This window comes from Streptomyces sp. NPDC102437, assembly GCF_044765565.1.
Taxonomy (GTDB): Bacteria; Actinomycetota; Actinomycetes; order Streptomycetales; family Streptomycetaceae; genus Streptomyces.
The window spans coordinates 222,364-280,034 of record NZ_JBIWKI010000005.1 but is presented as its reverse complement, the minus strand read 5'-3'; the positions used below and the strand labels follow the sequence as shown (position 1 = coordinate 280,034).

The window sequence follows — 57,671 nt, the reverse complement described above, 5'->3', positions numbered from 1 at the left end:
CGGCCATCTCGGCACCCCGCAGCTGGCCGGCCTGGCCGTCGCCGCCGCCCTGCTGACCACCGCTGTCAGCATCTTCGTCTTTCTCGCCTACGCCACCACCGCGGCAGTGGCACGACGGGTCGGAGCGGGCGATCTGGCCTCCGCGATCCGGCAAGGCATGGACGGCATCTGGCTGGCGGTCCTGCTGGGCGTCGCCGTCATCGCCATCACTCTCCCCACGGCCCCCTGGCTGGTGGAGGTATTCGGCGCCTCCGACACCGCCGCCCCCTATGCGACCACCTATCTGCGGATCTCCAGCCTCGGCATCCCGGCCATGCTCGTAGTGCTGGCCGCGACCGGTGTTCTCCGCGGCCTGCAGGACACCAGAACACCGCTGTACGTCGCCATAGGAGGCTTCGCGGCCAATGGAGCCCTCAACGCGGGACTGGTCTACGGCGCCGGACTCGGGATCGCCGGATCGGCCTGGGGCACTGTGATCGCACAGGTCTCGATGGCCGTCGCCTATCTGGTCGTGGTGGTACGGGGAGCCCGACGGCACGGCGCCTCGCTGCGCCCCGACGCGGCAGGCATCAGGGCCAGCGCCCAGGCCGGCGTACCACTGCTGGTCCGTACGCTGTCGCTCCGTGCCGTACTGCTGATCGCCACCGCCGTCGCCGCCCGTCTCGGCGACACCGAGATCGCCGGGCACCAGATCATCCTTTCCCTCTGGAGCCTGATGGCCTTCGCTCTCGACGCCATCGCCATTGCCGGTCAGGCGATCATCGGCCGCTACCTGGGGGCCGAAGACGCAAAAGGCGCACGCGAGGCATGCCGGCGCATGGTGCAGTGGGGCATCGTCTCCGGGGTGGTGTTCGGGGCATTGATCATCCTTGCCCGGCCACTGTTCGTGCCCCTGTTCACCAGCGACCGGGCCGTGCAGGACACCCTGCTCCCGGCGCTACTTGTGGTGGCGCTGTCCCAGCCGATCGCGGGTGTGGTCTTCGTCCTGGACGGAGTACTGATGGGCGCCGGTGACGGGCGATACCTGGCGTGGGCCATGCTCGTCACGCTCGCGGTCTTCGCTCCGGTCGCGCTGCTGGTACCGGTGATCGGCGGCGGCCTGACGGCGCTGTGGTGGGCGATGGCACTGATGATGACCGTCCGGTTGGTGACGCTCTGGCTGCGCACCCGCTCCGGCAAGTGGGTCATCATCGGGGCGACCCGCTGAGCCACCGGCCCTGGTCCCGTTTCACGTGAAACCGTGAACTGCGAGACTGCGAGACCGCGAGACTGCGAGACCGGGGAACCACGAGGCCCAAAGGCCGAAAGCACGACGAAGGGCCGCATCCCGAGGGGTGCGGCCCTTCAGCTGCTCAGGTGAGCTGTGCCCTTAGGCAGCAACGACCTCGACACCGAGGTTCGCAGCGACCTCGGGGTGCAGACGCACGGACACCTGGTGTCCGCCGAGCGTCTTGATCGGCGAGCCGAGCTCGACGCGACGCTTGTCGACGTCGGGGCCACCGGCGGCCTTGATCGCCGAAGCGATGTCGGCCGGGGTCACGGAGCCGAAGAGACGGCCGGCGTCGCCGGAGCGAACGGCCAGACGGACCTTCACGGCCTCGAGCTTGGCCTTGATCTCGTTGGCCTGCTCGATCGTGGCGATCTCGTGGATCTTGCGGGCGCGGCGGATCTGCGCCACGTCCTTCTCGCCACCCTTGGTCCAGCGGATGGCAAAGCCACGCGGAACCAGGTAGTTACGGGCGTACCCGTCCTTGACGTCGACGACGTCGCCCGCAGCACCGAGGCCGGAGACCTCGTGGGTGAGGATGATCTTCATGATTCGGTCACCCTTCCCTTATCGCGCGGTGGACGTGTAGGGCAGCAGCGCCATCTCACGGCTGTTCTTGACTGCCGTGGCGACGTCACGCTGGTGCTGCGTGCAGTTGCCGGTGACGCGGCGGGCACGGATCTTGCCGCGGTCGGAAATGAACTTCCGCAGCATGTTCGTGTCCTTGTAGTCCACGTACTGGGTCTTGTCCTTGCAGAAAGCGCAGACCTTCTTCTTAGGCTTGCGCACAGGCGGCTTCGCCATGGTGTTTCTCCTGTGTGATCAAGAAGTGGGGGTACGAGCTGCCCTAGAAGGGAGGCTCGTCCGAGTAGCCGCCGCCGGAGCCGCCGGAGCTTCCGCCCCAGCCGCCTCCGCCGCCCTGCTGGCCCCCGCCCTGCTGGCCGCCGGAGGGCGCGCTCGTGGCCCACGGGTCGTCGGCGGGAGCGCCGCCACCACCCTGCTGGCCACCACCGGGACCGCCGCCCCAGTTGCCGCCGCCCTGCTGGCCGCCGCCGTATCCACCCTGGCCGCCCTGACCACCGCGACCGGTGGTCTTGGTGACCTTGGCCGTGGCGTTCTTCAGGCTGGGGCCGACTTCCTCGACATCCAGCTCGTAGACCGTGCGCTTGACGCCCTCGCGGTCTTCGTACGACCGCTGCTTCAGCCGGCCCTGCACGACAACGCGCATGCCTCGCTGGAGCGACTCGGCGACGTTCTCCGCCGCCTGCCGCCAGACCGAGCAGGTGAGGAACAGGCCTTCGCCGTCCTTCCACTCATTGGTCTGCCGGTCGAAGATGCGGGGAGTGGACGCGACACGGAACTTCGCGACCGCCGCACCGGACGGGGTGAAGCGCAGCTCGGGGTCGTCGACGAGATTGCCGACGACCGTGATGACGGTCTCGCCTGCCATGGATGAACCTCTCGGCGGGGATTGCTTCTGGCTGCTTGCTGCTACTCGAACCCGATGACCACTGAGCTAGACGCTCAGTGGGACTCGGGACGGAGGACCTTGGTCCGGAGGACCGACTCGTTCAGGTTCATCTGGCGGTCGAGCTCCTTGACGACCGCAGGCTCGGCCTGCAGGTCGATGACCGAGTAGATGCCCTCGGGCTTCTTCTTGATCTCGTAAGCGAGACGACGACGGCCCCAGGTGTCGACCTTCTCGACCTTTCCGTTGCCCTCACGGACGACGGAGAGGAAGTTCTCGATCAGCGGGGAGACAGCGCGCTCCTCGAGATCGGGGTCGAGGATGACCATCACCTCGTAGTGACGCATGTGGAACCCACCTCCTTTGGACTCAGCGGCCACGGTCGTTCCGTGGCAGGAGGGTCGTGATGCGTGAGCATCGATGTCTCCGAGTAAAACAGCCGCCACTGACAACGCCCTCCATGGAGAGGGGCTGCCGTGCTGGCCTGGGCAGACACCGGTGCAGACCGTACAGAGTACCCGCAGACCGGCCTCCGGTTGAAATCCGGTGGCCAGGAGACGCAATCTGGACACATCGGGTGTGAGCGGCGCCACCGCGCGCCCCATTCGGCCAGGAGGTACTCCATGGCACAGGCAATACGACCCCGTCCCCCCGTCTCCCTGCTCGCCACGGACGGCAAGCCCCATCCGCTCCAGGAGACCCTGGTGGCGGTGACGCTGGTCCTCGGCGTGCTCGCCTTCGTGACGGCGATGTTCCACAACCTGCATCTGATCAGTTCGTGGGCCGGACTCATCGGGATCCTCACTGGCGCGTACGGCCAGTACATCTCGGTGACCACGCGCGAGCGGTTCCCGCTGATCATCGGCATGGGCGCGGCCGCCATCGGCTTCTTCCTGGGCATGGCACACGGCGGCCTCTTCGGCGGCGTGGTGGGCTGACCCGGCACAGTCGCAACCAGAACGCGGAACGGCGCGGGAACCACACAGGGTCCTCGCGCCGTTCCCCGTACAAGGAAACCCCGCAACCCGGGTCGCGACGGCGGCGGAACGGCTGGTCCCCATAGGGCCAGACGGCGTACTCGTCGGCCACAGTAGGCTTCGGCGCGAGAGCCGGACCCCTGACCGATGGGGACACACCTGCCGAGGAGCGCCCCGCATGAGCCTGACCCTGAGGACCATCAGCCGAGAGCAGCATCTGGCATACATCCAGAGCCTGCCTGCGGCGAGTCACATGCAGGTCCCGGCATGGGCGGACGTGAAGGCCGAGTGGCGCTCCGAGAGCCTCGGTTGGTTCGACAAGACCGGACAGCTCGTCGGCGCCGGACTGGTGCTCTACCGTCAGCTGCCCAAGATCAAGCGCTACCTCGCCTATCTGCCCGAGGGCCCGGTCATCAACTGGTACGCCCCGAACCTGGACGACTGGCTGCGTCCGATGCTGGCGCACCTCAAGCAGCAGGGTGCCTTCTCCGTGAAGATGGGCCCGCCGGTCATCATCCGCCGCTGGGACGCGGCCGCCATCAAGTCGGGCATCCAGGACCCGGAAGTGAAGCGCCTGCGCGACGTCGAGGCCACCCACATCGAGCCGCGCGCCTTCGAAGTGGCGGACCGGCTGCGCAAGATGGGCTGGCAGCAGGGCGAGGACGGCGGCGCCGGATTCGGTGACGTACAGCCCCGCTACGTCTTCCAGGTGCCGCTGGCCAACCGCTCGCTCGAAGACGTCCACAAGGGCTTCAACCAGCTGTGGCGACGGAACATCAAGAAGGCCGAGAAGGCAGGCGTCGAGGTCGTCCAGGGCAGCTACGCCGAGCTCGACGAGTGGCAGCGGCTGTACGAGATCACGGCGGAGCGCGACCACTTCCGGCCGCGTCCGCTGGGCTACTTCCAGCGCATGTGGACGGCCCTCAACAACGAGGACCCCAACCGGATGCGGCTGTACTTCGCCCGGCACGAGGGCGAGAACGTCGCGGCCGCGACCATGCTGATCGTCGGCGGGCACGTCTGGTACTCCTACGGCGCGTCCGCCAACCACAAGCGCGAGGTCCGGCCCTCGAACGCGATGCAGTGGCGGATGCTGCGCGACGCGTACGCCATGGGTGCCACCGTCTACGACCTGCGCGGCATCTCCGACTCGCTGGACGAGACCGACCACCTCTTCGGCCTGATCCAGTTCAAGGTGGGCACCGGCGGCCAGGCGGCCGAGTACCTCGGCGAGTGGGACTTCCCGCTCAACAAGCTGCTGCACAAGGCGCTCGACATCTACATGTCGCGCCGCTGACCCACGCCGTCGGCCCGCGTCGCGCCGTACACGTCGCCCCGCTGATACGCGTCGCCCCGCTGACGAATCCGGCTTCATTGGTTTGAATGGGGCTTCGGCTTCACACACACCTCCCACACAGCAGTCACCAGAAGGGTTCCGGACCGGCCATGGCGCTCTCCCTCTACGTCGACACCGCGCGCTGGCGGGCGCACCAGAAATCCGTCCTCGACCAGTTCCCCGGCCTCGTACCGGTCTGCAAGGGCAACGGATACGGCTTCGGCCACGAACGGCTGGCCGACGAGGCCATCCGCTTCGGCTCCGACATGCTCGCCGTCGGAACCACCTACGAGGCAGCCCGCATCAAGGACTGGTTCAGCGGCGACCTGCTGGTCCTCACCCCGTTCCGCCGGGGCGAGGAGCCGGTGCCGCTGCCCGACCGCGTGATCCGGTCCGTGTCCTCCGTGGACGGCGTGCACGCCCTGGTGGGCGCACGGGTCGTCATCGAGTGCATGAGCTCGATGAAGCGCCACGGCGTCAAGGAGGAGGAGCTGGGGCAGCTGCACGCCGCCATCGAGGACGTACGGCTCGAAGGCTTCGCCCTGCACCTGCCGCTGGACCGCACGGACGGCTCGGACGCGGTCGAGGAGGTCATCGGCTGGATGGACCGGCTGCGCGCGGCCCGGCTGCCGCTGCACACCATGTTCGTCAGCCATCTGCGTGCCGAGGAGCTGGGCCGGCTCCAGCAGCAGTTCCCGCAGACCCGATTCCGCGCCCGCATCGGTACCCGGCTGTGGCTCGGCGACCACGAGGCGACGGAGTACCGGGGTGCCGTCCTGGACGTCACGCGCGTCGTCAAGGGCGACCGCTTCGGCTACCGCCAGCAGAAGGCCGCCTCGGACGGCTGGCTGGTGGTCGTCGCCGGCGGTACGTCGCACGGTGTGGGCCTGGAGGCCCCGAAGGCCCTGCACGGTGTGATGCCGCGCGCCAAGGGCGTCGCCCGCGCGGGCCTGGCCACGGTCAACCGCAACCTGTCGCCGTTCGTCTGGGCGGGCAAGCAGCGCTGGTTCGCCGAGCCGCCGCACATGCAGGTCTCGATCCTGTTCGTCCCGTCGGACGCCCAGGAGCCGAAGGTCGGCGACGAACTGGTGGCCCATCTGCGCCACACGACCACCCAGTTCGACCGCCTCGTCGACCGTTAGGAGGCAGCCGGGTCCCTCCGGACGGTAGAGACCGGGCTCGGAGAGCCTGTCGGGCGACAGGCTCTCAGTCGGCGACCGGTCCGCGCGCCGCGCCCCATTCCACCCGTGGCCCTTCCACCGCCGGGTGGGCATGGGGCTCCGGATGCGCCGCCCGCCCCAGCACGAACGCGTCCGGGGCCCCGTCGAGCACCCCGCCGGACGGGTCGTCCGACCCGTCGCGCCGTACGACGTCCCGCTCGGGCATGAGGATGTCCCGTACGACCAAGGCACAGAGGTACAACGTGCCCAGCAGATGCAGGGCGATCGCCAGCTGGTACCCCTCCGTGGGCAGCCCCTGGTGCTTGTCCCCGCTCGTCGTGTACGCGAGGTACATCCAGATCCCCAGGAAGTACATGACCTCGCACGCCTGCCAGATCAGGAAGTCGCGCCAGCGCGGCCGGGCCAGTGCGGCCAGGGGGATCAGCCACAGCACGTACTGTGGCGAGTAGACCTTGTTGACGAGGATGAACGTCGCGACGACGAGAAAGGCCAGCTGCGCGAAGCGCGGCCGCCGCGGCGCCATCAGGGTCAGTGCACCGATCGCCGCGCACAGCAGGACCGTCGTCAGGGTCGAGGCGGTGTTGACGGTCGAGACCTCGATGCTCTCGCCGGTCCGCTGGGTGATGATCAGCCAGAAGGAACCGAAGTCGATGCCCCGTTCCTCGCTGAACGTGTAGAACTTCTTCCAGCCCTCGGGCGCGAGGGCCATCACCGGCAGGTTCACCACCAGCCAGGACACCGCCGCCCCGAGCGTCGCCATGCCGAACTCCCGCCACTTGCCCGCCCGCCAGCACAGGACGAACACCGGCCCCAGCAGGAACACGGGATAGAGCTTGGCGGCCGTGGCGAGCCCGATGAGGATGCCGAACGCCAGCACCCGTCCCCGGGACCACATGAGCATCGCCGCGGCCGTCAGCGCGACGGCCAGCAGGTCCCAGTTGATCGTCGCGGTGAGCGCGAAGGCCGGCGCGAGGGCGACCAGCAGTCCGTCCCAGGGGCGGCGCCGGTGCGTACGGGCGACGCAGACGGCGATGATCACGGCGCAGATCATCAGCATGCCCGCGTTGACCATCCAGTACATCTGCTCGCGGTGCTGAATGGATCCGCCCGGCGTCAGCCAGGCGGCGACCTGCATGAACACGCCCGTCAGGACGGGGTACTCCAGGAATTGCATGTCGCCGGGCAGCCGGTCGAAGTACGGCACCAGCCCGTCGGAGAAGCCCCGGGCGGCGAAGAGGTGCGGAATGTCCGAGTAACAGGCGTGCGTGTACTGCGAACCCGCGCCCCGGAACCACGCCCAGTTGTAGCAGGGCAGCTTCTGCACCATGCCGAGCGCGAACATCCCGAGAGCCACCAGCGCGATGGCGCCCACGGGCGTGAGCGCCGTGCTGCCGAGCCGTGTCCAGAGCCCCGACCGCCCGCCGATCAGTTCGCTTCCGGCCGCGGCCACCTCGTCCTGGTGGGTGGGCCGTACGACCGACCGTTCCTCGGGCTGGTGCACACTCGTGTCTTCTGCGCTTGGCATGCCGCTCATCCTGCCGTACCGGACTGTGGAGACGACGAGGGCCGCCGCACCGTGTGGTGCGACGGCCCTCATGGCCTGGCCGGCCCGGCGGCCCCTATCCGGCGGGCCCGCCGACGAATCCGCCGTTGCCGTTACCACCGCCGTTCCCGTTCCCCCCGGTCGGCGGTTCGGGGGACGTCGTCGGACTGGTGCTGGCACCACCGGTGTCTCCGCCGTTCGCACCGTTGCTGGTCCCACCGTTGTTGTGCTGGCAGTCCCAGTCCCACGTACCGCAGGTCTGGCTGGGGTCGGGCGCCGACGGGGACACGCTCATCGAGGGCGACTCTGTCACCGACTTGGTCGGCGAGGGCGTCACCGGCGCCGTGGGCGTCGGCGTGGGGCTCTGCGCACCGCCGCCGTAGACCTTGTCACCGATCGGACCCGGCTCCGGGAAGGTCAGGACCGGCTTCCCCTTCAGCGCAACCACCATGTAGTCGTGCCAGATCTGGGCCGGGAAAGAAGCACCGTGAATCGTCCGCTCGCCACCCGTGCCGTACATCTTCTCGAACTTGCGGTTCTTGTTCGTCGCGTCGTCGTCGAGCCGGTACATGCTGATGGCCGTGGACAGCTGCGGTGTGTAGCCGACGAACCAGGCCGACTTGTTGTCGTCCGTCGTACCCGTCTTGCCCGCCACGTCCCGGCCGGGGATCTGAGCGGGCGTACCGGTGCCTTTCTCGACGACGTTCTTCAGGACGTCGGTGACGTTGTCGGCGATCGCGGCGTCGAAGGCGCGCTTGGGGGCGCCCTTGTGCCGGTAGATGGTCTTGCCGTCGAACTTCGCCTCGGAAACCGAGAAGGGCTCGCGCTGCTGGCCACTGTCGGCGAAGGTCGCGTATGCGCCGGCCATCCGGATCGCACTGGGCGAGGACGTACCGATGGAGAACGACGGCACGTGCGAATCCGCCATCTGTTCGTCGTCCTTGAGCCCTGCGGCCATGGCGACTTGCTTCACCTTGTCGGTGCCGACGTCCATGCCGAGCTGTACGTACGGGGAGTTGGCGGACCACTGCATGGCCTCGCGAAGGGTGATGTTGCCCCTCGACTCATGGCCGTCGTTGGCCTGCAGCCACTCCTTGCCGTTCTCGTCGGTCCAGATCTCGCCGTTGTACTTCTTGATCTTCAGCTTGTCGTCGGCGTTGTAGATGCTGAGCGGCGAGACCTTGGTGCGCTCCGACACGTCCTGGTCCTCGGAGAGCGCGGGGTTCCGCTTGCCGTACTCCATCGCCGCCGCCAGCACGAACGGCTTGAAGGTCGAACCGACCTGCGCGCCGGTGGGGTTGGCGTTGTTGGTGAAGTGCTTGGTCGCGTCCTGACCGCCGTAGATCGCCACGATGGCCCCGGTCTTGGGATCCACCGAGCCGCCCCCGAACTGAACGTGGGTGTCCGTCTTCGGGCGCTGTTTCGGCTTGATCTTGCTCTTGTAGACCTTCTGGACGGCGTCCTCGAGGTCGTTGACCTTGTCCCTGTTGAAGGTGGTGTGGATCTGGTAGCCGCCGCGGGACAGCATCTCCGCCGTGACGTCATGCTTGTTGTTGCTGAGGAAGTACTGCCTGGCGAGTTCGACCAGGTAACCGGTCTGGCCTTCCAGCTGGGCGTTCTTCTTCGGCGGCTCCGGCATCGGGAACTCGGTGTACTTGGCGCGCTCCGCCTTCGAGAGACGCCCGTCCTTCACCTCTTCGTCGAGGATCCACTTCCAGCGCTTCTTGGCCCGGTCGGTGTTCAGCTCCGGCGTCGCCTGCACGGGGTCGACGTCGGTGGCACCCGCCGGGTCGTAGTAAGACGCGCCCTTGAGCAGCGTGGCCAGGAACGCGCACTCGCTCGGATCCAGGTCGACGGCGTCCTTGTTGTAGTACGTACGGGCCGCCGCCTGGATCCCCGAAGCTCCTCGTCCGTAGTACGAGACGTTGAGGTAGCCCGCCATGATCTGGTTCTTCTTCATGTCGTTGCTGACCTTGAGCGTGATGAAAAGTTCCTGGAACTTCCGGCTCAGGGTCTGCTCCTGTGACAGACGCGAGTTCTTCACGTACTGCTGGGTGATCGTCGAACCACCCTGTGTCTCACCGCCCGTGGCCATGTTGAACAGGGCCCGCGCGATGCCCATGGGGTCGATGCCCCGGTCATGCTCGAAGGACTTGTTCTCGGCCGAGATGACGGCGTCCCGCATCGCTTCGGGAATCTGCTCGTAGCCGATGATCTGGCGGTTGACCGCACCGCCCGTGGCGACCATCTGCGTGCCGTCGTCCCAGAGGTAGACGTTGTTCTGCGCCTCCGCGGCCTCGTTCACCTTGGGCTTCTCGACCATCGCGTACGCGATACCGGCGACGCCCATGAGCATGCCCAGGAAGCCGACGCAGAGGCCGGAGACCAGCTTCCATGACGGGACCCAGCGCCGGAAGCCGTACTTGCCGGCGCGCGGGTAGTCGATGAAACGCTTCTTGGTAGGGCGCTGGGGGCCTCGGCCCCGCCCCCTGCCCGCCCCCTCGTGCCCGCCGTCGCCGCCACGACGGCGTCCGCCGCCTCCGCGGCCTGCTCCGCCGCCCTCGGCGGCACGACGGCTCCCACCGCCCCGCTGGGCGGCACGTCTGGCCTCGGCCCGTCCGCCGTACTGGCTGTCACCACCACTCGAACTGGAAGGTGACTCGGAAGTTACTCCACGTGACGGAGCAGCGCGGCGTCCTGATGAGGACTGCTGTGCTGCTCGTCTGGCCGCTGCACGCCCGCCACCTTGCGGTTGCGGCGTTTTGCGACGGTGCTCGCTCATCGAACGACTACTCCTCGGGCAGGCGAGAGCGCCTGGAAGCGGCAGTTGAGATCCGGTCCCCCGAATTACGGACAAGCCTTGTGACGGGCTCGTCCGCCATGCATCCGGCTGGCCCACGGTGAGTGACGCGCGGGCGCGTCGCGCGGTTACCGGTGGTCTGCATGCCGCACAGACTACGCACGGTCAAAACCCCCCTAGGGCCGAACTTCACCCCAAACAACGCAAGTCGGTGCCTATGAATTCGCGATGTGATGCCGTTCACGATGGCTCCCCTTGTCGCATCGCGACTCCCGATCTATCGTCGGGATGTATCGAGTCGATACATCAGCTCGGTACATCGGTCCGGCACCGGGCTCCGCAGGAGCACTCGGAGAAGGAGGAGGCGAAGTTGAGCAGACGCTCCGGCATCCTCGAATTCGCCGTTCTCGGCCTGCTCCGCGAGTCCCCGATGCACGGCTACGAGCTGCGCAAGCGCCTCAACACCTCGTTGGGGATCTTCCGTGCCTTCAGCTACGGCACCCTCTACCCCTGCCTCAAGACGCTGGTCGCCAACGGCTGGTTGATCGAGGAGCCGGGTGCCGCCCCCGTCGACCAGCCGCCCGCCACCGGCCGTGCGGTCGCCCCCGCCTCCTCACTGGCCGGGCGCCGCGCCAAGATCGTCTACCGGCTGACGGCGGAAGGTAAGGAGCACTTCGAGGAGCTGCTCTCGCACACCGGCCCCGACTCCTGGGAGGACGAGCACTTCGCAGCCCGCTTCGCCTTTTTCGGACAGACGGAGCACGACGTGCGGATGCGCGTGCTGGAAGGCCGGCGCAGCCGGCTCGAGGAGCGGCTGGAGAAGATGCGGGCCTCACTGGCCCGCACCCGGGAGCGCCTCGACGACTACACACTTGAGCTGCAGCGACACGGCATGGAGTCCGTGGAGCGCGAAGTGCGCTGGCTGAACGAGCTCATCGAGAGCGAGCGGTCGGGACGGGATCAGCGACGATCCTCGCCCGGGAGCGAAGCTCAGCAGAACACCGCAGGAGAGACGGGCGGCCTGCCCCGGCGCCGGGGTGACACCCCGCCGGATCCGTCCGACGACACCGCAGAGTGAGGTCCCCGCAGATCCGCGGGGCCTTCATCGGAAACATCCAAAACACACAGGGAGCAACCGGAATGGGTTCGGTTCGCGTAGCCATCGTCGGCGTGGGCAACTGCGCCGCCTCGCTGGTCCAGGGCGTCGAGTACTACAAGGACGCCGATCCGGCCGGCAAGGTGCCCGGTCTGATGCACGTCCAGTTCGGCGACTACCACGTGCGGGACGTCGAGTTCGTCGCCGCCTTCGACGTCGACGCGAAGAAGGTCGGTCTCGACCTCGCGGACGCCATCGGTGCCAGCGAGAACAACACCATCAAGCTCTGCGACGTGCCGAACGCCGGCGTCACCGTCCAGCGCGGCCACACCCACGACGGTCTCGGCAAGTACTACCGCCAGACCATCGAGGAGTCGGCCGAGGCCCCGGTCGACATCGTCCAGGTCCTCAAGGACCGCAAGGTCGACGTCCTCGTCTGCTACCTGCCCGTCGGCTCCGAGGTCGCTGCGAAGTTCTACGCGCAGTGCGCCATCGACGCCAAGGTCGCGTTCGTCAACGCTCTCCCGGTCTTCATCGCGGGCACCAAGGAGTGGGCGGACAAGTTCACCGAGGCTGGTGTCCCGATCGTCGGCGACGACATCAAGTCGCAGGTCGGCGCCACCATCACGCACCGCGTGATGGCGAAGCTCTTCGAGGACCGGGGTGTCATCCTGGACCGCACGATGCAGCTGAACGTCGGCGGCAACATGGACTTCAAGAACATGCTCGAGCGTGAGCGCCTGGAGTCCAAGAAGATCTCCAAGACTCAGGCCGTCACCTCCCAGATCCGGGACCGCGAGCTCGGTGCGGACAACGTCCACATCGGCCCGTCGGACTACGTGGCCTGGCTGGACGACCGCAAGTGGGCGTACGTGCGCCTCGAGGGCCGTGCCTTCGGTGACGTTCCGCTGAACCTGGAGTACAAGCTCGAGGTCTGGGACTCCCCGAACTCCGCCGGTGTCATCATCGACGCCGTCCGCGCCGCGAAGATCGCCAAGGACCGCGGCATCGGCGGCCCGATCCTCTCCGCGTCCTCCTACTTCATGAAGTCCCCGCCGGTCCAGTACTTCGACGACGAGGCCCGCGAGAACGTCGAGAAGTTCATCCGCGGCGAGGTCTCCAACTGACGCAGCCGGACACGGCACGTCCACACGGCCGGGTGCTGAGCGGCAACGCTCATTTCCTTCCGTGCTGTTGAGGGTCCCCGGGCAATCTGCCCGGGGACCCTCAACGTATGTGACCCTTGATCACATGGCCGTCGTGGGTGATCTGCGCGTTCTTCTGCGCCTTCGGAACTTCCGTCGTCTGCTGGCCGTACGACTTCTCTCCCAGTCGGCCGACGGCGTCTTCCAGGTGGCACTGGCAGCTCATGTCGTCTTCTCGCCGGAGAAACAGGCTTCGGCGGGCGCAATCGCCTCCGCCATGGCGGTGCTGCTGCTGCCGTACTCGCTCATCGGCCCCTTCGCCGGCGTTCTGCTGGACCGCTGGCCGCGCCGCCAGGTCTTTCTGTACGGAAACCTGCTGCGTGCCGCGCTCGCCTGCTGCACGGCGCTCCTCATCCTCGGCTCCGCGCCCGACTGGCTCTTCTACGCCTCGGCGCTGTGCGTCACCGCGGTCAACCGCTTCGTCCTGGCCGGGCTCTCGGCAGCGCTGCCGCGTGTCGTCGACAGCGACCGGCTGGTGCTGGCCAACTCGCTCTCGCCGACCGCCGGGACGCTCGCGGCCACGGCGGGCGGCGGCCTCGCCTTCGCCGTGAGACTGCTGGCCTCGGACTCCGATGCCGCGGTGGTAATGCTGGGTGCGGCGCTCTACCTCACGTCGGCACTGGCCTCCCTGACCCTTGCCACCGGGCTCCTCGGACCGGATCAGGGCGGACACCGGATCGGGCTGGGGGAGGCCCTGAGCGACACCACTCAGGGCCTGGTCGACGGCTTGCGTCATCTGGCGCAGCGGAAGCAGGCCACCCAGGTGCTGGCCGCCATGACCGTGATGCGTTTCTGCTACGGGGCGCTGACCGTCACGGTGCTGATGCTGTGCCGGTACGCCTGGACCAACAGCGAATCCGAGGGCCTGGCTCTTCTGGGGCTGGCCGTGGGGGCCTCCGGTGCGGGGTTCTTCGCGGCGGCCGTGCTGACGCCCTGGGCGGCGGGACGGCTCGGCCGGGTCCGCTGGCTGACGGTGTGTGCGGCAGGGGCCGCCGTCCTCGAACCTGCGCTGGGGCTGTGGTTCGTCCCCGTACCCATGCTGGTCGCGGCGTTCATCCTCGGGCTGGCCACCCAGGGGGCGAAGATCGCGACCGACACCGTGGTGCAGACCGCAGTGGAGGACTCCTTCCGCGGCCGGGTCTTCTCCCTCTACGACGTGCTGTTCAACGTCGCTTTCGTGGGAGCGGCCGCGGTCTCCGCCCTGATACTGCCTCCTGATGGGCGATCGGCCGTGGTGGTGGTCGGGGTGGCCGTTCTCTACGCGGTCGTCGCGATGCTGATGTTCCGGTGGAACCGCACCGGAGATACCGCCTGAGGACCGGGGTGGAACATGGCGAGGGGCGCTGTTTCACGTGAAACAGCGCCCCTCGGGCACCAGAGCGGTCGGTCGTGTTTCACGTGAAACATGACCCATCGCTTCCGCGGTCTCAGCCCTGCGCGGCCCACCATTCCTTGAGCTTCCCGACCGCCACGTCATGCTCCATCGGGCCGTGCTCCAGGCGCAGCTCCAGCAGGAACGCGTACGCCTTGCCGATCACCGGCCCGGGGCCGACACCCAGGGTCTTCATGATCTCGTTGCCGTCCAGGTCGGGGCGGATGGCATCCAGCTCCTCCTGCTCCTGCAACTGCGCGATGCGCTCCTCAAGACCGTCATAGGTCCGCGAGAGAGCGCCCGCCTTGCGCTTGTTGCGCGTGGTGCAGTCCGAGCGGGTCAGCTTGTGCAACCGCTCCAGCAGGGGGCCGGCGTCCCGCACGTAGCGGCGGACCGCGGAGTCCGTCCACTCACCGTCGCCGTAACCGTGGAAGCGCAGATGAAGCTCCACCAGCTTCGAGACGTCCTTGACCATGTCGTTGGAGTACTTGAGCTCGGTCATCCGCTTCTTGACCATCTTCGCCCCCACCACCTCGTGGTGATGGAACGAGACCCGTCCGTCCTTCTCGAAGCGTCGCGTTCTCGGCTTACCGATGTCATGGAGAAGAGCGGCAAGGCGCAGGACCAGATCGGGGCCGTCCTGCTCCAGGCCGATGGCCTGCTCCAGGACGGTCAGCGAATGCTCGTAGACATCTTTGTGACGGTGATGCTCATCACTTTCCAGACGCAGTGCAGGGAGCTCCGGCAGCACCTGCTGCGCCAGCCCCGTGTCGACGAGCAGCGCCAGTCCCTTGCGGGGGTGGGTGGAGAGCAGCAGCTTGTTGAGTTCTTCCCGGATCCGCTCGGCGGAGACGATCTCGATGCGCCCGGCCATCTCCGTCATCGCGGTGACCACATCGGGAGCGACATCGAAGTCCAGCTGAGCCGCGAAGCGGGCAGCGCGCAGCATCCGCAGCGGATCGTCGGAGAACGACTCCTCGGGTGTTCCGGGGGTACGCAGAACGCGCTCGGCCAGGTCCTCGAGGCCGCCGTGAGGGTCGATGAACTCCTTCTGCGGAAGGGCGACGGCCATCGCGTTGACCGTGAAGTCACGGCGGACGAGATCTTCCTCGATGGAGTCGCCGTAGGACACCTCGGGCTTGCGCGAGGTCCTGTCGTACGCCTCCGACCTGTAGGTGGTGACCTCGATCTGGTAGCCGTCCTTCTGGGCGCCCACCGTGCCGAAGGCGATCCCGACCTCCCAGACCGAGTCGGCCCACGGCCGGACGATCTTCAGCACGGCCTCGGGGCGGGCATCGGTCGTGAAGTCCAGATCGTTCCCGAGCCTGCCGAGAAGCGCGTCCCGGACCGATCCGCCGACCAGGGCGAGACCGAACCCGGCGTCCTGGAAACGGCGAGCGAGATCGTCGGCGACCGGGGACACCCGCAGCAGTTCGCTGACTGCGCGGTGCTGCACCTGGGTCAGGGCACGGGAGCTGTCTTCATTGGCGTTCGGCACAACAGAAAAGGGTACGTGCCCGGACCGGCCCGGTCGTCCTGGTTTCGGCCCGCCCTGCAAGACTCTTCCGATCATGTAGCGAACTCCCAGCACTTGGCACCCGCGCACATCGTTACCATGCGTGGACGCAAGAACCGACAACCATCGACACCAGCTGACGACGACGAGGGACGGGTAGGCGCGTGGCCGAGGCGGCAGACATTCAGGGGATCGGTCCCTCTCCTGCCCGCCGGTGGCTGCGCCGCACAGCCGCCCTGGTCATCGGGGCACCGCTCGTCGCGGCGCTGCTGGCCGGTCCCACCGCACCCGCGGCGCAGGCCGACGGGACCGGCAAGGCCCACATCGGGTCCGAAACGGTCGACGTGTCCCTGGACACCCTGGCTCCCAGCGCGCCGGTCAAGGGGGACACCTTGACCGTCTCCGGCACCGTGACCAACCGGGGCAAGGGCACGATCACGCAGGCCGTGGTCGACCTGCGGGTGGGCCCGAAGCTCCTCAGCCGGACGGAGATCGACACCGCCGCCAAGCGCACCGTGTACGTGCCCGGTGGCGACCCCGCCCCGGTCGGCGGCAAGTACACGGTGAAGTTCGCAAAGCTCCCCTCCGGGATCAGCCAGGACTTCACGCTCTCCGTTCCGGTCGGCAAGTTGGGACTCGGCGACGACGGCGTCTACCAGCTCGGCGTCTCGCTGTCGGGCCAGACCCCCCAGGCCCAGTACAAGCAGGTGCTGGGGATCGAGCGCACCTTCCTGCCCTGGCAGGAGGAGGAGCGTGATTCCAGGACGAACGTCACCTATCTCTGGCCGCTCATCGCGTCGGCCCATGTCACCGCCGAGACGGGCACCGACGATCAGCGGACGCCCGTGTTCGCGGACGAGGACCTGGCCGCCGAGCTGGCTCCGGGCGGACGGCTCGAACAGCTGGTATCGCTGGGCAGCCAGCTGCCCGTGACCTGGGTGATCGACCCTGATCTGCTGGCCAGTGTCGACGCGATGGCGGGGAACTACCGCGTCAAGTCCGGCGACACCACCGTCGCGGGGAAGAACCAGGCCGTCGCCAAGCAGTGGCTCACCTCGCTCGAAGCCGCTGTGTCGGACGGAAAGGTCGTCGCGCTGCCGTTCGCCGACCCCGATCTGGCGTCCATCGCGCACCGCGGCAAGAACGTCTCCGGCACCCTCAGCCATCTGCAGACCGCCACCGAAGTGGCCGGGACGACGGTGCAGACGATCCTCCACGTGAAGCCGTCGACCGACTTCGCATGGCCCGTCGACGGGGCCATCGACCCGTCGATCGTCGATGTCGCCACCTCGGCCGGGGCCCACAAGGTGATTGCCCGCAGCGACAGCCTCCAGGAGACCGGCGGTCTGACGTACACGCCGACCGCGGCCCGGCCGATCGGTGGCGGCACCACCGCGGTCGTCGCCGACGCCCGGCTCTCCACGGCCTTCCAGGGCGACATGTCGAAGGCCGGGAAGTCCACCCTCGCCGTCCAGAAATTCCTCGCTCTGACTCTCGCCCTGGCCGAACAGGACACGGACACCGAGCGGAGCATCGTCGTCGCACCGCAGCGGATGCCCACCGTGGCCCAGGCCCAGTCGATGGCCCAGGCCCTGCACGGGCTCGACGACGAGCGCTGGACCCAGCCCCTCGGGCTGGTGGACGCGGCCGCGGCGAAGCCCGACGCGCGCGCGACGACCAGCGTCCCCAGGGCCTCCCAGTACCCGAAGAAGCTCCGTCGCCAGGAACTGCCCACCCAGGCCTTCCAGGACATCAAGTCCACCCAGGTCTCGCTGAACAACTTCCAGGTCATCCTCACCCAGCCCGAGCGGGTGGTGACCCCCTTCGGCAACGCGCTCAACCGGTCCATGTCGACGTCATGGCGCGGCAGGCCGCTGGAGGCCCAGCAGTACCGGGACTCGGTCCGCGGCTATCTGCAGGACCTCGTCGGTGAGGTCCAGCTCATCTCGAAGTCCGACGTCACCCTGTCCGGCCGCAGCGCCACCATCCCGGTGACCGTGCAGAACAGGCTGTTGCAGGGCGTGGACCATCTCGTACTCCGGCTGAAGTCGGAGAACGCGACGCGCCTCAAGCTGAACGACGGCGGGGCCGTGGCGGAGCAGCCGATCCGGATCGGGCCCGGCCACAGCCAGTCCGTGAAGTTCGACGCGGCGGCCAACGTCAACGGCCAGGTGCAGATGACGGCGCAGCTCTACACCGAGGACGGCACGCCGTACGGCGAAGAGATGACCTTCACCGTGAAGGTCTCCGAGCTCACCCCGACCGTGCTGCTGGTCATCGCCGGCGGGCTGCTGCTCCTGGTCCTCGCGGGCATCAGGATGTACGCCCACCGCAAGCGCGCCAACGCGGGCGACGCACCCGGCGAAGACGGCGGTGAACCCGAGCAGCCGAGTGACCCGACTCCGGACACCGGTCCGGAAAGCGGGGAGCCGTCGGGCGCGGGTGAGAAAGTGGAACGTTGAGCTATGTCTGTCGTGGCCGGTCGGCCGGGGACGATGAGGTGGGGTTTCGATGAACGCGCCGTACGACGGTGACCGCGGTCAGGGTGCGGGCGGAGCCGGGTCTTCCGGCGGGCCTCCGATGCCCCCGGGCCCTGGCCAGGTTCCGCCGACGCCCGATCCGTACCTGCAGGACGCCTACGACCGCGATCCCTACCGCGCCCAGGATCTGTCCGTCCAGGACCCGGTGACCGAGGCGCTGTACGACCGTGCCGCGCACCCGCCGCCGCCCCCCGGCACCTACCAGCAGCCCCAGCCGCTCTACCAGCAGCCGCCTGCTGCCCAGTACCCGCCCGACCCGCGCATCTGGGCGCAGACCCCGCCTCCCGAGCCCGAGGGCCCGTCGCGGCACCTGCCGTACGGCGACAATCCGGCGACCACCCAGTTCGTCGGGGTGGACGACCTCGTCAGCCAGGCTTCCCGGGGCGACGAGCAGCCGGATGCCTTCGCACACCTCTTCCGGGACCAGGAGGGCCCGGCCGGGTCCGCCCCCGTACCTCCGGAGCCCGAGCCGGCCCCGGCGCCCGCCCCGCCGAAGTCCGGCGGACGGGCCTCCGGCCTACTGAAGTCCAGCGCGCTGATGGCGGCCGGCACGCTTGTGTCCCGCCTCACCGGATTCGTCCGCAGCCTGGTGATCACCGCCGCGCTCGGCGCGGCGCTGCTCGGCGACAGCTTCACCATCGCCTACACCCTGCCCACGATGATCTACATCCTCACCGTGGGCGGAGGCCTGAACTCGGTCTTCGTACCCCAGCTCGTCCGTTCCATGAAGGACGACGAGGACGGTGGCGAGGCCTACGCCAACCGGCTGCTGACCCTCGTCATGGTCGCGCTCGGCGTGATCGTCGCGATCGCGGTCTTCGCCGCTCCCTGGCTCATCCACATGATGTCGCCGACGATCGCCCAGGACACCGCGGCCAACAGCGTCGCCGTGACTTTCGCCCGGTACTGCCTGCCGACCATCTTCTTCATGGGCGTGCACGTCGTGATGGGCCAGATCCTCAACGCCCGCGGCAAGTTCGGCGCGATGATGTGGACCCCGGTCCTCAACAACATCGTCATGATCTTCACGTTCGGCATGTTCATCTGGGTCTACGGCACGTCCGCCGAGTCCCAGATGGGCGTCCAGACGATTCCGCCGGAGGGCGTCCGGCTCCTGGGCATCGGCACGCTGCTCGGCCTGGTCGTACAGGCCCTGGCGATGATCCCGTATCTGCGCGAGGCCGGGTTCCGCTTCCGCCCGCGCTTCGACTGGAAGGGACACGGGCTCGGCAAGACGATCAAGCTCGCCAAGTGGACCGTCCTGTTCGTGCTGGCCAACCAGGCGGGCGTGATCGTCGTGACACAGCTCGCGACGTCTGCGGGCAAGCTGTCCGGCAAGGACGGCACCGGCTTCCTCGCCTACTCCAACGCCCAGCTCATCTGGGGCATGCCGCAGGCGATCATCACCGTCTCCGTCATGGCGGCGCTGCTGCCCCGCATCTCCCGCGCAGCCCACGACGACGACCCGGGCGCCGTCCGTGACGACATCTCCCAGGGGCTGCGGAACTCGGCCGTCGCGATCGTGCCGGTGGCCTTCGCCTTCCTCGCACTCGGCCTGCCGATGTGCACCCTGCTGTACGCCTCCGCGGGCACCGAGGCCGCCCGCTCCATGGGCTTCATCCTCATGGCCTTCGGCCTCGGCCTGATCCCCTACTCCGTGCAGTACGTCGTGCTGCGCGGCTTCTACGCGTACGAGGACACCCGCACGCCCTTCTACAACACGGTCATCGTCGCCGCGGTCAACGCGGCCGCCTCGGCCCTCTGCTACGTGGTTCTGCCCGCCCGGTGGGCCGTGGTCGGCATGGCCGCGTCGTACGGGCTCGCCTACGCCGTCGGCGTGGGCGTCGCCTGGCGGCGGCTCCGCAACCGCCTGGGCGGAGATCTGGACGGTGCACATGTCGTACGCACCTATGCCCGGCTGTGCCTGGCCGCGATCCCCGCGGCGGTACTCGGCGGCGGCGCGGGCTTTGCCGTGCTCATGGGCCTGGGCGAGGGTGCCTTCGGTTCGCTCGCTGCGCTGATCTGCGGTGGAGCCGTACTGCTGGGCGTCTTCTTCGTCGCCGCCAAGCGGATGCGGATCGAGGAGATCAACGGCATGGTCGGCATGGTCCGAGGGCGACTCGGTCGCTGAGGATCAACCGCCGCACAACCATCACCACCCCTTGCGTGTCGTGCATAGCGCCGGAGTGTGGGCACAATTGGCGTGACTGTGCAGAGCTGGCTGGCATCGCGCAACGGATGGGGAGGCAGGAACGACGGTGGCGGAACGTAGCACGGCTGCCGTCGACGTGGCCGACAACAGCGGTGATGAGCCGCTGACCGCCAAGGCGGACGAGACCACGGCCGACGGGACGGCAGAAGCTCAGGACACCAAGGGCACGAAGCCTCAGGACACGGATGGTGAGCGCATCGGTTCCGAGGCCACTCTGCCGATCCCCGATCTGCACAGCGGGCACAAACTGGCCAGACGCTACCGGCTGGAGGAGTGCGTCACCCGTCTGGACGGCTTCAGCAGCTGGCGCGCCGTCGACGAGAAGCTGCGCCGGGCGGTGGGCGTCCACCTGCTTCCGGCCGACCACCCGCGTGCCCGCTCCGTGCTGGCGGCGGCCCGCTCCTCCGCACTGCTCGGTGACCCGCGCTTCGTGCAGGTCCTCGACGCGGTGGAGGAGGACGACCTCGTCTACGTCGTCCACGAATGGCTCCCCGACGCCACCGAGCTCACCTCGCTGCTGGCCTCGGGGCCGATGGACGCGCACGACGCCTACCAGCTCGTCAGCCAGGTCTCCCAGGCCATGGCGGCAGCCCACCGGGAAGGCCTCGCACATCTGAGGCTCACCCCGGGGGCGGTGCTGCGAAGCTCGACCGGGCAGTACCGGATCCGCGGCCTCGCGGTGAACGCCGCCCTGCGGGGCATCACCGCCGACGGTCCCCAGCGTGCGGACACCGAGGCGATCGGCGCCCTGCTCTACGCCGCGCTGACCCAGCGCTGGCCGTACGAGAGCGATGCGTACGGCCTGGCCGGGCTGCCCAAGGGAGTGGGACTGATCGCCCCCGACCAGGTGCGCGCCGGCGTCCACCGGGGTCTTTCCGAGCTCGCCATGCGCGCACTCGCCAACGACGGCGCGACTGCCTCCCGGCAAGAACAGCCGTGCACCACGCCGGACGAGCTGGCCAAGGCCGTTGCCGCGATGCCCCGCATCCGTCCTCCGGAGCCCGCCTTCACAGCGCCTCCCGAGTACCAGCGCACCACCTACCAGCAGGGTTCCTACGGGCGCCCGCCTGCCCGGCCCGTCGCCGCCCAGCCCACGATCGCGGCGCCCCCGGCACCGCTCCAGAGCCGCACCGGCAAAGCCCTCAAGTGGGCCGTGTCCGCGCTGCTCATCGCCGCGCTGGGCCTCGGCAGCTGGCAGCTCGCCGAGACGCTCATCGACCACAACAAGAGTTCCGACCCCGGCGACAGCACACAGACCGACCCGGAGAACAGCGACAACAAGCCTCAGCCCGCGACCGTGCCACTGCGCATCGCCGGAGCGACGGAGTTCATGCCCAGCGGCTCGGGGATCAAGACGGATCAGGTGCCGAACTCCGTCGACGGCGACGCGGGCACGGCCTGGGTCACTCCCCGATACCGGGGCTACGCGAACTTCGGCAACTACCCGAACCGCAGGGACGGCAGCGGCATAGTCGTCGACCTGGGAAGCGTTCAGGACGTCGCGGGCATCGCCGCCACGATGTACCGCACTGGGCAGAAGGCCGAGGTCCTGGCTGCCGATCCGAGCGCCTCCGCCCCATCGTCCCTCTCCGACTTCCCCCAGCGCCTCACAGAGCTTGAAACCGTGGGAAGCCATCTGAAGAAGACCCTCCCCAAGCCGGTGCGGACGCGCTACGTCCTGATCCGTCTCGCGGAACTGCCTTCGGACGGAACGGGTGGCTACCGGGGCGGGATCTCGGAGATCTCCGTACTCAAGTGACCGCGAGGCCGGTGGGACGCCCCCACCGGCCTCGCGCGTATCCGGTGCGCCTCGGCACCGGTGATCGCGTTCGGTCTCGGACAGCGCCTCCTGCGCCCCTGCCCCGTCCGCTCGAATCGTGATAGACAGACGCACCTTGACGCAGCGAAAGGGAGGGAGGGGGAGGTGGCCGCCGAGCCGTCGGAACCACTCAACGACTCAGACCTCCTCGCTCGCCATGTGGCCGGTGACCCGGACGCCTTCGGTGAGCTCGTACGGCGCCACCGAGACCGGCTGTGGGCGGTGGCGATACGGACCCTGGGAGACCGCGAGGAAGCAGCGGACGCCGTCCAGGACGCCCTTGTCTCCGCCTTCAGGGCCGCACATACCTTCCGCGGTCAGTCCGCCGTCACCACCTGGCTGCATCGCATCACGGTCAACGCCTGCCTCGACCGGGTCCGCAAGGCGGCCACCCGCAGGACCGCGCCGGTCGATGACACCGAACGGTTCGAGCAGCTCCTGGAACCCCACGAATCCGCAGAGGCACCGGCGGAACGTCAGGACCTCCACCGCGAACTCCTGGCTGCCCTCGCCACTCTGCCCGCCGAGCAGCGGGCCGCACTCGTCCTCGTGGACATGCAGGGCTACCCGGTTGCCGAGGCGGCACGCATCCTCGACGTACCGACAGGCACCGTGAAGAGCCGCTGTGCGCGGGGACGGGCCCGGCTGGCACCGCTGCTCATCCACCTGCGCGGCGAGGTCGCAGGAGTCGACGAGAGGGCCGGAAGGAACCGGACGCCGCGCGCATCCGTCCCACCGGCATCGGGGCCGAGAGATGCGGGCGCAAGCGATCCCGCTGCAGTGAAGGGCGGAGGTGGGCGCACATGACATCAACGACCGACACGACCCAGCATCCGGATGTCACGGAGATCTCCGAGCTGGCGGAGGAGCTGCTCCCCCCGTCACGTGCGGCAGAGGTACGCGACCATGTGGACGGCTGCGAACTCTGCGGTGAGGTCAATGCCTCTCTCATGGAAATCCGCGAGCTGCTCGGCACCGTGCCCATGCCACAGCGCATGCCTGACGACATCGCGGACCGCATCGATGCCGCACTCGTCGCCGAGGCGGCTCTCGGCATCACGAAGCCTTCCGGCTCGGCGCATGTTTCACGTGAAACAGAGCAGCCGGCAGCAGAGAAGCCGAACACGGAATCCAGTCCCTCGGACCGTCCCGCAGGACGTCCCCGGGCGACCACCGGCCCCGGCCGCCGGTCGGTCCGGCGCCGCCGTCGCACAGCCGTGCTCGGAGCCGCTCTCGGTGCGGCCGTGGTCGGCGTGAGTGTCTTCATGCTGCAGAGCCTTCAGCCGTCCCAGGAATCCGCGAGCCTCAAGGCCGCAGACCGCAGCTCCATCGCCGGGGAGAACAGCGGAGGAACGTTCTCGGAGTCCACCCTCGGGGACCGGGTGCACACGCTTCTTCTGAGTGCCGGCTCGAAGCCGTCGAAGTCGGCGGACGGCATGGAGGGCGAGAAGCAGGCGCCGTCCGTCGAGGCGCAGTCGACGCCCAGTAGCAACTCCGCCGGATCCGAATCGCCCCAGACGCCATTGCGCGCACCCACCGTGCCCGTCCCGCCGTGTGTGCAGCAGGGCACCGGACGCGATGCTGCCGCCCTCGCCGTGGAACAAGGAACCTACGAGGGCACGGATGCGTTCCTCGTCGTCCTTCCGCACCTGTCCGACGCGACCCGTGTACAGGCGTACGTCGTCGATGCGGCCTGCGTCCGGACCGCGCCCGCGGGCAAGGGTGAACTCCTGCTGGTCCACTCCTACCCACGCACCTGAGAATCCCGCCGGAAGCGCCCCGCACGTCGGGGAATGCATCCCCCGTAGGATCCGTTGGGTGGGGTGAGAGTCGTTGAACCGGCCCCAGTAGGCGTGGACAGTAGGCAGTCTGCAGAGACGAGGAAGAAACCCGTGAGCGACGTCCGTAACGTGATCATCATCGGCTCCGGCCCCGCGGGCTACACGGCCGCCCTTTACACCGCACGCGCCTCTCTCAAGCCGCTGGTGTTCGAGGGCGCCGTCACCGCCGGTGGCGCGCTGATGAACACCACCGACGTGGAGAACTTCCCGGGCTTCCAGGACGGGATCATGGGCCCCGAACTCATGGACAACATGCGCGCCCAGGCCGAGCGCTTCGGCGCCGAGCTGGTCCCCGACGACGTCGTCTCCGTGGACCTCACCGGAGACATCAAGACGGTGACGGACACGGCCGGCACGGTGCACCGCGCCAAGGCCGTCATCGTGACGACCGGCTCGCAGCACCGCAAGCTCGGCCTGCCCAACGAGGACGCCCTCTCCGGACGCGGCGTCTCCTGGTGCGCCACCTGTGACGGCTTCTTCTTCAAGGACCAGGACATCGCCGTGGTCGGCGGCGGCGACACCGCGATGGAGGAAGCGACCTTCCTCTCCCGCTTCGCCAAGTCGGTCACCATCGTCCACCGCCGGGACACGCTGCGTGCCTCCAAGACCATGCAGGAACGAGCCTTCGCCGACCCGAAGATCAAGTTCGCCTGGGACAGCGAGGTTGCCGGAGTGAACGGCGAGCAGAAGCTCTCCGGTCTGACCCTGCGGAACACCAAGACCGGCGAGACGTCCGAGCTCGCGGTGACCGGCCTGTTCATCGCTGTGGGCCACGACCCGCGCACCGAGCTCTTCAAGGGCCAGCTCGACCTGGACGAGGAGGGCTACCTCAAGGTCGAAGCCCCCTCGACCCGTACCAACCTGACCGGTGTCTTCGGCGCCGGTGACGTCGTCGACCACACCTACCGGCAGGCCATCACGGCCGCCGGCACGGGCTGCTCTGCCGCCCTCGACGCCGAGCGCTTCCTCGCCGCGCTCGCCGACGAGGAGAAGGCCGCAGCGGCCACCGTCTGACTCACGCCTCGCACCCCACTACACCCCAAGAAGTTAAGGAGGCCGCCGTGGCCGGCGCCCTGAAGAACGTGACCGACGACTCCTTCGACGAGGTCGTCCTGAAGAGCGAGAAGCCTGTACTGGTGGACTTCTGGGCAGCCTGGTGCGGCCCGTGCCGCCAGATCGCTCCTTCCCTGGAGGCCATCGCCGCCGAGCACGGTGACCAGATCGAGGTCGTCAAGCTCAACATCGACGAGAACCCGGCCACGGCTGCCAAGTACGGCGTCATGTCCATCCCGACCCTGAACGTCTACCAGGGCGGCGAGGTCGCGAAGACCATCGTCGGAGCGAAGCCGAAGGCCGCGATCGTCCGCGACCTCGAAGCCTTCCTCGGCTAGGTCTTTCGTTTGGATCAGGCCGGATCAGCCCGGCTTGATCCAAACGAGAGGCCCCAGGCGTACCGCACGCCACTGTTTCACGTGAAACGGGTCCGTCCCTCGGGGGGATGGACCCGTTTCACGTTGTCATGGAAGCTCGGATCGCCCTGGGCTCTCGGATCACAGCGGCCTCAGCGCCGGCTCCTTCTGTACCGCGCCCAGCAGCCGGTCCAGGGCCAGTTCGACGTCTTCCTTCCAGGACAGCGTCGTGCGCAGTTCCAGCCTCAGCCGAGGATGAACGGGATGCGGCCGTACGGTCTTGAAGCCGACTGCGAGCAGATGGTCCGCGGGAAGCACACAGGCCGGCTCCTTCCACCGGGCATCGCCGAATGCCTCGATCGCCTTGAACCCCCGGCGCAGCAGATCCTTGGCGACGGTCTGCACCATGACCCGGCCCAGCCCCTGCCCCTGGTAGCCCGGCATGATCCAACCAGTGATCAACTGCACGGCATCGGAGGAGACGGGGCTGGTGGGAAACGCGGTCGAGCGCGGTACATAGGCGGGCGGCGCATAGAGCACGTAGCCCACCGGGACATCGTCGACATGGACAACGCGGCCGCACGACCCCCATTCCAGGAGAACGGCCGAGATCCAGGCCTCCTTCTCCAACTCGGGCGTCCCTGCCTTTACCGCAGCTTCCCCACTGACCGGATCCAGCTCCCAGAAGACACATGAGCGGCATCGTCTGGGGAGATCGGAAAGGTTGTCCAGTGTGAGCGGTACGAGCCGACGCCCCATGAAGGCTGTTCCTCGCTTCCTTCGCCCGCCGCACCGCGTGCGACGGTCAGTGCACTCCGTTCACTGACCGTATGGCCCCTTCTACCGAGGTGGCTCAACCCGGATGTGCCATACCAGAACGCATCGTATCGACCCAGGGATGAAGCCGACACCGAGAGAAAGCAAAGGGCGGGCTGTGTCCCGGTAACCACCGGAACACAGCCCGCCCGACATCCCCCATCGGCAGGATCAGCCCTCGTCGCCCTCGGCGGATTCCTCTGCGGACTCCTGCTCCAGCACGCGTCCCTCGCCCGGTGCCAGGCTGCCGAGAATACGGTCCAGGTCCTCCATCGACGCGAACTCGACGACGATCTTCCCCTTCTTCTGACCGAGGTCGACCTTCACCCTGGTCTCGAAGCGGTCCGATAGCCGGGTGGCGAGATCGGACAGGGCGGGCGACACCCGGCCGCCGGCCCGCGGCCCCCTGGCCTTGGCAGGGCTCGTGGCACTGGAGCCCATGAGCGTCACGATCTCCTCGACCGCACGCACCGACAGCCCCTCGGCCACAATGCGATGGGCCAGCCGGTCCTGCTCCTCCGAGTCGTCAACGGACAGCAGGGCCCGCGCATGACCGGCCGACAGCACCCCGACGGCCACCCTCCGTTGTACCGGAGCCGACAGCTTCAGCAGACGCAGGGTGTTGGACACCTGCGGCCGCGAACGCCCGATTCGGTCGGCCAGCTGGTCATGCGTGCACTTGAAGTCCTTGAGCAGCTGGTCGTACGCGGCTGCCTCCTCCAGCGGATTCAGCTGAGCCCGGTGAAGGTTCTCCAGGAGCGCGTCCAGGAGCAGCTTCTCGTCGTCCGTGGCCCGAACGATAGCCGGAATCTGCTTCAGCTCCGCCTTACGGCAGGCCCTCCAGCGCCGCTCGCCCATGATGAGCTCATAGCGCTCCGGCCCCACCTTCCGCACAACGACAGGCTGAAGGAGACCCACCTCCTTGATGGAGGTCACCAGCTCCGCAAGCGCGTCCTCATCGAACACCTCACGGGGCTGGCGGGGGTTGGGAGTGATGTCGCCGATAGGAATCTCGGCGAAGTACGCCCCGGCAGGTCCCGCCGACCCCGCGCCCGTTCCGGGCTCCGACATCGGCGCGCCCGGCTCCGGCACGATCGGAGTGCCCGCGCGAGCGGCCACCTTTGCCGCAGCCACCCCTCGCTCCGCGGTCAGCACAGGATTCGCCCCGGCAGGGGTCGATCCCATCCCCGCGGGCGGCACCTGCTTCTCCTGCGGAGCGGCGGGGATCAGGGCACCCAGCCCACGCCCCAACCCTCTTCGACGCTCGCTCACTGAATCCCCTCCGAAATGCTCTGCTGGCTGTTCCCCATGCCCGTCCGGGCATGCTGGGGCTCGTAGTGGATCCCGACACCCCGCAGGGCGATCTCACGCGCCGCTTCGAGGTACGACAGCGACCCACTGGAACCCGGGTCATAGGTCAAAACGGTCTGCCCGTAGCTGGGCGCCTCCGAGATACGCACCGATCGCGGAATGTTCGTCCGCAGTACCTCCTTGCCGAAGTGGCTGCGCACCTCCTCCGCAACCTGCGAAGCGAGCCTGGTCCTGCCGTCGTACATGGTGAGCAGGATCGTCGATACATGGAGATCGGGGTTGAGATGCCCCCGCACGAGGTCCACATTCCGCAGTAGCTGACCCAGCCCTTCCAGCGCGTAGTACTCGCACTGGATGGGGATCAGCACCTCGGCCCCGGCAACCAGGGCATTGACCGTCAACAGACCGAGCGAAGGCGGGCAGTCGATGAGGATGTAGTCCAACGGCTGTTCGTACGCCTGGATCGCTCGCTGCAGTCGACTCTCCCGCGCCACCAGCGACACCAGTTCGATCTCCGCACCGGCGAGATCGATGGTGGCGGGGGCGCAGAAGAGGCCTTCGACGTCCGGTACGGGCTGAACCACCTCGGAGAGCGGCCTGCTCTCCACCAGGACGTCATAGATGGAGGGGACTTCGGCATGGTGATCGATACCCAGAGCCGTAGAGGCGTTCCCCTGCGGGTCGAGGTCGATCACCAGAACACGGGCGCCGTGAAGCGCGAGCGAGGCAGCAAGGTTGACCGTCGTGGTCGTCTTGCCCACTCCGCCCTTCTGGTTGGCCACCACCATGACGCGCGTCCGGTCAGGACGAGGCAGGCCCTCGCCGGCGCGGCCAAGGGCCTCGACCGCCAGCTGGGCCGCGCGGCCGATGGGTGTGTCGTCCATCGGCGGCGGTGTTTCACGTGAAACACCGTCCCCCGCCGATTCGGTTCGGGGACCGGGGACCGGATCGGTCATCGGTCCCGCAATGTTGGCGTCGGACCGCAAGGATTCACTCTCCTCGACTTCAGGCTCGCAATGAGCAGAGCCTGCCATGCTTTCGGGGTCGTGAACCAGCGAGGCCCGCTCTTCTGTGGATGAATCCACTTCTGTGGACAACTCCGTAGCCCTAACGGGCCTGCGATGCCGCGGCGCGGCAGCCGCGCGACCGCGGCTGATGATTCCATGCAGCAGAGAGCGACGTTTCACGTGAAACACGATGCCCCCGCAGCTTAGCTACAGGGGCACGACACTCCGTATGGGTGCATACCACTACGTACCGGACCCGCCACCGGCAGACGGCATGAACAGTACGCAGCACTCGATCCTGCGGAGCGAACGGAGACGTCAGCGGCGTCGCCTCGTGCGGCTCGTTCTGGCGGCCTTGGCCCTCTTTGCGGCGAACCTCACACCGCCGGGACTCTCACCGACCACCACACGCACCACCGTGGACATCGGGTCGACCACGCCATCCCCGACATGCAGCACCTCGGTCTCCACCACGCCGAGCTTGCTCAGAGCCGCGCGTGCCCCAGCGATCTCCTCCTCCGCGGTGTCCCCCTTGAGCGCGAGCATCTCCCCGTACGGACGCAGCAGGGGAACGCCCCAGCCGGCCAGCCGGTCCAGCGGTGCCACGGCACGAGCCGTCACCACGTGCACCGGCTGGAGCGACCCCAGAACCTCCTCGGCCCGGCCACGCACGACCGTCACATGGTCCAGGCCCAGCAGCTCCACTACTTCCTGGAGGAAATTCGTGCGCCGGAGCAGGGGCTCCAGCAAGGTGATCTTGAGGTCGGGGCGCACCAGCGCCAGCGGGATACCGGGAAGGCCGGCCCCCGAACCCACATCGCAGACGGTGACGCCCTCGGGCACGACCTCGGAGAGCACCGCGCAGTTCAGCAGATGCCGCTCCCACAGCCGCGGCACTTCACGCGGGCCGATCAGCCCCCGCTTCACCCCGGCGTCCGCCAGCAGTTCCGCGTACCGGACAGCCTCCGGAAAGAACTCGCCGAAAACCGCCCGCGCCCCTTCGGGCGCCTGGGGAAGCTCTACTTCCGCCGTCACGGGAACCGTCCTTCCATACCGCACTACCGCACTGTGGGTGGCTGATCTATCAGGCTGACAAAGATCGGCCCCGCCTGCGAACAGACGGGGCCGACAGAACCAGGGTCCGGTCAGGCCGGGAGGACGACGACGAAGCGCTCCGGCTCCTCGCCCTCGGACTCGCTGCGCAGACCGGCGGCCGCGACCGCGTCGTGGACGACCTTGCGCTCGAACGGCGTCATCGGGTCCAGCTTCACCGGCTCGCCCGTGCTCTTGACCTCGTCCGCGGCCTTGGCACCCAGCGCGGCAAGCTCCGCCCGCTTCTTGGCCCGGAAGCCCGCGATGTCCAGCATCAGCCGGCTGCGGTCCCCGGTCTCCCGGTGAACGGCGAGCCGCGTCAGCTCCTGGAGCGCCTCCAGCACCTCACCGTCGCGGCCCACGAGCTTCTGCAGATCACGTGCCGAGTCGCTGATGATCGAGACCGCGGCCCGGTCCGCCTCGACATCCATGTCGATGTCGCCGTCGAGGTCGGCGATGTCGAGCAGACCCTCGAGGTAATCCGCTGCGATCTCGCCCTCCTGCTCAAGGCGGGTCAAGGTGTCGCTGCCCTCAGCGGCCGTGGAGGTGGTGCCTTCCGTCACGGATGGACTCCTTCTTACTTCTTGGACGGGTGCTTGGGCCGCTGCGGGCCCTTGCGCTGTCCGGACTTGGCTTGGCGTGAGGAGCCGGACGCGGGCTTGCCCGCCGGCTTGGGCTTTTCGTCCTGCGCGGCGTCCCGCTTCTGCAGAGAGGTCTTGGAACCCGACTCGGTGGAGTCGGCGTCCTTGGTCCCCGCCTGTGCGGTACCGGTCTGGCGCTGGGCCTTGGTCTGGCGCTTGGGCTGCTGACGCCGCTGCGCGGCTCCGCCCTCGGCCTCGGCGACAGCGGTCTCGCTCTTGATCACGGTGCCGTCCTCCTGGGCGGCGAGGCCCAGCTTGGCCAGCCCCGTGACGAACTTCCGCTCGATGTCATTGCGGTCCGGTCCCTTGGCCACGATCCGCTTGACGGTGTTGCGCCGGGTCCTGCCCCGGACCTCACCGTGCGCGGTGACGCTCTTCAGCAGACGCGTCAGGTACTGGTCCTGCGCCTTGCTGCCCGGGGTCGGGTTCTGGTTGATCACGTACATCTGCTGACCCATGGTCCAGACGTTGGTGGTCAGCCAGTAGACGAGGACACCGACGGGGAAGTTGATGCCCATGCCGGCGAAGATCAGCGGGAAGATGTACATCAGCATCTTCTGCTGCTGCATGTACGGGGTCTTGACCGTCAGGTCGACGTTCTTCGTCATCAGCTGGCGCTGGGTGAAGAACTGCGAGGCCGACATCATCACGATCATGACCGCGGTGACGACCCGGACGTCGGTGAGCGAGGCACCGAGAGCCGCGACTTCATCCGCGCTGTTCATGAACTTGGCGGCGAGCGGAGCACCGAAGATGTGTGCCTGACGGGCGCTGTCGAGCAGCGACTGGTCGATGACACCGATCTTCTTGTTCGAGGCGATGGCCGACAGCACGTGGTACAGGGCGAAGAAGAACGGCGACTGCGCCAGGATGGGAAGGCACGAGGAGAGCGGGTTGGTACCCGTCTCCTTGTACAGCTTCATCATCTCTTCGGACTGACGCTGCTTGTCGCTCTTGTAGCGCTCCTGGATCGCCTTCATCTTCGGCTGGAGCACCTGCATGTTGCGGGTCGACTTGATCTGCTTGACGAAAAGCGGGATCAGGCAGATCCGGATCAGCACCACCAGGGACACGATGGACAGGCCCCAGGCCCAGCCCGTGTCGGGTCCGAAGATCGCCCCGTACAACTTGTGGAACTGGACGATGACCCATGAGACGGGCCAGGTGATAAAGCTGAACAGACTGGCAATCGTGTCCACTAATCAGGCTCCTTGAGCATTGGGCGAAGTCTCTGCGGCCCGACTCGGGGGTTCGGAGTCCGATCCCCGGACAGGCGCATCAGCGGCGGAGTCCCCGCCCTTGCCACCGCGCATGGCATTACGCAGGAGTTCATGCCAACGCGGACGTTTGCGTGGTGGAACGTGGTCCACGCCACCGGGTGACCACGGATTGCACCGCAGGATGCGCCAAGCCGTCAGCGCGGTTCCCTTGATCGCTCCGTGCCGGTCGATCGCCGTATATCCGTAGTGGGAACACGACGGGTAGTAACGGCAGACAGGCCCGAGGAGTGGGCTGATCGTCCACTGATACAGCTTGATAAGAGCCAGCAGCGGGTACTTCATCGCGCGCCCCCTCCCAGCAGCCGCTGGAGAGCGGCGTCCAGGTCTTGGGCCAGCTGTTCATGGTCGGCGTCGCCCGCTCCGGGCAACGCTCGTACGACAACCAGGCTACCGGGGGGCAGCAGGGCAAGCCGTTCGCGGACCAGGTGGCGAAGCTTCCGCTTCACCGCTGTGCGCACAACCGCTCCACCCACAGCTTTGCTGACAACGAAACCCGCACGCGGCGGGGGAACATTCTCCCCAGTCACGTGCGGGTCCGTTGCACCGCTGCGTAGATGAACGACGAGTAGCGGGCGGCCGGCCCGGCGTCCTCGACGTACTGCGGTCGCGAAGTCCTCGCGCCGCCTCAGCCGATTCTCGGTAGGCAGCACGTCATGACCTGTAAGCGATCAGGCGGACAGGTTGGCGCGACCCTTGCCACGGCGGGACGCGAGAATCGCGCGGCCGGCACGGGTGCGCATGCGCAGCCGGAAGCCGTGGGTCTTCGCGCGACGACGGTTGTTCGGCTGGAAGGTGCGCTTGCTCACTAGGGGGCTCCAGAAATGACTCGTGTGTTGGCGGGACATCGCCTGGCTGTCACCGTGCGCCCACGAGAGACTCGCGTAAACGCTCTAGTGCACCGCTTCACAATCACAGATCGTGATCTTTGCCCATCGGAGGCAGGCGGCAGCAGCCATCGACAACTCGACCTGGTCACGGTACGCGCGGCTACGCCATCCGGTCAAACCGGCTCCACAGCACCCCCCACTGTGCACAGGCTGTGGACAACGACTTGAACCACGCGGGTCGGCCTGACTACCGTGGCTGAGCTCCGGTTCTTTTCTTCCTGCCTGCCGGTCCTCACCCATACCGACCCATACCGTCCCGAGAACCACACATTCGTGGGACCAGCGAGAGAGCGTGCCCCGTGGCTGACGTACCTGCCGATCTTGCCGCAGTGTGGCCACGAGTGCTGGAGCAACTCCTCGGGGAGGGCCAGCAGGGCATCGAGCCGAAGGACAAGCAGTGGATCGAGCGCTGCCAGCCGCTCGCTCTGGTCGCCGACACGGCACTGCTCGCGGTGCCCAATGAATGGGGCAAGCGCGTCCTGGAGGGCCGGCTCGCGCCGCTCATCAGCGAGACGCTGAGCCGCGAATGCGGCCGCCCGATCCGCATCGCGATCACCGTCGACGACTCCGCGGGCGAACCGCCGAGCCCGCCCGCGCCGCCGATGCACCAGCCCCAGCAGCACCGCTACCAAGGACCGCAGCACGACGAGCGGCAGCACAACGACGCGTACGACGGGTACGGACACCGGCCCGCCGACGACGGCATGCCGACCGCCCGGCCGGCCTACCCCGACTACCAGCAGCAGCGCCCCGAACCCGGTGCGTGGCCGCGCACCCAGGAGGACCTCTCCTGGCAGCAGCCCCGGCTCGGCGGGTTCCAGGACCGCGAGGCTCCCGCGGAGCAGTGGCGCGAGCCGTACGGCGGCGGCCGCCCCCAGCAGCCGCAGCACGACTACCGTCCGCAGCCGCCCGAGCGCCAGGGTTACGAGCAGCAGCGCCCCGAGCACCACGACATGCAGGAGCAGCAGCACCAGCCGCAGCACCGGCAGGGCGGCGCCGGCACCGGACGGCCCGGCGGCGCCACCGGGCCGATGGGCTCGCAGCCCTCTCCCACGCCCGGCCCCGGCGAGCCGGCGGCCCGGCTGAATCCGAAGTACCTCTTCGACACCTTCGTGATCGGCGCGTCCAACCGGTTCGCGCACGCCGCGGCGGTCGCGGTCGCCGAGGCCCCGGCCAAGGCCTACAACCCGCTCTTCATCTACGGGGAGTCCGGGCTCGGCAAGACCCACCTGCTGCACGCCATCGGTCACTACGCCCGCAGCCTCTATCCCGGTACCCGGGTGAGGTATGTGAGCTCCGAGGAGTTCACCAACGAGTTCATCAACTCGATCCGCGACGGCAAGGGCGACACCTTCCGCAAGCGCTACCGGGATGTGGACATCCTGCTCGTCGACGACATCCAGTTCCTGGCGAGCAAGGAGTCGACGCAGGAGGAGTTCTTCCACACCTTCAATACGCTCCACAACGCCAACAAGCAGATCGTGCTGTCCTCCGACCGGCCGCCCAAGCAGCTGGTGACCCTGGAGGACCGGTTGCGGAACCGTTTCGAGTGGGGCCTGACCACCGATGTGCAGCCGCCGGAGCTGGAGACGCGAATCGCGATCCTCCGCAAGAAGGCGGTGCAGGAGCAGCTCAACGCCCCGCCGGAGGTACTGGAGTTCATCGCCTCCCGGATCTCCCGCAACATCAGGGAGCTGGAGGGGGCGCTGATCCGGGTCACGGCCTTCGCCAGCCTCAACCGGCAGCCGGTGGACCTCGGACTGACCGAGCATGTGCTGAAGGACCTGATCCCGGGGGGCGAGGACTCGGCTCCGGAGATCACGGCGACGGCCATCATGGCCTCGACCGCGGACTACTTCGGTCTCACGGTGGACGATCTCTGCGGAACCTCCCGCAGCCGGGTGCTGGTAACGGCCCGCCAGATCGCCATGTACCTCTGCCGGGAACTCACCGATCTCTCGCTGCCCAAGATCGGGGCGCAGTTCGGCGGCCGCGACCATACGACGGTGATGCACGCGGACCGCAAGATCCGCGCGCTGATGGCTGAGCGGCGCTCCATCTACAACCAGGTCACCGAGCTCACCAACCGCATCAAGAACGGCTGACGCACCACCGTCGGCAGACGCTCCGTACGCGCCGGAAGGGCGCCCGAGGACCCTCAACAGGGGCCTCGGGCGCCCTTTTCGTTGCCTGGAGAGCGCCCGGGGAGTACCTGGGCAGCGTCCGGCGAACGTCTGGGAAGCGCCCGGGGGAGTGGCTGGGAGCGCCGGGGAAAGTCTGCGGCACGCCCGACAGCGTCCTGCGGAGCCGGAAAACGGTCCGGAGACCGCCCGGAAACGGGTCCGGAGACCGCCCGGACGGCGCTCAGGAGCCGTCCGCAGCCGCCCCGAGACCCTCCCCGGACCCGTTCCAGGAACCGCTGCCGCCGCTCCGGCGCCGTCGCGCTGTTCGAATACCTGCAGCTGACCGCCTGTTCTCCACAGATCTGGGGAGTTTTTCCCTTCCACAGCCTGGGGATCCGGGAGTTGTCCATATTGCTTCCACAGGGGCGACTGCCGATACTCCATCAGGCCAGGTCAAGGGGTTGGGGATTTGTGGTCAACAGTGATCCACAGCCTGTGGACAAAATATTCGTCCACAGGGCGTGGATGAAGTTGTCCACCGTCGACCCACAGGCCGAGCCGTCTTGTCCCCAGCTCTCTGCTGCTTCTCCACACCTCTGTCCACTGTTCGGCAACGCTGCACCGCCTTTCACCGCGCCGAGTGAAAGGCGTCACACCAAGAGGGTCGGTTGGGCTGTGGGGAACCTGGGTAAAGCTGGGGACAGGCCTGGGGAGAAACCCCCCTGCCCTGTGCATCGGGTGTGCAGAACTTTCCTGTGTCCACAGAAGCACCGTGTTGTCCACCGGTGCCGCCCACAGGGGCAGTGGATAAAAAACGGGGCTTGACCTGCGGAAACGACGTTATCCACGGTTTCCACAGGCCCTACTACTACTGCCACATAGAGTTAGCCCGGAATCCGCTTCGAAGTGGGGCCTGTGCACAACTCGGCGCCGGAGCTCTCCGAACCTCTTGTCGCGACTTGACCCCGAGCAGCACCGAGTGTCGGTGCCGTACGTCAGACTGGTCCCCGGCGTCCTCGCTGCCTCGGCGGCGGAAGACGCGATCAGACGACGAAGGCCAGCAGGGCGAGCGAGCAACAGCAGGAGGCGGTTCCGGTGAAGATCCGGGTGGAGCGCGATGTACTCGCGGAGGCTGTGGCCTGGGTGGCCCGTAGCCTCCCGGCCCGTCCGCCGGCGCCCGTTCTTGCGGGCCTTCTGCTGAAGGCTGAGGACGGCGCCCTCAGCTTCTCCAGCTTCGACTACGAGGTCTCGGCCCGGGTCTCGGTGGATGCCGAGGTCGAGGAGGACGGCACGGTGCTGGTCTCCGGCCGGCTGCTCGCCGACATCTGCCGCGCCCTCCCCAACCGGCCGGTGGAGATTTCCACAGACGGTGTACGGGCGACCGTGGTCTGCGGCTCCTCGCGATTCACACTCCACACCCTTCCTGTGGAGGAGTACCCGGCACTTCCCGAGATGCCGACCGCGACCGGCACGGTCCCCGGCGAGGTCTTCGCCTCGGCCGCCGCCCAGGTCGCCATCGCCGCGGGCCGCGACGACACACTGCCGGTGCTGACCGGTGTGCGGATCGAGATCGAGGGCGACACCGTCACCCTGGCCTCGACCGACCGCTACCGCTTCGCGGTGCGCGAGTTCCTCTGGAAGCCGGAGAACCCGGACGCCTCCGCCGTCGCCCTGGTGCCCGCCAAGACACTGCTGGACACCGCCAAGGCCCTGACCAGCGGTGACACTGTGACCCTGGCGCTCTCCGGCTCCGGTGCCGGTGAGGGTCTGATCGGCTTCGAGGGTGCCGGCCGTCGTACGACCACGCGGCTGCTCGAAGGCGATCTGCCGAAGTACCGCACGCTCTTCCCCACCGAGTTCAACTCGGTCGCGGTCATCGAGACGGCGCCGTTCGTCGAGGCCGTCAAGCGTGTCGCCCTCGTCGCCGAGCGCAACACCCCGGTGCGGCTCAGCTTCGAGCAGGGCGTGCTGATCCTGGAGGCCGGTTCCAGCGACGACGCACAGGCTGTGGAGCGGGTCGACGCGGTGCTGGAGGGCGACGACATCTCGATCGCCTTCAACCCGACCTTCCTGCTGGACGGGCTGAGCGCGATCGACTCCCCGGTCGCCCAGCTCTCGTTCACGACGTCCACCAAGCCGGCGCTGCTCAGCGGCCGCCCGGCCGTGGACGCCGAGGCGGACGACGCGTACAAGTACCTGATCATGCCGGTCCGCCTCTCCGGCTGATCCGGTCATCGGTCCTGGCACGGCGGTTCCCGACGGGCACGCTCGGCGTCGAGCATGCCCGTCGTTCCGTCCCCGGCCGGGCGTAGGCTCGTCCTCGGGTACGAATCGGCACAACGCTTAAGGAATCTCTGATGGAGCTCGGTCTCGTCGGCCTCGGCAAGATGGGCGGCAACATGCGCGAGCGCATCCGCCGCGCAGGCCACACCGTCATCGGTTACGACCGCAACCCGGACGTCTCCGATGTCCACAGCCTCGAAGAGCTTGTGGGCAAGCTGAAGGGTCCCCGGGTCGTCTGGGTGATGGTTCCGGCCGGTGCCCCGACCCAGGCCACGATCGACGAGCTCGCCGGTCTCCTCTCGCCCGGCGACATCGTCGTGGACGGCGGGAACTCCCGCTGGACCGACGACGAGAAGCACGCGGTCGAGCTGGGCATCAAGGGCATCGGCTTCGTGGACTGCGGCGTCTCCGGCGGCGTCTGGGGCCTGGAGAACGGCTACGCGCTGATGTACGGCGGCGACGCCGAGAACGTGGCCAAGGTCCAGCCGGTCTTCGACGCGCTGAAGCCCGAGGGCGACTTCGGGTCCGTCCACGCGGGCAAGGTCGGCGCCGGCCACTTCGCGAAGATGGTCCACAACGGCATCGAGTACGCCATGATGCAGGCCTACGCCGAGGGCTGGGAGCTCTTGGAGAAGGTCGACTCCGTCACCGATGTGCGCGAGGTCTTCCGCTCCTGGCAGGAGGGCACGGTCATCCGTTCCTGGCTGCTCGACCTGGCTGTCAACGCGCTGGACGACGACGAGCACCTCGACAAGCTCCGCGGCTACGCCGCCGACTCCGGCGAGGGCCGGTGGACGGTGGAGGCCGCGATCGACAACGCGGTGCCGCTGCCCGCCATCACCGCGTCGCTCTTCGCGCGTTTCGCCTCGCGCCAGGAGGACTCCCCGCAGATGAAGATGATCGCCGCGCTGCGCAACCAGTTCGGTGGCCACGCGGTCGAGAACAAGAAGTAACCGCAACGGGAAGCGGGCCGGTCCAGAGCGTCCGGTCCGCTCCACGAAGCACGGAGCAGGAAGCCGGGAAGGTCGGCGTACACCATGCATGTCACGCATCTCTCGCTGGCCGACTTCCGCTCGTACGCCCGGGTCGAGGTGCCTCTCGATCCGGGCGTCACCGCTTTCGTGGGGGCCAACGGCCAGGGCAAGACGAATCTGGTCGAAGCGGTCGGCTATCTCGCGACGCTCGGCAGCCACCGGGTCTCCTCCGACGCACCGCTGGTACGGATGGGCGCGGACCGGGCCGTCATCCGCGCCGCCGTGACGCAGGGGGAGCGTTCGCAGCTGATCGAGCTGGAGCTCAATCCCGGCAAGGCCAACCGGGCGCGTATCAATAGATCGTCGCAGGTCAGGCCCCGTGACGTGCTGGGGATAGTGCGTACGGTGCTGTTCGCGCCGGAGGACCTGGCGCTGGTCAAGGGAGATCCAGGGGAGCGTCGGCGCTTCCTCGACGAGCTGGTCACGGCCCGTTCGCCGCGGATGGCGGGGGTGCGCTCGGACTACGAGCGGGTGCTGAAGCAGCGCAACACCCTGCTGAAGTCGGCGGCGATGGCGCGTCGGCACGGTGGCCGGTCGATGGACCTGTCCACGCTCGACGTGTGGGACCAGCACCTGGGCCGGGTGGGCGCGGAGCTGCTGGCACAGCGGCTGGATCTGATCGCCACCCTGCAGCCGCTGGCGGACAAGGCGTACGGGGATGTCGCGCCGGGCGGTGGCCCGCTGGCGCTGGAGTACCGCAGCTCGGTCGGGGCGGGCGTGGAGCCCTCGCGTACCCGCGAGGAGCTGTACGAGCAGCTGATCGCCGCCCTGGCGGATGTCCGCAAGCAGGAGATCGAGCGGGGCGTGACGCTGGCCGGACCGCACCGCGACGACCTGCTGCTGGGGCTGCGGGGCATGCCGGCCAAGGGGTACGCGAGCCATGGCGAGTCCTGGTCGTACGCGTTGGCGCTGCGCCTGGCCTCCTACGACCTGCTGCGCAGCGAGGGCAATGAGCCGGTGCTGGTCCTCGACGACGTCTTCGCGGAGCTGGACGCACGGCGCCGGGAGCGGCTGGCGGAGCTGGTGGCCCCGGCCGAGCAGGTGCTGGTGACGGCCGCGGTGGACGAGGACGTTCCGGGGGTGTTGGCGGGGACCCGGTTCGCGGTGTCCGCGGGTGAGGTGGAGCGGCTGTGAGCGGCCGCGGCGAGGGATCCGGAGGGCCGTCGCAGGAGCGTTCCGGCGGGGGCAGGGCTCCGGAGCCCTCGGGTGTCGACCTGGCGCGGGTGGCCCTGCGTGCGGCGAAGGAGCAGGCGCGGGCGCGTGGCGCGGCCGCGCAGCAGAAGAAGCAGGCCCGGCGGGGCGGCGGGCTGCGCTCGGGTGCGCGGGCGGACGGTCGTGATCCGCTTCCGCTGGGCTCAGCGATCAATCGTCTGATCACCGAGCGCGGCTGGGAGACGCCGGCGGCGGTGGGCGGGGTCATGGGGCGCTGGCCGCAGATCGTGGGTGAAGATCTGGCCAAACATTGTGTGCCGCTGCGGTACGACGAGGATCCGGACGAGCGGGTGCTGACGGTGCAGTGCGACTCGACGGCGTGGGCGACGCAGCTGCGGCTGCTGGCGCCCCAGCTGGTGGCCCGGCTGAACGCGGACCTGGGGCACGGCACGGTCAGGTTGATCAAGGTGCTGGGGCCCGGAGGCCCGCAGCGCAGGTTCGGTCCGCTGCGGGCGCCGGGGAGTACCGGCCCCGGCGATACATACGGCTGACCTGGCCTTTTCTCATTTCCTCCCGGCAGCCGAGCCGTTCTCGGGCGCTCTGCGAACACCCCTCTCGGCTCTGCCGAGGCCTCTTGCTGTCCGCGCGGAGCGGCTGTCCTTCGGGTCCGCGTTGTGCGGTCTGCGGTGGTCGAAACCACGCGGCGGGAGTGGGCCGTCCCTCACGGTAGCGAGAGGTTGACAGGCCGAAGCGCTCAAGGCCGGTGTGAGCCTCCTGAGGGCCCTTCCTGAATATGGGGAGTCGTCAGCCGCTCATTCAGGGCGGCACATGCGTACTCAGGTACCGGCAAACCCCCATTCATGTCGGCGCTACCGGTAGACTGGTGGACAATCCCGCATCGTCGCGGGAGTCGTCGATACAAGCCGAACGACGCAGCCGCTCCCGTTTGCCCGGAGAACGGCCTGTGCTGTGCCAGAAAGGGCGCTTCGTGGCCGATTCCGGCAACCCCAACGAGAACATTCCGTCCACACCCGGTGAGAGCGCCGAGGCTGTCGCCGCAGGCGAGTCAGCCGGCGGCGGCGAGGCCACGTCCTCGTACGACGCCAGCGCGATCACCGTCCTCGAGGGTCTGGACGCGGTCCGCAAGCGACCTGGCATGTACATCGGTTCGACCGGTGAGCGCGGTCTCCACCACCTCGTGCAGGAGGTCGTGGACAACTCGGTCGACGAGGCGATGGCCGGGCACGCGGACACGATCGACGTCACGATCCTCGCCGACGGCGGGGTCCGCGTGGTCGACAACGGCCGTGGCATCCCGGTCGGCATCGTGCCGTCGGAGAAGAAGCCCGCGGTCGAGGTCGTGCTGACGGTGCTGCACGCCGGCGGCAAGTTCGGCGGCGGCGGTTACGCCGTCTCCGGCGGCCTGCACGGTGTCGGTGTCTCCGTGGTCAACGCGCTGTCCTCGCGGGTCTCGGTCGAGGTCCGGACGGACGGTTTCCGCTGGACCCAGGACTACAAGCTCGGTGTGCCCACCGCTCCGCTGGCCCGCAACGAGGCCACGGACGAGACGGGGACGTCCGTCACCTTCTGGGCCGACGGGGACATCTTCGAGACGACCGAGTACTCCTTCGAGACCCTGTCGCGCCGCTTCCAGGAGATGGCGTTCCTCAACAAGGGCCTGACGATCAAGCTCACCGACGAGCGCGAGTCGGCGAAGGCGACGCTGGGCGCGGAGGTCGCCGAGGTGGCCGAGGCCGCCGAGGCGGAGCAGGTACGCACGGTCAAGTACCACTACGAGGGCGGCATCGTCGACTTCGTGAAGTACCTGAACTCCCGCAAGGGCGATGTCATCCACCAGTCGGTGATCGACATCGAGGCCGAGGACAAGGAGCGCCTCCTCTCGGCCGAGATCGCCATGCAGTGGAACACGCAGTACAGCGAGGGCGTCTACTCCTTCGCGAACACGATCCACACGCACGAGGGCGGTACGCACGAGGAAGGCTTCCGAGCCGCGCTGACCACGCTGGTCAACAAGTACGCGCGCGAGAAGAAGCTGCTGCGAGAGAAGGACGACAACCTCACGGGTGACGACATCCGCGAGGGTCTGACGGCGATCATCTCGGTGAAGCTGGGCGAGCCGCAGTTCGAGGGCCAGACGAAGACCAAGCTGGGCAACACGGAGGCGAAGACCTTCGTCCAGAAGGTCGTCCACGAGCAGCTCACGGACTGGTTCGACCGCAATCCGAACGAGGCGGCCGACATCATCCGCAAGGGCATCTCGGCGGCCACGGCGCGCGTCGCTGCCCGCAAGGCGCGCGATCTGACCCGTCGCAAGGGGCTCCTGGAGAGCGCCTCGCTGCCGGGCAAGCTGAGCGACTGCCAGTCCAACGACCCGACGAAGTGCGAGATCTTCATCGTCGAGGGTGACTCCGCCGGTGGTTCGGCGAAGTCCGGCCGCAACCCGATGTACCAGGCGATCCTGCCGATCCGGGGCAAGATCCTGAACGTCGAGAAGGCCCGGGTCGACAAGATCCTGCAGAACACCGAGGTCCAGGCGCTGATCTCGGCCTTCGGTACCGGGGTCCACGAGGACTTCGACATCGAGAAGCTGCGCTATCACAAGATCATCCTGATGGCGGACGCCGACGTCGACGGTCAGCACATCAACACCCTGCTGCTGACGTTCCTCTTCCGCTTCATGCGTCCGCTGGTCGAGGCCGGCCACGTGTACCTCTCCCGCCCGCCGCTCTACAAGATCAAGTGGGGCCGGGACGACTTCGAGTACGCGTACTCGGACCGCGAGCGCGACGCCCTGGTCGAGCTGGGCAAGCAGAACGGCAAGCGGATCAAGGAAGACTCGATCCAGCGCTTCAAGGGTCTCGGCGAGATGAACGCCGAGGAGCTGCGCGTCACCACGATGGACGTCGACCACCGGGTCCTCGGCCAGGTCACGCTGGACGACGCGGCGCAGGCCGACGACCTCTTCTCGGTGCTGATGGGCGAGGACGTCGAGGCGCGGCGCTCGTTCATCCAGCGCAACGCCAAGGACGTCCGCTTCCTCGACATCTGAGTCGGCCGTACCAGCAAGACGCCGCCCGAAAGGATTTTGACCAGCAATGGCCGACGAGAACACCCCTGTGACACCCGAAGAGGAGTCCGCCGCCGCGGTGGGCATGCGTGTCGAGCCCGTGGGGCTCGAGACGGAGATGCAGCGCTCCTACCTCGACTACGCGATGTCCGTCATCGTCTCGCGTGCGCTGCCGGACGTACGGGACGGTCTCAAGCCCGTCCACCGCCGGGTGCTGTACGCGATGTACGACGGCGGCTACCGGCCCGAGAAGGGCTTCTACAAGTGCGCCCGTGTCGTCGGTGACGTCATGGGTACGTACCACCCGCACGGTGACTCGTCGATCTACGACGCCCTGGTGCGTCTGGCGCAGCCGTGGTCGATGCGCATGCCGCTGGTGGACTCCAACGGCAACTTCGGTTCCCCGGGCAACGACCCGGCCGCCGCCATGCGGTACACCGAGTGCAAGATGATGCCGCTGTCCATGGAGATGGTCCGGGACATCGACGAGGAGACCGTCGACTTCCAGGACAACTACGACGGCCGCAACCAGGAGCCGACGGTCCTGCCGGCGCGCTTCCCGAACCTGCTGGTCAACGGTTCGGCGGGGATCGCGGTCGGCATGGCGACCAACATCCCGCCGCACAACCTGCGCGAGGTCGCCGCCGGTGCGCAGTGGTACCTGGAGCACCCGGAGGCCTCGCAGGAGGAGCTCCTGGAGGCGCTGATCGAGCGGATCAAGGGCCCGGACTTCCCGACCGGCGCGCTCGTCGTGGGCCGCAAGGGCATCGAGGAGGCGTACCGCACCGGCCGCGGCTCGATCACGATGCGCGCGGTCGTCGCGGTCGAGGAGATCCAGAACCGGCAGTGCCTGGTCGTCACGGAGCTTCCGTACCAGACCAACCCCGACAACCTGGCCCAGAAGATCGCCGACCTGGTGAAGGACGGCAAGATCGGCGGGATCGCGGACGTCCGTGACGAGACCTCGTCGCGCACCGGTCAGCGCCTGGTCGTCGTGCTGAAGCGGGACGCGGTCGCCAAGGTCGTGCTGAACAACCTGTACAAGCACACCGACCTCCAGACCAACTTCGGCGCCAACATGCTGGCGCTGGTCGACGGGGTGCCGCGCACCCTCTCGATCGACGCGTTCATCCGGCACTGGGTGACGCACCAGATCGAGGTCATCGTCCGGCGTACGAAGTTCCGGCTGCGCAAGGCCGAGGAGCGGGCGCACATCCTGCGCGGCCTGCTCAAGGCGCTGGACGCGATCGACGAGGTCATCGCGCTCATCCGGCGCAGCCAGACGGTCGAGGTGGCGCGCGAGGGCCTGATGGGCCTGCTGGAGATCGACGAGATCCAGGCGAACGCGATCCTGGAGATGCAGCTGCGCCGGCTGGCCGCGCTCGAGCACCAGAAGATCACGGCCGAGCACGACGAACTCCAGGCGAAGATCAACGAGTACAACGCGATTCTGGTGTCGCCGGAGCGGCAGCGGAAGATCGTCAGCGAGGAGCTGGCGGCGATCGTCGAGAAGTTCGGCGACGACCGGCGTTCCAAGCTGGTGCCCTTCGACGGTGACATGTCCATCGAGGACCTGATCGCCGAAGAGGACATCGTCGTCACGATCTCGCGCGGCGGCTATGTGAAGCGCACCAAGACGGACGACTACCGCTCGCAGAAGCGCGGCGGCAAGGGCGTGCGTGGCACGAAGCTCAAGGAAGACGACATCGTCGACCACTTCTTCGTGTCGACCACCCACCACTGGCTGCTGTTCTTCACGAACAAGGGCCGGGTGTACCGGGCGAAGGCGTACGAGCTCCCGGACGCCGGCCGTGACGCCCGCGGTCAGCACGTGGCCAACCTGCTGGCCTTCCAGCCGGACGAGCGGATCGCCCAGATCCTGGCGATCCGCGACTACGAGGCCGCGCCCTATCTGATCCTGGCCACGAAGGGCGGTCTGGTGAAGAAGACCGCGCTGAAGGACTACGACTCGCCTCGTTCCGGCGGTGTCATCGCGATCAACCTGCGCGAGATGGCGGATGGCGCCGAAGGCACCGCTGACGAGCTGATCGGTGCGGAGCTGGTCTCGGCCGAGGACGATCTGCTGCTCATCAGCAAGAAGGCCCAGTCGATCAGGTTCACCGCGACGGACGATGCGCTGCGCCCGATGGGCCGTGCGACCTCGGGCGTCAAGGGCATGAGCTTCCGCGAGGGCGACGAACTGCTCTCGATGAATGTTGTCCGGCCGGGTACGTTCGTGTTCACTGCCACCGACGGCGGGTACGCGAAGCGGACCCCCGTCGACGAGTACCGGGTTCAGGGCCGTGGCGGTCTGGGCATCAAGGCTGCCAAGATCGTCGAGGACCGGGGCTCGCTGGTCGGCGCGCTGGTGGTCGAGGAGACGGACGAGATCCTCGCCATCACGCTCGGCGGTGGTGTGATTCGCACGCGAGTCAATGAAGTCAGGGAGACGGGCCGTGACACCATGGGCGTCCAACTGATCAATCTGGGCAAGCGCGATGCCGTCGTCGGTATTGCCCGTAACGCCGAAGCCGGTCGTGAGGCCGAAGAGGTCGAGGGGTCCCAGGACTCCGAGGCCGCGACGGCGGAGGGTGCCGAGAGCACGGTCGAGGGCAATGTCGAAGGCACGTCGCCTTCGGCCGGGGAGCACGAGGAGTAGAGCGTGAGTGGAGCCACGGGCGCCGGTTCGGCCGCTTCCGGAGCAGGAGCGAACGGTGCCCGTGGCCCTGCCACGGACTCCCAAGGGGGCATTGTGACGGATACCCGGGGGCCTCAGCCCCAGTACGAGGGCTATGCGACCGGGCCGTTGCCGGGTGAGCGCGAGCCCGCGCCGGGGCAGGCGAGTGGGCCGTACCACCCGCCGCAGGCGTACTCGCCCGCGGGCGGGACCCAGGGCGGCCGGCCGCACGGCACGCAGGGCGATGCGCAGGGCGCCTCTCAGGCGGCTCGGCGGCCGCGGACGGGGGCGCGGACGACTCCGCGTACCCGCAAGGCGCGGCTGCGGGTGGCCAAGGCTGATCCGTGGTCGGTGATGAAGGTCAGCTTCCTGCTCTCCATCGCGCTCGGCATCTGCACGGTGGTGGCGTCCGCGGTGCTCTGGATGGTGATGGACGCGATGGGCGTCTTCTCCACCGTGGGCGGCACGATCAGCGAGGCCACCGGTTCGAACGAGGGCAACGGCTTCGATCTCCAGTCGTTCCTGTCGCTGCCGAGGGTCCTCATCTTCACGTCGGTCATCGCGGTGATCGACGTCGTCCTGGCGACCGCGCTGGCGACGCTGGGCTCCTTCATCTACAACTTGTCGGCGGGATTCGTGGGCGGTATCGAGCTCACGCTGGCCGAGGACGAGTAGAGCGCCGGGTATCGATTTTGGGACTGGCCCCGACGTGCGCTAATCTTCAGAAGTCAGCGCAGCAGCGCGGCGGGGCTATAGCTCAGTTGGTTAGAGCGCATCCCTGATAAGGATGAGGCCACAGGTTCAAATCCTGTTAGCCCCACAGTTACGAAGGCCCCTCACCGGAAACGCTGAGGGGCCTTCGGCGTTGCGGCTGAATTGCGGCGGCTGTGCAGCTGTGGTCGTGCGGCGTCCTGTGGCTGACGGGCACGGCGGTCGTCGGGATCGGGATCCGTGCGGCCGAGCACAAGGCCGAGCAGTTGCTGCCGTTGCTGCCGTTGCTTCGAGCGGACCGTGATCGTGCATCTGATCCGCCGCCATGCGCCGCGGGCCGCCCCCGTGTTGTCGCCGGCCACCGGAGTCGGAGCCGGCTCCAGCGGCCGGGAAGGCCGCTGGAAGGCACGGAGAAGCCCCCGTCCGGTGTGAACCGGCCCGGGGGCTCTGTACGTCAGCGGAGCGGCTCTCAGGGCGGCAGCAGGGACGCGTCCCCCGCCGGGGCGCCGTGGGCCGTGCGGGCGACGTTCCTGGTCTCCGTGGCGCCCGTGGCGTCGACGGACATATGACGGGTGGCGGGCGAGGAGCCGTGTGCCTCGGCGCGGATGCGCTGCTTCATCGTCGGTGGCAGCGCCCGGTCACGCGGAAGGGTCCATCGCACCGACGGGGTGGTCGCGGTTGCCGCGGTCGCACCCGTGTGCTCCTGGTGCGTGGTGGTCGGCTCCGGGGCGCTCTGCTCCGTGGCCGTCGCCGGGGTGCTCATGAATCCCAGTGCGGCGAGCAGGGCGAAAAGGGCGGTGACGAAGGCGGTCCAGATGTTCTTGGGCTTGACGGTGCTCATGGCCCCTCGCTTTCGGGTGGTCCGGTTTGCTTACCTTTCTGATGATGTGGATCTGGCTCGCGATTTCATGGACCGACGCCACCGATGCGCCGATCTTCGGATGAACACCACTCGTATGGTTCAACCGGAGTTGACGGGCTTATGCGGGGGCTGCGGATCGGGCTGTGGACCCGGTCGTGGAGCAGGGTCGGATCCTCCGGGCGGAGCGGCCTTCGGGCGGTCGCTCTTCCCCGGGCGCCAGTTGGGTTGCGGGCAGGTCACCGGTTGATATCGGCCGGTGTGTATAGTCGGGCGGCAGAAGTCCCCTACGTCAAGGAAAGACGAGGTCGCGCGGTGAAGAAGCTTCTCCTGGTCGCACTGGCCGCCATCGGCGGGCTCCTCGTGTACCGCCAGATCCAGGCGGATCGCGCCGAGCAGGATCTGTGGACGGAGGCGACTGACTCCGTGCCCGCAGGTTCGGGTGTGTGAGACAGAACAGCCTGATTGCGGGCCCCGGTCGCTGAGCGGCCGGGGCTTCGTGCTGTTGCGGGACCGTGACACCTGTGCTCTTGAGTTCACCCGAGCAAATCAATACGTTGCGTGAGCAAAACGATCGGGTGGGTCGAGGGGGCACGGGTGAAGGCACGGGGACACCGACGTACCGCAGTCGCGGGGGCATGGATCGGCGGGGCGCTGCTCGCCCTGGTGGCGGGCGCGATGCCGGCCGTGGCGGCGCCGCCGCGCGGTGCACCCGCCGGGCCCGAGCCGGCGGGAACGGCAGCCTGGTCATGGTCCTCGACCCGTCCGGCTCCATGGCGGACGACGACGGTACGGGGCGTTCCCGGCTGGAGAGCGCCCGTACGGCCGTCGGGACCGTCGTCGACGGGCTTCCCGACGGGTATCCGAGCGGACTTCGGGTGTACGGCGCCGACCGCGCCCGGGGCTGCACGGACACCAGGCTCGTGAAACCGGTGCGCGGGCTCGACCGGGCGGCCCTGAAACAGGCCGTGGCGGCCGTACGGCCCAGGATGAAACCCCCATCGGTCTGTCGCTGCAGAAGGCCGCCGATGACCTTCCGCGGCCCTCGGGCGGCGCCATCGGTACGCGCACGCTCCTGCTGGTCTCCGACGGCGAGGACAGCTGCGGTGCGCCGCGGCCCTGCGAGGTCGCCGAGCGGCTCGGCAAGGAGGGCGTCGGGCTGCGGATCGACACCGTGGGCTTCCAGGTGAAGGGCGCGGCCCGCGAACAGCTCGAATGCATCGCGGCGGCGGGCAACGGCCGCTACTACGACGCACCGGACGCCGATTCGCTGGCCAGGCAGCTCCAGCGGGCGTCGCAACTCTCCGTGGACGGCTACCGGTTCCGGGGCGAGCGGGTCCCGGGCACGGCGACGGCCGCGGAGGCGCCCGTGCTCGCGCCGGGGCAGTACCTCGACACCATCGGGCCGGGTGAGCAGCGGTACTACGCCGTCGACCTGGACGCCGCCTCGACGGCGGACTTCTCCGCGACGGCGGTGCCGCAGCCCGGGGCGGCCGTCGACACCTTCGACGCGATGCGTACCAGCATCGCGTACGGCACTGACAGTTCCTGCGGTTCGGAGACCGCGCACTTCTTCCAGAAGGAGGGTGCGAGCCCGCTCACATCGGCGATCGCCCGTATCCCTTCGGCGCGGGGCACGAGCCGCTGCGACCGGGCGGGACGGTACTGGCTGGTGGTCGAAGGGAAGACCAAGAAGGGCTCCGACGCCGCGCGTTGGCCGCTCGGACTCGTACACGGAGTCGAGGAGCCCTTGAGGAAGGGCGTACAAGGTCCCGGCCGGCTGGGGCCGGCAGGTGCGCTACGACGTGGAGTTCGCGAACGAGCCCACGGTGGAGCGGGGCGGCTCCACCACCTACTCGTACGGAGCGACGCAGTTGTTCACACCTGCTCGGTTCCCGCTCACCGGGGGCGGCGAGTTCGACCCGACGAACCCGTACAGCGGCCGCCCGGCGGCGATCGGGATGGGCGGTGTGCCGGTCGCCTGGACCGACCGCTACGAGAACGGCGCCCAGGTCCGGCCGGTGCACGCCGGCGGTGACTTCTCCATCTCGGTGACGCTTGGGGCGCGGGCCAGGACATCGCGCGGAACCCGCAGGTCGGTGTGGTGCTGCGGGTGCCGGTCCTCGGTGACGAGCGGGCCGGCCCCCAGCACAACGCTCCCGTCGCAGCGAAGAGGACGGACAAGAAGCGGACAAGAAGGGCAATCCGATCAGCGCCGGAGACAGCGGCGGTACGGGCGGGGCAGGATGGACCGGCATTGCGGCCGCTGCCGGGGCGGGCGCCGTGGTGGTGGTGATCGCAGGGCTCGTGTTCGTACGCGGGCGTCGCGGGCGGGCCGCACAGACGACGAGGGGAAGCACGTGATGAGGCAGCGCAACAGGGGCCGGGTGGCGCTGGCCACGGCCGCGGCGATGTGCGCGGCGGCGGCGCTGCCGGGGCAGGCGTACGCGGCCGGGGAGCCCGCCGTGTACACCTTCGATCCCGGTGCGGAGAAGGTCGACGGTGCGGAGGCCAGCACCGATGCGTCGGCGCTGACGCCGGGATCGGTCTACCGGAGCTCGATCAAGCCCGGTCAGAAGCTCTACTACCGCCTGAACCTCGACGCGAAGACGAACGGGTACGTCTCGGCGGTGGCCGTGCCCAGGGGCGACGGCCGGGTCGCCTACGGGGACGGGATCACGGTCAGCATCAGCGACAGCACGGACCTGCAGTGCAGTTCGGAGGACGCCCGATTCGAGTCGGCGGAGTTCCCGCGCCCGATCGCCGCGTACGCCTACCGGACCATGGAGAAGGACGCCAGCATCTGCCAGGGCGCCGGCACGTACAACGTCCTGATCGAGCGGGAGAGCAAGGAGACCTCCGCCCCCGACGAGTGGGACCTGGAGCTGCGCTACGAGTCGGAGCCGCAGTTGAAGTCGGCCGGTTCGATGCCGACCGACGCGCCGGAGAACTGGCCGTCCGCCTCGCCAACGCCGCCCACCACCGCCCCGCAGAATCGGTCGGGCGGTACCAGCTACTACGACGCGACGGGCCTGGAGACCGGCGAGTGGAAGGAGGAGGGCGGCATCAAGCCGGGACAGACCCTCTTCTACCGGGTGCCGGTGGACTGGGGGCAGCAGGTCTTCGCCACCGCCACCCTGAGCAACAGCAACGCCTCTGACGAGTACATCGGCAACGCGCTCGCGCTGTCCCTGGACAACCCGGCGCACGGCCACGTCGACTCCGCGATGCCGCTCTCGTACTCCGGCAAGCCCACTTCCGTCTCGCTGGATCCGCTGCCCCCGGTGGCCTACGAGAACCGGTACGACTCCAACAGCAGCGTCAGCGCCATGCGGTTCGCCGGCTGGTACTACCTGTCGGTGACGCTCAGCCCGCAGATCGCGAAGTCGTACGGCAAGAACGGGATTCCGCTGACCCTCAGGGTCAAGGTCGAGGGAGAGGCCGGGAGATCGCCGTACGCGGGCGATGCCGGGGACTTCTCGGTCACGCAGGACGACAGGGACGACGCGAGGGACGGCAAGAACGGGCCGCAGGCCGCCAAGAGCGACCGGATGACGATGGTCGCCGTGGCCGGGATCGGCGCGGGTTCGGTGCTGGTGCTGGGGCTCGGGGCGTGGACGCTGCTGGCCCGGCGCCGCGCCGCCACCGCCCCGGCAGCCCCGAAAAACCCCGCCGACGGCGGTCAGCCGTACGGGAGTCCGCCGCAGACCTGGTAGCCGCGACTGCCCGGCCCGACTCCCGTACGGCGGGGCTCGGGCCGCCCGGCTCAGCTCTGGGTCAGCGCCCAGATGCCCACCGCGAAACAGAGCAATGCCACCAGTAGCACCGGGACCGCCACCTTCGGGGACGGTCCCGGACGCGTTTGCGGGGTGTGCGCCGGAGCGGGTGCCGGGGTGTGCGCCTGCGCCACTGCCTGCGGCTGAGGCTGCGCCTGCGGCTGTCCGACGGTGTAGGCACGGGTGAGCGCCGGTTCGTGCTGCACGGCGGCCGTGGGCGCCTGCGAGGGCTCCGGGGCGGCAGTGGCGTACAGGGGCGCCGCCTGCGCCGGGAGGGGGGTGTGCGGAGTGACCGGATGCACCTGCTGGGGCGGCGGTGCGGGCTGCTGCGGAGGCGGCGGGAGATGGAAGCTGCCCGTCTCCGACATCGCGACCGGCGGCTGGGCGTAGGGCTGCTGGGCGGCCTGCGCGTGCTGGGCCTGTTGAGCCTGTTGAGCCTGTTGGGCGGGGGCCGGGGCAGGTCCGTCGGGGCCGAAACCGGCGGGCAGCGGCCCGATTTGGTCGAAGACCTCGACCGGTTCGTCCTCGGCCCCGGGCTCCGGCAGCATCTCGACCGCCGCGGTCAGCGCCTTGCGCGCACCCGTGGCCGTCCGGAAGCGGGCCTGCGGATCCGGCTGCAACAGCCCTGCGAGGACCTGCCACAACGGCTCGGGAATCCCCTCCGGGGCGGAGGGCGTGCCGTACGAGGCGAAGTGCTCGACGAGCGCCTGCGCGTCGGGCTTCTTGCCCTGGAGCAGATAGAGCGCGACAAGACCGACCGCGAACAGGTCCGCGGGGAAATCGGGTTCCGCGCCCATCATCTGCTCGGGCGCGAAGTAACCGGGCGTACCCACCACATAGTTGGTCTCGGTGAGGCGCGGCTCTCCCTTGCGCATGGAGATGCCGAAGTCGGACAGCCGCAGATGCGGCCGTCCGGTACCGGTCGCCTCCATCAGGATGTTGGCCGGTTTGATGTCCCGGTGCACGACGCCCTCCGCATGCACCGTGGACAGCCCGGACAGCAGCTGGTCGAGGAGCGTGCAGACGAACCGGGGCGGCAGCGGCCCGTAGTCGCCTATGACATGCGCCAGCGAACCGCCGCTCACCAGATCCATGGTGAACAGGACCTTGTCGTCGTCCGCCGCCCAGCTGGCCGGGGCGAGCACATGCGGATGCTCGATCCGCAGCGCCTGCTCGCGGACGAAGCGCAGCAGCGTGTGCGCGTCGCTCTGCTGGAGGACCTTGGCCGCCACATAGCGGCGGCGCCGGTGGTCCCAGGCCCGCCAGACGGCGCCGACCCCACCACGTCCGATCGGATCGATCAGTTCGTACCGACCGGCGAAGACCTCACCCATTGCGCTGTGCCCGCTCCCAGTTCCTGTTTCGGCCCATGGCCGGCCTCTCGGGACAGTGCCCGGCCCTGATCCGCCGGGCAGGCCCTTGGCTCCGGTGCCCCTAGCTCTGGTGTCCCTCGTAGTGCGCCACCGCCTCCGCGGTACGCCCGGCGCCGTACACCCTGAGGAACTCTGCCAGTTCCGGGTGGGTCGGGGCGAGGGAGTCGGCGGCATCGATGATGTCACCGGCGGCCGCGACCGACCGCATCAGCGACTGGATCTCGCGGACCACGCGCCGGACGGTGGGGGCACCGCCGGTCTGGGAGGTCTGACCGGTGCTGGTCAGGACGGAGCCGCCCTGGGACTTCTTGATCTCTTCCATGCGGTCGGTGGCCTCGCCCGCGCTGACGCTGCCGTCCGCGACCTGACCGGCCAGCTCCTGGAGCGCCTGGACACGCTGGACGACGGCGGGGTTGCCGATCTTCGCCCGCTGGCCGCTCATCAGCTGGGAGAGCATGGGGGCGGACAGCCCGAGGACGGCGGCGAGCCTGGCCTGGTTCAGGCCGAGATCATCGATCAGGCGGCGGAAGAGCGCACCGAGAGGCTCTCCGTACCAACTGCGCTGAAGCTCTCGGGCTCTGGCCGTTGCCTCTTGCTGCGCTGCGTCCATGGCGTCTCCCCTTCGCTGCGGCTTCGCTGCTGCGAACCTTGTCGAGCATCCTACGGAGAGTGGTCGCCGACCGGGAGCCCCCATATTTTTGCAGGTTTCCGGGGGGTACCCGGTACTGTTGTCCGCAGCGGTGGCCAAGACGCGGGAGCGTCCGGGGCTGCCCGTTGTTCGGGGCCTTAGCTCAGTTGGTAGAGCGCTGCCTTTGCAAGGCAGATGTCAGGAGTTCGAATCTCCTAGGCTCCACCTGATAAATGCCCTCCGATCTGCGAAAACGCAGTATCGGAGGGCATTTTCGCGTCTGTCGGGGCTCTGCCCGTGCCTTGCCCCGGCATGCCAGGCCCCGTCTCCCGCCGCTGAGCCGTCCTCGACCTGGCCCGAATGGACACGGCGATGGTGCAGGTGACCCTGGACGGGCCTTTCGCGGCAGGTACGACGGGGAGGATGACGCCCGAGGGGCAGGACCCGCTGCCCCTCACTCTCACGGAGGTCGTGCCGGGCGAAGGCGGACGGTGCGGCGAAGCCCGGGTTACCGGGGCCACTGCCTCCGCGTCGGCGGGTGGGTGACGCGTCGGGCACATCGCACGGCACCAGGGGACTGCGCCACGGAACCTGCCCAGCGGTGCGGAAAGCCGAACCCGCGCCGGAGACCACGTGATCGAGGGTCTTCCGGCGCGGGTTCGTCGTACGGGAGCCGGTCCAGGAACGGGTTCAGGCACGGGCTCGGGAGCTGGTCCGGGTGCCGGCTCAGCGGCGGTCGTCCGGGTTCGTGCCGTCCGGGCCCTCCGAGCCGTCCGTCCTGTCCGCCTCCGCTTCGGCCTGCCTGGCCCGGACCTCGGGGTCGAGCGAGCTCGGGCCGCTGCCGTCGACCGAGGTCAGCGGTGCGCCGTCGGAGACCTCCGTGGCGGCGGGCGGTTCGACCAGCCAGTCGGGGTTGGCCTGCTTGTCCCACCACCGCCAGACGGCATAGGCGCCGCCCGCTACGAGGCCGGCCACGACGAGCCCCTTGAACAGCCGGCCGGCCCGAGCCCGCCGCTCGTGCTTCCGGGCCAGCTGCCGGATCTCCTGGGCCGTGACCTGGCTGCGCAGTGCGGCCAGTGCGGCGGCGCTGCGGGCCGTGGCCTCCTCGGCCACCGGCTGGGCGACGGCCATCGCGTGTTCGACGCGCGGCACCGTGTAGTCCGCTGCGGTCCGGGCCGCCTGGCGGGTGCGGTGTGCGGCGCGCCGGCCGACCTCGTCGACCTTGGGCGGCACATGGGTCAGGGCGAGTTCGATACGTGGTGCCAGATGCGCGTCGTACTGGACGCGGGCCTGCTGGGCCGCCTTGGACACCTTCGGCGCGAGCCGCGTGCGGGCCTCGTGCGCGAGATGTGCGGCCTGGTCCTTGGCCGTGTCGGCGTAGGGCGCCACCACTTCCGCGGCGTGCTGCACGCTGTCCTTCGCCGAGTCGGTTGCGGCGCGCACGCTGTCGATGCGGGTCACGGGATCCTCCTCCTTGGTGGCGGGTAGACACTCCGCCTTTCCACCCATTTCGAGATCATGCCCGCCGGATTCCTGTCTCGCATGCGGGGCGGGCATCCGGGTCATACAGGTCGTTAGTGACGCCTTGGGCAATGCGGTGCAAGGGGAGCTTGTCGATGACAATGCCATGGTTTGTCCCGGATTGCCCCGCTTCGTCGCGCACGTGGCCGCATTTGTTGCGGCGGTCTGTGGGCCGTGGGCTGCCGCATGCGGAAATGGGGCAGGTAGGTGAGCCTCACGCGCCCGCCGGTCGCGGCCGGGCGCCGGAACGTACGGTCCGTGCGAGGATCGGTGGACGTCACCGAAGAAGACTCAACGTCACCGAAGACTTACGGAAGGCAGATCGTGGCTGAGCAGCTTTACGCCACCTTGAAGACCAATCAGGGCGACATCGAAATCCGGCTCCTGCCGAACCACGCGCCCAAGACGGTCAAGAACTTCGTCGAGCTCGCCAAGGGTGAGCGCGAATGGGTGCACCCCGAGACCGGTCAGAAGTCGACGGACAAGCTGTACGACGGCACCGTCTTCCACCGTGTCATCAGCGGCTTCATGATCCAGGGCGGCGACCCGCTCGGCAACGGCACCGGTGGCCCGGGGTACGAGTTCGCGGACGAGTTCCACCCCGACCTCGCCTTCAACAAGCCGTACCTGCTGGCCATGGCCAACGCCGGTCCGGGCACCAACGGCTCGCAGTTCTTCGTGACCGTTTCGCCGACCGCCTGGCTGACCGGCAAGCACACCATCTTCGGCGAGGTCACCAACGACGCCAGCAAGAAGGTCGTGGACGCCATCGCCGCTGCCCCGACCAACGCCCGCACCGACCGTCCGGTGCAGGACGTCGTGATCGAGTCGGTCGTCATCGAGACTCGTTGATCACCTCTGGTCATCGGCTGATCACACGCTGATGGCCCGTTCGGGAACCAACCGCCCTGCCCGTCCGTACTGATACATAGCGGACGAGCAGGGCGGCGTCGTGCGTGCCGTGCACGTCATGACCAGGACCGAAGGGACCGGGAAGCGATGGGACCGATGGACCAGCAGCCGCCGGGAGGCGGTGACCAGTCCGCCGCCGCGGACGGCTCGCTCAGCTGCTACCGCCACCCCGGTCGCGAGGCGAACATCCGCTGCACCCGCTGCGAGCGCCCGATCTGCCCCGAGTGCATGATCGACGCCTCGGTCGGTTTCCAGTGCCCGGACTGCGTACGCCGGGGTTCCGGTACGGGTTCGGGTGCGGGCCACGGAGCGGCCGCCGGAAGACCGCGTACCGTCGCGGGCGGCGGCATCGCGGCCGATCCCCGCCTCGTCACCAAGATCCTGCTCGCCATCAATGTCGCCGTGTACCTCGCGGTGCTGGCGAGGGGCACCACGCTGGTGAACGAGCTGATGCTGTTCGGCCGGGCCCCGACCCACCACGGCGGTCCGCTCGAAGGCGTCGCGGCGGGCGAGTGGTACCGACTGGTGACGTCGATGTTCCTGCACCAGGAGGTGTGGCACATCGCGTTCAACATGCTGGGGCTGTGGTGGCTCGGCGGGCCGCTGGAAGCGGCGCTCGGCCGCGCCCGCTACCTCACGCTGTACATGGTCTCCGGCCTGGCCGGCAGCGCTCTCACCTACTGGCTCTCCGCGCCCGAGCAGGGTTCGCTCGGAGCCTCCGGGGCGATCTTCGGACTGCTGGGCGCCACCGCCGTGCTCATGCGCCGGCTCGACTACGACATGCGCCCGGTCCTCGCGCTGCTCGCGGTGAACCTGGTCATCACCTTCAGCCCCTGGGGCGGGATCGCCTGGCAGGCGCACGTCGGCGGTCTGGTCGCGGGCACGCTGATGGCGATCGGCATGGTGCACGCACCCCGTGAGCGGCGTGCGCTGGTGCAGTACGGCACCTGCGCCCTGGTGCTGGCGGCCGTGATCCTCATCGTCGTCGCCAGAACGGCTGCGCTCACCTGAGCGCTCATCGTCCCCGGAATCTTGTCCACAGCTGTAGTTGTCCACAGCGGGTACCGGATCTTGTGCATTCTGTGGGAACAGCTGTGCCCCTTGTCGCTGAGCTGGGTTTTCCAGCCGGGACAAGGGGCGTGCCGCTCCCTGATGGGGGAGACTGCAGTCACATCGGCGTCAACAGTCGGCGAGTTATCCACAGATCGTCTGACCTTTTCCCCCGCCTGTGGATAACGCTGTGGGTAACTCGAGGCAAGGGTTGCGGGACAGGGCCCCGCTGTGCAGCTACGAGCGCTGCGGTGCTGCTTCTGCTGCGGGCGCTACTTCCACTGTGTGGAGACGCCGAAGCCGCCGGCGATGAAGCCGAAGCCGACGACGATGTTCCAGTTCCCCAGGTCCTTGATCGGCAGATCGCCGTCGGTTACGTAGAAGACGACGATCCAGGCCAGACCGATCAGGAAGAGCGCCAGCATCACGGGCGCCACCCAGCTGCGGCTGGTCAGCTTTATGTTGGTTGCCTGCTTCGCCGGAGGGGGCGTGAAGTCGGCCTTCTTGCGGATACGTGACTTCGGCACGAGGAACTCTCCTGTCGATGCGCTGCGTGACCGCGCAGGGAACTGTGGCTGGCGCCGGGGCGGAGCCCGAGGGGAATACTGCCTCCCTCAGGCGTCCGTTAGCGTAGTGCTTCCCTGGCGTCGAAGGAGATAAGGGTACGTTGAGCAATTCTGCCGACTTCCCCCAAGGGCCGGTCCGGCGCACCTTCCGGAACCCGGCCCGCGTGCTCACCGCTGCCGTCTTCGCCCTCGCCGGACTGATCTTCGTCACCAGCGCCAACACGGCCAAGGGCACCAACATCCGCACCGATTCCTCGCTGCTGAAGCTCTCCGATCTCATCCAGCAACGCAGCAACAAGAACGCCCAGCTGGACGAGACCAACGCGGCCGTGCGCGACGACATCGACGCCCTCGTCGGGCGGGACGACGGCAGCACCAAGGCGGAGGAAGCCCGGCTCAAGGAGCTGGAGCGGGCCGGGGGCACCACGAAGCTCACCGGTCGCTCGGTGTCCGTCACCCTCAACGACGCCCCGCCCAACGCCACCGCCAACCCCGGCTACCCCGACCCGCAACCCAATGACCTGGTCATCCACCAGCAGGATCTCCAGGCGGTCGTCAACGCTCTGTGGCAGGGCGGCGCCCGGGGCATCCAGGTCATGGACCAGCGGCTGATCTCCACCAGCGCGGTGCGCTGCGTCGGCAACACTCTGATCCTCCAGGGCCGGGTCTACTCGCCGCCGTACAAGATCACCGCGGTCGGGGACCCGGGCAAGCTCAAGCAGGCGCTCAACGACTCCCCGGCGATCAGCAACTACCTGCTGTACGTGAAGGCGTACGGGCTCGGCTGGAAAGTCGACGAGCACGAGGCGGTGACTCTTCCCGGCTACTCGGGCACAGTGGACCTCCACTATGCGGAGCCCGTGGAGTAGCGAGCGGCTGTGGGGAGGCCGGCCAGTTGTCGGTGCGACTGATCGTCAGGACGTTCAGCGAACTCTGCATCACCGTCGGAGCCCTGATCGTGCTCTTTGTGGTGTACGTGCTGTTCTGGACCGGGGTGAAGGCGGCCGACGCGACCGAGGGGCAGATCGACGCCCTGCACAGCCGGTGGGCGCAGGGGCCGGTGTCCGCACCCGCGCCGCAGTCCTCCCCGGCGCCGGGGAAGCCGAAGGCGCCGAAGGAGTCCTCCGCCGCTTTCGCGATGATGTACATACCCCGCTTCGGCAAGGGCTGGGAGTGGCCCGTCCTGGAGAACACCGAGGTCAGAACCTTGCAGAAGGGTCTCGGTCATTATTCGGGCACCGCCCGCCTCGGTGCGACGGGCAATTTCGCGGTGGCCGGACACCGCCGTACGTACGGGGACCC

50 protein-coding genes and 2 tRNA genes (2 of these 52 only partly in view) are annotated in these 57,671 nt (G+C 68.4%); 31 read left to right on the top strand and 21 right to left on the bottom strand.

What is annotated here, in order from left to right; all coding sequences use genetic code 11:
• A protein-coding gene (locus ACIRJP_RS09520) for an MATE family efflux transporter (RefSeq protein ID WP_404170358.1) crosses the window boundary here: on the top strand, positions 1–1,207 show its 3' portion. 131 nt of this gene lie to the left of the window's left edge; only the last 1,207 of its 1,338 coding nucleotides appear in the window; the start codon falls outside the window, past its left edge; it ends in the stop codon at positions 1,205–1,207.
• Between the two features lie 162 nt (positions 1,208–1,369).
• Here ACIRJP_RS09520 and rplI read toward each other — a convergent pair whose 3' ends face one another.
• The 4 genes from rplI to rpsF all read right to left on the bottom strand — a co-directional run bounded on the left by rplI (position 1,370) and on the right by rpsF (position 3,082).
• Positions 1,370–1,816: a 50S ribosomal protein L9 gene (gene rplI / locus ACIRJP_RS09515; protein WP_266731309.1), complete on the bottom strand. Its 447-nt coding sequence runs from the start codon at positions 1,814–1,816 to the stop codon at positions 1,370–1,372.
• 18 nt (positions 1,817–1,834) lie between these two features.
• Positions 1,835–2,071, bottom strand: a complete 237-nt coding sequence (gene rpsR, locus ACIRJP_RS09510) for a 30S ribosomal protein S18 (protein WP_003967857.1) — start codon at positions 2,069–2,071, stop codon at positions 1,835–1,837.
• A 43-nt stretch (positions 2,072–2,114) separates the two neighbouring features.
• Positions 2,115–2,717, bottom strand: a complete 603-nt coding sequence (locus ACIRJP_RS09505) for a single-stranded DNA-binding protein (RefSeq protein ID WP_329820054.1) — start codon at positions 2,715–2,717, stop codon at positions 2,115–2,117.
• 74 nt (positions 2,718–2,791) lie between these two features.
• Positions 2,792–3,082: a 30S ribosomal protein S6 gene (gene rpsF / locus ACIRJP_RS09500; RefSeq protein WP_072487610.1), complete on the bottom strand. Its 291-nt coding sequence runs from the start codon at positions 3,080–3,082 to the stop codon at positions 2,792–2,794.
• A gap of 276 nt (positions 3,083–3,358) precedes the next feature.
• Between rpsF and ACIRJP_RS09495 the strand changes: the two genes are divergently transcribed.
• The 3 genes from ACIRJP_RS09495 (at position 3,359) to ACIRJP_RS09485 (ending at position 6,190) form a co-directional block, all read left to right on the top strand.
• Positions 3,359–3,673, top strand: a complete 315-nt coding sequence (locus ACIRJP_RS09495; protein ID WP_404170354.1) for a hypothetical protein — start codon at positions 3,359–3,361, stop codon at positions 3,671–3,673.
• Between the two features lie 217 nt (positions 3,674–3,890).
• A complete protein-coding gene (locus tag ACIRJP_RS09490) occupies positions 3,891–5,009 on the top strand; it encodes a peptidoglycan bridge formation glycyltransferase FemA/FemB family protein (protein WP_266731313.1) in 1,119 nt (372 codons plus the stop codon).
• 149 nt (positions 5,010–5,158) lie between these two features.
• On the top strand, positions 5,159–6,190 hold the full coding sequence (locus ACIRJP_RS09485) for an alanine racemase (RefSeq protein ID WP_093895066.1): 1,032 nt from the start codon (positions 5,159–5,161) through the stop codon (positions 6,188–6,190).
• Between the two features lie 64 nt (positions 6,191–6,254).
• Here the strand turns inward: ACIRJP_RS09485 and ACIRJP_RS09480 are convergent, their stop codons facing one another.
• Together ACIRJP_RS09480 and ACIRJP_RS09475 are read right to left on the bottom strand one after the other, a co-directional pair.
• On the bottom strand, positions 6,255–7,754 hold the full coding sequence (locus ACIRJP_RS09480) for a glycosyltransferase family 87 protein (RefSeq protein WP_404170349.1): 1,500 nt from the start codon (positions 7,752–7,754) through the stop codon (positions 6,255–6,257).
• Positions 7,755–7,848: 94 nt separating this feature from the next.
• A complete protein-coding gene (locus tag ACIRJP_RS09475) occupies positions 7,849–10,554 on the bottom strand; it encodes a transglycosylase domain-containing protein (protein ID WP_404170346.1) in 2,706 nt (901 codons plus the stop codon).
• Between the two features lie 388 nt (positions 10,555–10,942).
• Between ACIRJP_RS09475 and ACIRJP_RS09470 the strand changes: the two genes are divergently transcribed.
• From ACIRJP_RS09470 to ACIRJP_RS09460, 3 genes are all read left to right on the top strand, one after another.
• Entirely contained in the window at positions 10,943–11,650 is a 708-nt protein-coding gene (locus ACIRJP_RS09470) for a helix-turn-helix transcriptional regulator (protein WP_358940789.1), read from the top strand.
• Positions 11,651–11,712: 62 nt separating this feature from the next.
• Positions 11,713–12,795, top strand: a complete 1,083-nt coding sequence (locus ACIRJP_RS09465; RefSeq protein ID WP_266731319.1) for an inositol-3-phosphate synthase — start codon at positions 11,713–11,715, stop codon at positions 12,793–12,795.
• 124 nt (positions 12,796–12,919) lie between these two features.
• The gene (locus tag ACIRJP_RS09460) at positions 12,920–14,188 is read left to right on the top strand and encodes an MFS transporter (protein ID WP_404170341.1); all 1,269 of its coding nucleotides are present in this window, start codon (positions 12,920–12,922) and stop codon (positions 14,186–14,188) included.
• Between the two features lie 112 nt (positions 14,189–14,300).
• Here ACIRJP_RS09460 and ACIRJP_RS09455 read toward each other — a convergent pair whose 3' ends face one another.
• Positions 14,301–15,743, bottom strand: coding sequence for a CCA tRNA nucleotidyltransferase (locus ACIRJP_RS09455; RefSeq protein WP_404170338.1), 1,443 nt, complete (start codon positions 15,741–15,743; stop codon positions 14,301–14,303).
• Between the two features lie 182 nt (positions 15,744–15,925).
• Here ACIRJP_RS09455 and ACIRJP_RS09450 point away from each other — a divergent pair, with 182 nt between their 5' ends.
• The 7 genes from ACIRJP_RS09450 (at position 15,926) to trxA (ending at position 25,564) form a co-directional block, all read left to right on the top strand.
• A complete protein-coding gene (locus ACIRJP_RS09450) occupies positions 15,926–18,223 on the top strand; it encodes a DUF6049 family protein (RefSeq protein ID WP_404170335.1) in 2,298 nt (765 codons plus the stop codon).
• Between the two features lie 49 nt (positions 18,224–18,272).
• The gene (gene murJ / locus ACIRJP_RS09445; RefSeq protein WP_404170332.1) at positions 18,273–20,432 is read left to right on the top strand and encodes a murein biosynthesis integral membrane protein MurJ; all 2,160 of its coding nucleotides are present in this window, start codon (positions 18,273–18,275) and stop codon (positions 20,430–20,432) included.
• 127 nt (positions 20,433–20,559) lie between these two features.
• On the top strand, positions 20,560–22,272 hold the full coding sequence (locus ACIRJP_RS09440; RefSeq protein ID WP_404170329.1) for a serine/threonine protein kinase: 1,713 nt from the start codon (positions 20,560–20,562) through the stop codon (positions 22,270–22,272).
• 165 nt (positions 22,273–22,437) lie between these two features.
• Positions 22,438–23,139 carry an RNA polymerase sigma factor SigM gene (gene sigM, locus ACIRJP_RS09435; protein WP_404170326.1) on the top strand — a complete coding sequence of 234 codons (702 nt, stop codon included), beginning with the start codon at positions 22,438–22,440 and terminating at the stop codon, positions 23,137–23,139.
• Entirely contained in the window at positions 23,136–24,092 is a 957-nt protein-coding gene (locus ACIRJP_RS09430) for a hypothetical protein (protein WP_404170323.1), read from the top strand. The genes sigM and ACIRJP_RS09430 overlap by 4 nt, the downstream gene beginning before the upstream one ends.
• A gap of 132 nt (positions 24,093–24,224) precedes the next feature.
• The gene (gene trxB / locus ACIRJP_RS09425; RefSeq protein ID WP_404170320.1) at positions 24,225–25,187 is read left to right on the top strand and encodes a thioredoxin-disulfide reductase; all 963 of its coding nucleotides are present in this window, start codon (positions 24,225–24,227) and stop codon (positions 25,185–25,187) included.
• A gap of 47 nt (positions 25,188–25,234) precedes the next feature.
• Positions 25,235–25,564, top strand: a complete 330-nt coding sequence (gene trxA / locus ACIRJP_RS09420; RefSeq protein ID WP_266731331.1) for a thioredoxin — start codon at positions 25,235–25,237, stop codon at positions 25,562–25,564.
• A 159-nt stretch (positions 25,565–25,723) separates the two neighbouring features.
• Here trxA and ACIRJP_RS09415 read toward each other — a convergent pair whose 3' ends face one another.
• The 9 genes from ACIRJP_RS09415 to rpmH form a co-directional block, all read right to left on the bottom strand.
• A complete protein-coding gene (locus ACIRJP_RS09415; protein ID WP_266731332.1) occupies positions 25,724–26,341 on the bottom strand; it encodes a GNAT family N-acetyltransferase in 618 nt (205 codons plus the stop codon).
• Positions 26,342–26,569: 228 nt separating this feature from the next.
• Positions 26,570–27,670: a ParB/RepB/Spo0J family partition protein gene (locus ACIRJP_RS09410; RefSeq protein WP_404170316.1), complete on the bottom strand. Its 1,101-nt coding sequence runs from the start codon at positions 27,668–27,670 to the stop codon at positions 26,570–26,572.
• Positions 27,667–28,743, bottom strand: coding sequence for a ParA family protein (locus ACIRJP_RS09405; protein WP_404170476.1), 1,077 nt, complete (start codon positions 28,741–28,743; stop codon positions 27,667–27,669). The genes ACIRJP_RS09410 and ACIRJP_RS09405 overlap by 4 nt, the downstream gene beginning before the upstream one ends.
• Positions 28,744–29,034: 291 nt before the next feature.
• Positions 29,035–29,751: a 16S rRNA (guanine(527)-N(7))-methyltransferase RsmG gene (gene rsmG / locus ACIRJP_RS09400; RefSeq protein ID WP_266731335.1), complete on the bottom strand. Its 717-nt coding sequence runs from the start codon at positions 29,749–29,751 to the stop codon at positions 29,035–29,037.
• Between the two features lie 110 nt (positions 29,752–29,861).
• Positions 29,862–30,371: a R3H domain-containing nucleic acid-binding protein gene (locus ACIRJP_RS09395; RefSeq protein ID WP_266731337.1), complete on the bottom strand. Its 510-nt coding sequence runs from the start codon at positions 30,369–30,371 to the stop codon at positions 29,862–29,864.
• A gap of 14 nt (positions 30,372–30,385) precedes the next feature.
• Positions 30,386–31,648: a membrane protein insertase YidC gene (gene yidC / locus ACIRJP_RS09390; protein ID WP_383711230.1), complete on the bottom strand. Its 1,263-nt coding sequence runs from the start codon at positions 31,646–31,648 to the stop codon at positions 30,386–30,388.
• 3 nt (positions 31,649–31,651) lie between these two features.
• Positions 31,652–32,011 carry a membrane protein insertion efficiency factor YidD gene (gene yidD, locus ACIRJP_RS09385; RefSeq protein WP_358946872.1) on the bottom strand — a complete coding sequence of 120 codons (360 nt, stop codon included), beginning with the start codon at positions 32,009–32,011 and terminating at the stop codon, positions 31,652–31,654.
• Positions 32,008–32,379: a ribonuclease P protein component gene (rnpA, locus tag ACIRJP_RS09380; protein ID WP_404170311.1), complete on the bottom strand. Its 372-nt coding sequence runs from the start codon at positions 32,377–32,379 to the stop codon at positions 32,008–32,010. Before rnpA ends, yidD begins: the two co-directional genes overlap by 4 nt.
• Positions 32,380–32,397: 18 nt before the next feature.
• The gene (gene rpmH, locus ACIRJP_RS09375; protein WP_030930485.1) at positions 32,398–32,535 is read right to left on the bottom strand and encodes a 50S ribosomal protein L34; all 138 of its coding nucleotides are present in this window, start codon (positions 32,533–32,535) and stop codon (positions 32,398–32,400) included.
• 380 nt (positions 32,536–32,915) lie between these two features.
• Here rpmH and dnaA point away from each other — a divergent pair, with 380 nt between their 5' ends.
• From dnaA to ACIRJP_RS09330, 9 genes are all read left to right on the top strand, one after another.
• The gene (gene dnaA / locus ACIRJP_RS09370; RefSeq protein WP_404170307.1) at positions 32,916–34,721 is read left to right on the top strand and encodes a chromosomal replication initiator protein DnaA; all 1,806 of its coding nucleotides are present in this window, start codon (positions 32,916–32,918) and stop codon (positions 34,719–34,721) included.
• 1,113 nt (positions 34,722–35,834) lie between these two features.
• Positions 35,835–36,965, top strand: a complete 1,131-nt coding sequence (gene dnaN / locus ACIRJP_RS09365) for a DNA polymerase III subunit beta (protein ID WP_072487582.1) — start codon at positions 35,835–35,837, stop codon at positions 36,963–36,965.
• Positions 36,966–37,096: 131 nt separating this feature from the next.
• Entirely contained in the window at positions 37,097–37,975 is an 879-nt protein-coding gene (gene gnd / locus ACIRJP_RS09360) for a phosphogluconate dehydrogenase (NAD(+)-dependent, decarboxylating) (RefSeq protein ID WP_358946868.1), read from the top strand.
• Positions 37,976–38,059: 84 nt separating this feature from the next.
• The gene (gene recF / locus ACIRJP_RS09355) at positions 38,060–39,190 is read left to right on the top strand and encodes a DNA replication/repair protein RecF (protein ID WP_404170303.1); all 1,131 of its coding nucleotides are present in this window, start codon (positions 38,060–38,062) and stop codon (positions 39,188–39,190) included.
• Positions 39,187–39,759 (top strand): DUF721 domain-containing protein, encoded by a 573-nt coding sequence (locus ACIRJP_RS09350; RefSeq protein ID WP_404170300.1) that lies wholly within the window; start codon positions 39,187–39,189, stop codon positions 39,757–39,759. Before recF ends, ACIRJP_RS09350 begins: the two co-directional genes overlap by 4 nt.
• A gap of 413 nt (positions 39,760–40,172) precedes the next feature.
• Complete coding sequence (gene gyrB / locus ACIRJP_RS09345) at positions 40,173–42,278, top strand: DNA topoisomerase (ATP-hydrolyzing) subunit B (RefSeq protein ID WP_404170297.1); 2,106 nt, start codon at positions 40,173–40,175, stop codon at positions 42,276–42,278.
• A 46-nt stretch (positions 42,279–42,324) separates the two neighbouring features.
• Positions 42,325–44,955: a DNA gyrase subunit A gene (gene gyrA, locus ACIRJP_RS09340; protein ID WP_404170294.1), complete on the top strand. Its 2,631-nt coding sequence runs from the start codon at positions 42,325–42,327 to the stop codon at positions 44,953–44,955.
• A gap of 93 nt (positions 44,956–45,048) precedes the next feature.
• On the top strand, positions 45,049–45,648 hold the full coding sequence (locus ACIRJP_RS09335; RefSeq protein WP_404170291.1) for a DUF3566 domain-containing protein: 600 nt from the start codon (positions 45,049–45,051) through the stop codon (positions 45,646–45,648).
• Between the two features lie 71 nt (positions 45,649–45,719).
• A tRNA-Ile gene (locus ACIRJP_RS09330) sits at positions 45,720–45,793 on the top strand.
• 360 nt (positions 45,794–46,153) lie between these two features.
• Here ACIRJP_RS09330 and ACIRJP_RS09325 read toward each other — a convergent pair.
• Positions 46,154–46,525, bottom strand: a complete 372-nt coding sequence (locus tag ACIRJP_RS09325; protein WP_404170288.1) for a DUF6344 domain-containing protein — start codon at positions 46,523–46,525, stop codon at positions 46,154–46,156.
• A gap of 333 nt (positions 46,526–46,858) precedes the next feature.
• Here ACIRJP_RS09325 and ACIRJP_RS09320 point away from each other — a divergent pair, with 333 nt between their 5' ends.
• The 3 genes from ACIRJP_RS09320 (at position 46,859) to ACIRJP_RS09310 (ending at position 50,259) form a co-directional block, all read left to right on the top strand.
• Positions 46,859–46,993 carry a DLW-39 family protein gene (locus tag ACIRJP_RS09320; RefSeq protein WP_003958712.1) on the top strand — a complete coding sequence of 45 codons (135 nt, stop codon included), beginning with the start codon at positions 46,859–46,861 and terminating at the stop codon, positions 46,991–46,993.
• A 724-nt stretch (positions 46,994–47,717) separates the two neighbouring features.
• The gene (locus ACIRJP_RS09315; RefSeq protein ID WP_404170285.1) at positions 47,718–48,581 is read left to right on the top strand and encodes a hypothetical protein; all 864 of its coding nucleotides are present in this window, start codon (positions 47,718–47,720) and stop codon (positions 48,579–48,581) included.
• Positions 48,582–48,906: 325 nt separating this feature from the next.
• On the top strand, positions 48,907–50,259 hold the full coding sequence (locus ACIRJP_RS09310; protein ID WP_404170282.1) for a hypothetical protein: 1,353 nt from the start codon (positions 48,907–48,909) through the stop codon (positions 50,257–50,259).
• A 50-nt stretch (positions 50,260–50,309) separates the two neighbouring features.
• Here the strand turns inward: ACIRJP_RS09310 and ACIRJP_RS09305 are convergent, their stop codons facing one another.
• Both ACIRJP_RS09305 and ACIRJP_RS09300 read right to left on the bottom strand, forming a co-directional pair.
• Entirely contained in the window at positions 50,310–51,653 is a 1,344-nt protein-coding gene (locus tag ACIRJP_RS09305; RefSeq protein ID WP_404170279.1) for a protein kinase, read from the bottom strand.
• 100 nt (positions 51,654–51,753) lie between these two features.
• Complete coding sequence (locus ACIRJP_RS09300; protein ID WP_404170276.1) at positions 51,754–52,302, bottom strand: helix-turn-helix domain-containing protein; 549 nt, start codon at positions 52,300–52,302, stop codon at positions 51,754–51,756.
• A 170-nt stretch (positions 52,303–52,472) separates the two neighbouring features.
• Between ACIRJP_RS09300 and ACIRJP_RS09295 the strand changes: the two genes are divergently transcribed.
• Positions 52,473–52,545, top strand: a tRNA-Ala gene (locus ACIRJP_RS09295).
• A 501-nt stretch (positions 52,546–53,046) separates the two neighbouring features.
• On the opposite strand, the gene ACIRJP_RS09290 is transcribed toward ACIRJP_RS09295, so the two are convergent.
• Positions 53,047–53,781, bottom strand: coding sequence for a DUF5324 family protein (locus ACIRJP_RS09290; protein WP_404170273.1), 735 nt, complete (start codon positions 53,779–53,781; stop codon positions 53,047–53,049).
• 384 nt (positions 53,782–54,165) lie between these two features.
• Here ACIRJP_RS09290 and ACIRJP_RS09285 point away from each other — a divergent pair, with 384 nt between their 5' ends.
• The gene (locus ACIRJP_RS09285) at positions 54,166–54,693 is read left to right on the top strand and encodes a peptidylprolyl isomerase (RefSeq protein WP_404170270.1); all 528 of its coding nucleotides are present in this window, start codon (positions 54,166–54,168) and stop codon (positions 54,691–54,693) included.
• Between the two features lie 156 nt (positions 54,694–54,849).
• Positions 54,850–55,764, top strand: a complete 915-nt coding sequence (locus ACIRJP_RS09280; RefSeq protein WP_404170473.1) for a rhomboid family intramembrane serine protease — start codon at positions 54,850–54,852, stop codon at positions 55,762–55,764.
• A 311-nt stretch (positions 55,765–56,075) separates the two neighbouring features.
• On the opposite strand, the gene crgA is transcribed toward ACIRJP_RS09280, so the two are convergent.
• A complete protein-coding gene (crgA, locus tag ACIRJP_RS09275; RefSeq protein WP_093548084.1) occupies positions 56,076–56,330 on the bottom strand; it encodes a cell division protein CrgA in 255 nt (84 codons plus the stop codon).
• Positions 56,331–56,470: 140 nt separating this feature from the next.
• Between crgA and ACIRJP_RS09270 the strand changes: the two genes are divergently transcribed.
• Both ACIRJP_RS09270 and ACIRJP_RS09265 read left to right on the top strand, forming a co-directional pair.
• On the top strand, positions 56,471–57,238 hold the full coding sequence (locus ACIRJP_RS09270) for a DUF881 domain-containing protein (RefSeq protein WP_404170265.1): 768 nt from the start codon (positions 56,471–56,473) through the stop codon (positions 57,236–57,238).
• A gap of 26 nt (positions 57,239–57,264) precedes the next feature.
• Positions 57,265–57,671, top strand: the 5' portion of a protein-coding gene (locus ACIRJP_RS09265) for a class E sortase (RefSeq protein WP_404170262.1). Its footprint extends 286 nt past the window's final position; only the first 407 of its 693 coding nucleotides appear in the window; it begins with the start codon at positions 57,265–57,267; the stop codon falls past the right edge of the window.

What these genes read in the sequence shown, in the direction of transcription:
- ACIRJP_RS09310 (WP_404170282.1), top strand. Translation starts at nt 48,907, where the DNA reads ATGAGGCAGCGCAACAGGGGCCGGGTGGCGCTGGCCACGGCCGCGGCG.
- ACIRJP_RS09280 (WP_404170473.1), top strand. Translation starts at nt 54,850, where the DNA reads ATGGACCAGCAGCCGCCGGGAGGCGGTGACCAGTCCGCCGCCGCGGAC.
- ACIRJP_RS09430 (WP_404170323.1), top strand. Translation starts at nt 23,136, where the DNA reads ATGACATCAACGACCGACACGACCCAGCATCCGGATGTCACGGAGATC.
- ACIRJP_RS09480 (WP_404170349.1), bottom strand. Translation starts at nt 7,754, where the DNA reads ATGCCAAGCGCAGAAGACACGAGTGTGCACCAGCCCGAGGAACGGTCG.
- rplI (WP_266731309.1), bottom strand. Translation starts at nt 1,816, where the DNA reads ATGAAGATCATCCTCACCCACGAGGTCTCCGGCCTCGGTGCTGCGGGC.
- rpsF (WP_072487610.1), bottom strand. Translation starts at nt 3,082, where the DNA reads ATGCGTCACTACGAGGTGATGGTCATCCTCGACCCCGATCTCGAGGAG.
- ACIRJP_RS09325 (WP_404170288.1), bottom strand. Translation starts at nt 46,525, where the DNA reads ATGAGCACCGTCAAGCCCAAGAACATCTGGACCGCCTTCGTCACCGCC.
- ACIRJP_RS09495 (WP_404170354.1), top strand. Translation starts at nt 3,359, where the DNA reads ATGGCACAGGCAATACGACCCCGTCCCCCCGTCTCCCTGCTCGCCACG.
- ACIRJP_RS09405 (WP_404170476.1), bottom strand. Translation starts at nt 28,743, where the DNA reads ATGGCAGGCTCTGCTCATTGCGAGCCTGAAGTCGAGGAGAGTGAATCC.
- murJ (WP_404170332.1), top strand. Translation starts at nt 18,273, where the DNA reads ATGAACGCGCCGTACGACGGTGACCGCGGTCAGGGTGCGGGCGGAGCC.
- ACIRJP_RS09505 (WP_329820054.1), bottom strand. Translation starts at nt 2,717, where the DNA reads ATGGCAGGCGAGACCGTCATCACGGTCGTCGGCAATCTCGTCGACGAC.
- recF (WP_404170303.1), top strand. Translation starts at nt 38,060, where the DNA reads ATGCATGTCACGCATCTCTCGCTGGCCGACTTCCGCTCGTACGCCCGG.
- ACIRJP_RS09305 (WP_404170279.1), bottom strand. Translation starts at nt 51,653, where the DNA reads ATGGGTGAGGTCTTCGCCGGTCGGTACGAACTGATCGATCCGATCGGA.
- gnd (WP_358946868.1), top strand. Translation starts at nt 37,097, where the DNA reads ATGGAGCTCGGTCTCGTCGGCCTCGGCAAGATGGGCGGCAACATGCGC.
- gyrA (WP_404170294.1), top strand. Translation starts at nt 42,325, where the DNA reads ATGGCCGACGAGAACACCCCTGTGACACCCGAAGAGGAGTCCGCCGCC.
- ACIRJP_RS09490 (WP_266731313.1), top strand. Translation starts at nt 3,891, where the DNA reads ATGAGCCTGACCCTGAGGACCATCAGCCGAGAGCAGCATCTGGCATAC.
- ACIRJP_RS09485 (WP_093895066.1), top strand. Translation starts at nt 5,159, where the DNA reads ATGGCGCTCTCCCTCTACGTCGACACCGCGCGCTGGCGGGCGCACCAG.
- rpsR (WP_003967857.1), bottom strand. Translation starts at nt 2,071, where the DNA reads ATGGCGAAGCCGCCTGTGCGCAAGCCTAAGAAGAAGGTCTGCGCTTTC.
- ACIRJP_RS09300 (WP_404170276.1), bottom strand. Translation starts at nt 52,302, where the DNA reads ATGGACGCAGCGCAGCAAGAGGCAACGGCCAGAGCCCGAGAGCTTCAG.
- yidD (WP_358946872.1), bottom strand. Translation starts at nt 32,011, where the DNA reads ATGAAGTACCCGCTGCTGGCTCTTATCAAGCTGTATCAGTGGACGATC.
- ACIRJP_RS09465 (WP_266731319.1), top strand. Translation starts at nt 11,713, where the DNA reads ATGGGTTCGGTTCGCGTAGCCATCGTCGGCGTGGGCAACTGCGCCGCC.
- ACIRJP_RS09415 (WP_266731332.1), bottom strand. Translation starts at nt 26,341, where the DNA reads ATGGGGCGTCGGCTCGTACCGCTCACACTGGACAACCTTTCCGATCTC.
- ACIRJP_RS09475 (WP_404170346.1), bottom strand. Translation starts at nt 10,554, where the DNA reads ATGAGCGAGCACCGTCGCAAAACGCCGCAACCGCAAGGTGGCGGGCGT.
- ACIRJP_RS09460 (WP_404170341.1), top strand. Translation starts at nt 12,920, where the DNA reads ATGGCCGTCGTGGGTGATCTGCGCGTTCTTCTGCGCCTTCGGAACTTC.